This window comes from Methylobacterium sp. FF17 (genome assembly GCF_025813715.1).
GTDB lineage: Bacteria > Pseudomonadota > Alphaproteobacteria > Rhizobiales > Beijerinckiaceae > Methylobacterium > Methylobacterium flocculans.
The window spans coordinates 2823582-2879449 of sequence record NZ_CP107532.1; the positions used below are offsets into that span (position 1 = coordinate 2823582).

Genomic DNA, 55868 nt, shown 5'->3' on the forward strand with positions numbered 1-55868 from the left:
CGCCCTGGGTGCCGGCCTCGTGCGCTACCGCGTCCTCCACGACCTGCCGAGCGCCATGGTGGTGACGGTGCTCAAGATCGGGCTCCATCCCCTGGCGGTCTGGGTGCTGGCCTTCCACGTCTTCACCATGCCCCCGGCCTATGCGGGCGTCGCCACCCTGTTCGCGGCCATGCCGGTGGGCATCAACGCCTATCTGCTGGCGGCGCGCTACAAGACCGAGACGGGGGTGGTGGCCGCCGCCGTGATGCTCTCCACCCTGCTCGCCACCCTTACGACCGTCGCCTGGCTCATGCTCCTCGGCCACGCCTGACGGCTTGACCGGCGCCGGACAGATTTGTACCGATCGGTACAGGATCGGGATCGCCCGGTCCGTCCATCGAGGAACCGCGCCGATGTCCCACCCGACCGCCGCCGAGGCACGGCCGCCGCTGCCGCCCTTCACCCGCGAGACCGCGATCCAGAAGGTCCGCGCGGCGGAGAACGGCTGGAACGGGTGCAACCCGGAGGCGGTGGCACTGGCCTACACCGCCGACAGCCGCTGGCGGAACCGGGCCGAGTTCTTCAGCGGACGCCCCGCCATCGTGGCGTTCCTGACCCGGAAATGGGCGCGCGAGCACGAGTACCGCCTCATCAAGGAGATCTGGGCCTTCGCCGAGGACCGGATCGCCGTGCGCTTCGCCTACGAGTTCCACGACGAATCGGGTCAGTGGTTCCGGGCCTACGGCAACGAGAACTGGGCCTTCGACGCCAATGGCCTGATGCGCGAGCGGCACGCCAGCATCAACGACCTCGCCATCCCGGAGGCCGAGCGCAAGTTCCACTGGGACCGCGCGGCGCCGCGCCCGGCGGACCATCCGTGCCTCACGGAGCTCGGGCTCTAGGGCGTCCGGTGGCGAAGACCGGGGGGGCGCGCGAAGCGGCCATCCCCGTGCTCGCGGAGGTGTTTCGCGCCTGCGGCTACGACGGCGCGAGCCTCGCTCTCCTGGGCGCCCGCGCGGGGCTCGGCAAGGGCAGCCTCTACCACGCCTTCCCGGGGGGCAAGGCCGAGATGGCCGAGGCGGTCATCGCCGCCATCGAGACCTGGTTCGAGACCCGGATCTACGCGCCGCTCCGGGACGATCCCGATCCCCGCGCCGCGATCCGCCGGATGCTGTCCGAAACCGACGCCTACTTCCGCTCCGGGGGGCGGGCCTGCCTCGTCGGCGCCTTCGCGCTGACGGACGGGCGCGACCGCTTCGCCGAGCGCATCCGGGACTACTTCGCCGCCTGGCGCGACGCCCTGGCGGAGGCGCTGCGACGCATGGGTCACGATGCCGGCGAGGCCCTCGACCTCGCCGAGGAGACGGTGGCGGCCATCCAGGGCGGCCTCGTGCTGGCGCGGGCCCTCGACGAGCCGGCGGCCTTCGGCCGGATGCTGGCGCGGCTCGCGGTGCGCCTCATCCCCGAAGAGCCGGAATGGGACCGGTAGGCCCCGTTCCGGCCGATCGCTCAGGAGCCCGGCGTGAGCTTCAGGATCTGTCCGTCCGGGCCGTCCGTCACCGCGTAGACGGCGCCGTCGCTGCCGACGCGGACATCACGAATGCGCGCGTCCAGGGGAATGCGCTCCTCGCTCACCACCTTATCGCCGTCGAGCTTCACCGCGACGAGGCCACCGCTGACGAGCCCGCCGATCAGGAAGCCGTCCTTCCAGGCCGGGAAGGCGTCGCCGCTGTAGAGCGCCATGCCGGAGGGGCCGATCACCGGGTCCCAGTAATAGACCGGCTGGGCCGTGCCGGCCGCCTGCGTCTTGCCCTCGCCGATCTTCTCGCCGCTGTACTCGATGCCGTAGGAGACCTCCGGCCAGCCGTAATTCACGCCCGGACGGGGCCGGTTGAGTTCATCGCCGCCGCGCGGGCCGTGCTCCACCGTCCAGAGCCGTCCCTGCGGGTCGAGGGCGGCGGACTGGACGTTGCGGTGCCCGTAGGACCAGATCTCGGGCTTCGCCTTCTCGCCCCCCGTGAAGGGGTTGTCCTTGGCCGCGTTGCCGTCGGTGTCGATCCGGAAGACCTTGCCGAGGCCGCTGGTGAGGTCCTGGGCCTGCACGCGCGGGCCCTTGTCGGAGCGTTCGCCCACGGTCACGAACAGCTTGCCGTCCGGCGCGAAGACGAGGCGCGAGCCGAAATGCTTGTCGCCGTCATAGCTCGGCATCTGCCGGAAGATGACCTTGACCTCGTCGAGGCGGGCGGCGCCGTTCTCCTCGATCAGCTTGGCGCGCAGCACGCTGGTGCCGTTGCCCTTCTCGCGCGGCTCCGAATAGCTGAGGTAGATTCGCCGGTCGGCCGGGAAGCTCGGGCTCAGGGCCACGTCGAGGAGGCCGCCCTGGCCGCGCGCATCCACCTTCGGCACGCCCGGGATCGCCGGACCGGCGCTGCCGTCCTTGGCGACGATGCGCAGCTTGCCGCCCTTCTCGGTGACGAGCATGCGCCCGTCCGGCAGGAACTCCATCGCCCAGGGGCTGTCGAGACCCTTGGCCACGACCTCGGTCTTCACCTTGGTGGCCGTCTCGGGCTTCGGTGCCCGCGTCTGGTTCGGCAGCAGGGGCTTGTAGCCGGTGTTGGGTGCCTCGGTCTCGGCCGGGCTGTTGCCGGTGGCGGAGCTCTGGGGCGCCGCGAAGGCGTCGCCTTCGACACGGGGCTGACGGGGCTCGGCCCCCGCCGGGGCCTGCGCATGGACGGCCGCGCCGAGGCTGAGGAAGGCTGCGGTGGCGAGCAGGCTGTGCGGGATGCGCTTCACGTCGGGTGTTCCTCCATGCCGGCGCGGAGGGCCGGCCTCGGGTCGGGCCCTGCGCGCCGGCAAGCGCGGCGGAAGGGCGGGGACGCCAGGGAGATGGGGCGAGGGCACCGCTTTGGCGAGGGTCGCGGCCGCAGCCGCGACGGGGCGGACGGGATTTGTCCCCTGCCGGGGTGCGGATGGTGGACAAACCCCGATCCCGGCGGAGGGCAGCGTTGCCGCGCGCGCAGGACGCCTTGACCGCTCTCTTCCCCGTCGCCAAGTTCCCTTCACGACGCCCCGGTTCTCGGTCTCGAGCGGGTGGTATGGGGTCCCGCCGAGGCGGGACCGGAAAGGAAGTTTTCCCATGGCGACGGTCAAGGTAACCGACGCGAGCTTCGAGCAGGACGTCCTTCAGTCCGCGGAGCCCGTCGTGGTGGATTTCTGGGCTGAGTGGTGCGGCCCGTGCCGGCAGATCGGTCCGGCGCTGGAGGAGATCTCGGCCGACCTTCAGGGCCGAGTGAAGATCGCCAAGGTCAATGTCGACGAGAATCCCGGCATCGCGGCCCAGTACGGCATCCGTTCGATCCCGACCCTGCTGATCTTCAAGGACGGCCAGCTCGCCAGCCAGAAGGTCGGCGCGGCTCCGAAGGGCGATCTCTCCCGCTGGATCCAGGCCAGCGCCTGAGCGTCTCTCACCGCTGGAACGCAAGAACCCGGCCGCGAGGCCGGGTTTTTTCGTGTCGTCTCGGTTGCGGTGCGTTCGCGAGCCACCGGGGTCATTTCAAACGGAAAGAGCCCGGCCTTGCGGCCGGGCTCCCCCGTTTCGAGACCCGTAATGTCGGCTTAGTACGAGCCGAACTTGTAGTTCAGGCCGGCGCGGACGACGGCGAACTCGGTGTCGTTGCGACGGAGGGTGCCGCCGACGGTGGAGGCGTAGGCGGTGTTGGTGGAGAACTGGGTGCCGGTGCTGTTCGACACGGCGAACACGTTGCTGGCGTTGTTCCGGTCGAGGTTCACGTACAGGCCTTCGACCTTGAGCGTGACGGCCGAGGAGCGGAAGAAGTTCAGGAACGAGTCGGTGGGGAGCGCGTACTCGATGCCGCCGCCAGCCGCGTAGCCGGTGCGGAAGTCGTCGTTGCCACGGAAGCCGCCGAAGGAGCGCTCGTTGCTGCCGGCGCCGTAGGCGAAGCCGCCGGTGCCGTACACGAGGGTGCGGTCGAAGGCGTAACCGATGCGGCCGCGCACGGTGCCGAAGAAGTCGAGGCTCGAGAGGCCGTTCGGGTTGATGTAGGTCAGGTCGGGATTGGCGAAGCCGACGCCGTTCGCGACGTTGCTGAAGCCGAAGCTGGGCTGGCGACCACGGTTACGGCCGAAGTCGACGTACTGCGCGTCGGCTTCGATACCGATCACGACGCCCGAGCCCGGGGTGAACTGGTAGTTGTAGCCGATCTGGCCACCGCCGGTGAAACCTTCCTGCGAGCTACGGTCGCCGAAGGAGACGAGGCCGTTGCCTGCACCCTGGGCGACGCCGGCCGGGGCCAGTACGATGCCCGAGGCGCCCGAGGTCACGATCTGCGTGACGCCATTGCGGTCGGCGGCATCGAAGCCGTAACCGGCGTTGAAACCGGCGTAGAAGCCGGTCCAGGTGAAGACCGGCACCGGCACGAAGACCGGCGGCGCGGCGCGGCGCGGCAGGTCGGCGGCCGAAGCGGCGGCGGTGAGGGCCGTGAAGGCCGCGAAAGACGTCAGAAGCTTTTTCATTATTGATCCCCAGCGAAGTGCCCGATCGAGTGGCAACTTACGCCAATTCCCACAGCCAAGATGTAGCGCGGGGGTCACACCGGTTGAGCGACGCCGCGCGTGCGCCCCGATGCGTGAACCTCAGACCGGCGGGGTTCCGTTCGCGGTGAGCACGCTGCCCACGAGGTAGAGCGAGCCGCAGATCAGGATGCGCGGGGGCTGTTCGAACACGGTCGCGGAGAGCGCTTCGAGGGCCGCCTCGATGCCCGGGGCCGTCTGGGTGATCAACCCCACATCGGCCGCGATCCGGGCAACCTCCTCGGCGGGGCGCGCCGCCATTTGGCCGGGGATCGGCACCGCCACCAGCAGCCGGGCGAGCCCCACGAAGTTGCGCAGGAAGCCCTCGGCGTCCTTGGTGCCGAGCAGGCCCACGATCAGCACGAGGGGGACGTCGGAGCGCTCGCCGAGATCCGCCATCGCGGCGGCGAGGATGCGGCCGCCATCCACGTTGTGGCCGCCGTCGAGCCAGAGTTCGGCGCCCGGTGGGACCAGCTCGGAGAGGCGGCCCCGGTTGAGGCGCTGCAGGCGGCCCGGCCATTCGACGGCGTTCAGCCCGGCCTCGATCGCGGCGGTGCCGATGTCGCCGAATCCCGCCGCCCGCAGGGCCGCGATGGCGGTGCCCGCGTTGGAGAACTGGTGTCGCCCGTTCAGGCGGGGCCGGGGCAGGTCGAACAGGTCGGTCTCGTCCTGGTAGACGAGGCGCCCGCGCTCGGCATGGACCGAAAAATCCTGGTTGCCGACGCGAATCGGGGTCGCGCCCACGGCCTCGGCGTGGCGGCACAGGACCGCGTCAGCCTCGGCATAATCCTGGGCGGCGATGATCGCCGGGCAGCCGGACTTGAAGATCCCGGCCTTCTCGGTCGCCACGGCCTCCACCGTGTCGCCGAGGTATTCGGCGTGGTCGCGACCGATCGGCGTCACCACGGCGGCGGCCGGCCGGTCGATCACGTTCGTGGCATCGACCCGTCCGCCGAGGCCGACCTCCAGCAGCAGCACGTCGGCGGGGGATTCCGAGAACAGCAGCAGGGCGGCGGCGGTGGTGATCTCGAAGACGGTGATCGGCTCGCCCTCGTTGGCCGCCTCGCAGCGGGCCAGGGCATCCGCGAGCTGGTCCTCGGGCACGAAGTGGCCGCCGCCGATGGCGCCGATCCGGATGCGCTCGTGGAAGCGCACGAGGTGGGGCGAGGTGTAGACGTGCGCGGCCAAGCCCCCCGCCTCCAGGATCGCCCGCATGAAGGCGATGGTCGAGCCCTTCCCGTTGGTGCCCGCGACATGGATCACCGGCGGCAGCTTGCGCTCCGGATGCCCGAGACGCGCCAGCAGGCGCTCGATCCGACCGAGCGAGAGGTCGATCGTGCGCGGGTGGAGGGCGAGGAAGCGCGCCATCAGGGCGTCGGAGGAATCCATGGTCGAATCGTCGCGTCGCGGGGGCAGGGGACCGGAGAAGAAGCGGACGGCTGGAGCGGACGATCAGGCGGGTTCGGGAACCGGGGTGGCGCTGCGGGCGGCGCCCGGCTCCTGGTTCGTCAGGATGCCGCAGAGGCGCGCGATGGTCTCCTTCAGGGCGTGGCGGTGCACCACCTGGTCGACCATGCCGTGGTCGCGCAGGTACTCGGCGCGCTGGAACCCGTCCGGCAGCTTCTCGCGAATCGTCTGCTCGATGACCCGGGGGCCCGCGAAGCAGATCAGGGCGCCGGGTTCGGCCAGATGCACGTCGCCCAGCATCGCGTAGGAGGCGGTGACGCCGCCCGTGGTCGGGTTCGTCAGCACCACGATGTAGGGCAGCCGGGCGGCGTTCAGCCGGCGCACGGCCACGGTGGTGCGCGGCATCTGCATCAGTGAGAGGATGCCCTCCTGCATGCGCGCGCCGCCGGAGGCGGTGAACACCACGTAGGGCGTGCGCTTGTCGAGCGCCGTCTCGGCGCCGCGCACGAAGGCTTCGCCCGCCGCCATGCCGAGGGAGCCCGCCATGAAGGCGAAATCCTGCACCGCCAGGGTCATGGGCAGGCCCGAGACCCGCCCGAAGCCAATCTTGAAGGCGTCGGCCATGCCGGTCTTGGCCCGGGCGTCCTTCAGGCGATCGGCGTAGCGCTTCTCGTCACGGAACTTGTGTGGGTCGGTGGCGACCTCCGGCAGGGGCACGTCGATCCAGGTGCCCTCGTCGAACATCATCTTGAGGCGCGCCTGGGCGCTCATCTTCAGGTGATGCTCGGAGCCCGGGATGACCCAGTGATTGCCCTCCACCTCCTTGTGGAAGACCATCTGGCCGGTATCGGGGCACTTGACCCAGAGGTTCTCGGGCGTCTCGCGCTTGAACAGGGTCTTGATCTTGGGGCGTACGACCTCCGAGATCCAGTTCATCGGTTCGACCATCATGGGCGACGGCATCCTTGTCCGCGGGCGGCGGTCTGACTTCTCGGGGGCAATTGCGTCAGGCGCGCGGCGCCGAGCGGACGCCCTCGGCCAACTCGCGCACCAGGGCGCTCACGGCCTCGACCGTTCCGCCCCCCGGGCGGCCCTCGTCGTCGAGGGTGCCCCGCAGGGCGTCCACCAGGGCCGAGCCGACCACGACGCCGTCGGCGCCGCGCGCGATGGCGGCGGCATCCGCGCCGGTGCGCACGCCGAATCCCACCACGATGGGCAGGTCGGTGTGGCGCCGGATGCGGCCCACCGCTTCCGCGACCCGGTCGAAATTCGGGGTCGCCGTCCCGGTGATCCCCGTGATCGAGACGTAGTAGACGAAGCCGGCGGTGTTCGCGAGGACGGCGGGAAGCCGCTTCTCGTCGGTGGTGGGGGTGGCGAGCCGGATGAAAGCGAGGTCCTTGGCGAGCGCCGGCAGGCAGAGCTCGTCGTCCTCCTCCGGCGGCAGGTCGACCACGATCAGCCCGTCGATGCCGGCCTCGCGTGCATCGTCGAGGAAGCGCGCGACGCCGTAGGTGTGGATCGGGTTGAAATAGCCCATCAGGATCACGGGCGTGTCGGTGTTGCCCGACCGGAAGCGGCGCACGAGGTCGAGGGTCCGGGCGACGCCCTGGCCACCCTTGAGCGCACGGAGGCCGGCGGCCTGGATCGCGGGTCCGTCCGCCATCGGGTCGGTGAAGGGCAGGCCGAACTCGACGATGTCGGCGCCCGCGGCGGGCAGCGCCTCGAGCACCCGCAGCGAGGTCTCCGCATCGGGGTCGCCGGCCATCACGTAGGTGACGAGGGCCGCGCGGTTCTCGGCGCGGCAGCGCGCGAAGGCCGCCGCGATGCGGGCCTGACCGGATTGGGCTGGACTCGTCGCCGTCATGACACCCTTGTCTCACGCTCCTCGCGGCCGGCACGGGCGCGGGATCAAGCCGCCGCGCCTACACCATCGCGGCGGGCGCGTGAAGCGCAGGGACGGAATCCGTCGAATTCCGCGTGATTCGGGAACGCTTCCTTAACGGCCTTTCGAAAGCCGGTCTCAACCCCGGGGGCGGCATCGTCGGGTCAGGCGGCAGAGACCTCGCCCGAAGAAGACTCCGCTTCAAGAGACCCAGGCAATGACCGCGCAGCACGTCCTGCTCGTCCTCCTTCCCGCGCTCCTCGCCTTCCTGGCGGGCTGGGTCGCGCGTGCGCGCCAGCGCCCATCGGCCGGCCCGTCCCCGCGCATGGAGGGTGAAGCCCGGATCGAGGCGTTGGAGGACCGGATCTGGCGCCTCTCGGAGAGCGAGGAGCGCTACCGCGCCCTGGTGGAGGCCACCACCGAGATCATCGTCCAGCGCGACGGCCGAGGCCGCATCACCTTCGCCAACGAGGGCTTTGCCCGGCTGATCGGCGCGGAGCCCCTGGCGCTGCTCGGCTCGACACGTCAGGTCGCGGTGCTGGAGCACGGCGCGGCGACCCGCGACCGGGACGGCGTGCGCCGGGTCGAGGTGCGCCTCGCCCCCGTCTCGGGTCCGCCGCGCTGGTTCTCCTTCATCGAGATGCCGATGACCGGGCCCAAGGGCGAGACGCACTGGCTGCGGGCAGGGTCCGACATCACCGAGCGCGTCGAGGCGGCGCGCTCCCTCGACGAGGCCCTGAGCCGGGCCGAGGCGGCCAACGTCGCCAAATCCCGCTTCCTCGCCACCGTCAGCCACGAGTTCCGCACGCCGCTGAACGGTATCCTGGGCATGGCCGACCTCGTGCTCGACACCGGGCTCGACCCGGAGCAGCGCACCTATGTCGAGGCGGTCCGGACCTCGGGCAACGCGCTGCTCAGCCTGATCGACGGCATCCTCGACTTCTCGCGCATCGAGGCGGGCCGCCTCGACCTCGCCGCGGAGCCGTTCGATCCGGGGGCGATCGCCGAGGCGGTGGTGGAACTCCTCGCGCCGCGCGCCCAGGACAAGGGCCTCGAGATCGCCCTCGACATCGCGGACGACGTGCCGAGCCTCGTGCGCGGCGATGCCGACCGGGTCCGCCAGATCCTGCTCAACCTCGCGGGCAACGCCGTCAAGTTCACGGCCGCCGGCGGCGTCGGCGTCGAGCTGCGCCGCGACGGCGCCGGCCTGTACCTCGCCATCGGCGATACCGGACCCGGTATCCCGCCGGAGCGGCTCCCGCGCCTGTTCGAGGAGTTCGAGCAGGGCGACGACAGTGCCAGCCGGCGCCACGAGGGCACGGGGCTCGGACTAGCCATCACCCGGCGCCTCGTCGCCCGTATGGGCGGCCGGATCGAGGCCGGCCCACGGCCGGGCGGGGGCTGCGTCTTCGGCGTCCACCTGCCCCTGGAGACCCTGGAATCCGAGCGCGTGCGCCCGCCCGCCCTCGGTGGTCGCAAGGTGCTCATCGTGGCCGATTCGCCCTTCCAGGCCCCCTATCTCGCCCGCCGGCTGACCCGCTCGGGCGCCGCCGCCGTGGTGGTGCCGACCCCCGAGGTGGGGCTCGACGCCATTGCGGGGGCGCGCTTCGACGCGGTGCTGGCCGACCGCGCGCTCGGCGACGCGGCGGTGCGCACCCTGGCGCTGGAGGCCCGGCGCTGCGGGGTGCGCTGCAGCCTCGTCCTGCTCTCGCCCTTCGACCGTCGGGAATTCGGCGCGCCGGGGGCCGCCGGCTTCGACAGCTACCTGATCAAGCCGGTGCGGGCCCGCTCGCTCTTCGACCGCCTGCTCGCGCCCGCGCCTCCGCAGGGGGGGACGGAGACCGCACGGGCGGCGCCGGAGGGATCATTCCCCACCCAGCCGCCCGACCCGGGCCCGGTGTCCGACCCTGAGCCCGGCGCCACGGGGCCGCGCATCCTGCTCGCCGAGGACAATCCGATCAACGCCCTCCTAGCCACCAAGGCCCTCGAGCGCCACGGGGCCCGCGTCGTGCTGGCGCGGGACGGCCACGAGGCCCTGGCCCGCATCCGCGAGGCCACCGACCTGCCCTTCGACCTCGCCCTCCTCGATATCCGCATGCCGGGCCTCGACGGCCTCGAGACCGCCCGCCGGATCCGGGCCCTGGAAGCGCTAGGGGGCCGGTCGCCGCTGCACCTCGTGGCGCTCACCGCGAATACGGGGCCGGACGACGAGGAGGCCGCCCGCGCGGCGGGATTCGACGGGTTCCTCGCCAAGCCCCTGAACCTGCGTGCCCTGCCGGCCCTGCTCGAACGCCGCTCGGCCGCCGCCTGACCGGTTGACAGGCTCCGGCTCCCGCGCGAACACCGCCCGCATGGCCGTTCACCCGATCCCCGATCCCGGAACACCGGATCCCGACGCGCGCGCCCACGACCGGCGCGTCGTCTGGAGCGTCGCGGCCCTGATCGCCGGGACGGTCCTGCTCGGCGCCCTCGTGCCGGGGCCCAGCCCGCATCGGGCGGCGGGCCTGCCGGGCGAGGACGCGACCTGCGCCGAGTGGAGCGACGGCTGCCACGTCTGCCAGCGCGCGGAGGGGGAGGTGGCCTGCTCGCTGCCGGGCATCGCCTGCGTGCCCAAGGAACCGAGCTGCCTGCGTCGCGTCGGCGGCTGACGCGCGTGCCGGACGATCCGGGGCCGGCCCTGACGCGCCCCGTCTTCCGCTTCGCCCCGAGCCCGAACGGGCGGCTCCATCTCGGCCACGCCCTCTCGGCCCTCCTCAACGACGCCCTCGCGCGCAGTTCGGGCGGGCGGCTTCTCCTGCGGATCGAGGACATCGATCCCACCCGCTCCCGGCCGGACCTCGTCGCCGCCCTGCAGGACGACCTCGCCTGGCTCGGCCTGCGGTTCGCGGCGCCGGTGCGCCGGCAATCGGCGCATCTCGACACCTATCGCGCCCTGGTGGAGGGCCTCGCCGCGCGCGGGCTCGCCTATCCGTGCTTCTGCTCGCGCGGGACCATCGCGGCGGCGGTTGCGGCCGAGACGGCGCGCGGCCGGGAAACGGCCCGCGACCCCGATGGCGCGCCGCTCTATCCCGGCCTCTGCCGGGGGCTTCCGGAGGCCGAAGCGCGGGCGCGCCGTGAAGCGGGAGAACCGCATACCTGGCGCCTCGACATGGCCCGCGCCCTCTCCGCCGCGCCCGGACCGCACGCGGTCCGGAGTTTCACGGTGGAGCGGGCGGGCCCGGTGCACCGCATCGGCGCCGGCGCAATCGAGCCCGCCGATCCCGCCCGCTGGGGCGACCCCGTCCTCGCCCGCCGCGACGTGCCGACGAGCTATCACCTCGCGGTGGTGACGGACGATGCCGCGCAAGGCGTCACGCACGTGGTGCGCGGCGCCGACCTCCGGGCCAGCACCGACCTGCACGTCCTCCTGCAGGCGCTGCTCGGCGCGCCGTCCCCCTGCTACCACCACCATACCCTGCTGCTCGACGCCTCCGGCGCCAAGCTCGCCAAGTCGCGGGGCTCCCGCAGCCTGGCCGACCTGCGCGCGGCCGGCGAAGCCCCGGCCGACCTCCGGCGCCGGCTCGGCTTCGCCTGATCGGCCGCCTTCACGCAGGGGACGCCCGGAACGTCAGCGGGCTGCGCCTGCTGGCACGGCAACCTCCTTGGCCGTCCGACGGCGCCGCCAGGGTGGTGAGGCAGACCCGAGCGCCGCGAGGGAACAGGCCGCAGACGGCGGGAGCTTCGACGGGACGAACATTCAACGAACCGCGCTTACCCCGAAGCACAGCATCCTCAGCCAGGAATAGGGGAGAGCGGGAGCGGACCAGGACCGGCCCGCTTTCAGGCCGGGATGTCGCCCGCCGAATTGCCGATGCAACCGGCGGAAGGGCGTGGAAAACGCGGGGCCGCGCAACCCCGGCCGGGTCGCCTCAACGCAGCACTTCGCGCTGTGCCAGGGCCGAGGCGGAGCGCGACTTCTGCATCGTGCCCTCGATCTGCTCGCGCTGGCGCGTGAACTCGGCGAGCATGCGTCCGTCGAGCTCCCGGCCGCGGGGCACGCGGATCTTCATCGGGTCGACGAAGTGGCCGTTGATGATCACCTCGTAGTGGAGGTGCGCGCCCGTGGAGAGGCCGGTGGAGCCGACATAGCCGATCACCTGGCCCTGGCGCACCTTGGCGCCCGCCGTGATGCCGCGCGCGAACCGCGACATGTGGTTGTAGGTCGTGACGTAGCCGTTGATGTGCTGGAGTTCCACGCGCCGGCCGTAGCCCGAATCCCAGTCGGCCTTCAGCACCGTCGCGTTGCCGGCGGCGACGATGGGGGTGCCGATCGGGTTCGCCCAGTCGACGCCGGTATGCAGCTTGGCGTAGCCGAGCACCGGGTGGCGCCGGTAGCCGAAGCCGGAGCGCATGATCCCGTCGGCGATGGGCTTGCGGATCAGGAACTTCTTGAGCGAGCGGCCCTGCTCGTCGAGGTAGTCGATGGTGCCGTCGTCCGGGGACTGGAAGCGGAACACCTTGCGTGCCTCGCCGCCGAGGTTGAGGGCGGCGTAGAGCAGTTCCGGGCGCTCGGTGGAGCCGGGCTGCGTGCCCTCCTCGTCGAAGGTGTAGAAGACGTCCAGGCTGTCGCCCGACGAGATCCGGCGCTGGAAATCGACGTCGTAGCCGAAGATCTTGACGAGGTCGTCCACCGCCGTCCGGGGCAGGTCGTGGCGGGCGGCGGTCTCGTAGAGGCTCTGGTACAGGCGCGGGCCGGTGCCGCCTTCCTCCTCGTCGTCCGAGGCCTCGGCCGCCGCCGGAGCGACGCGGGAGGGGGCGTCCTCGGTGGGCGGCGCCACGGAGACGAAGCTGCCGCGATCGTTGATCGCCGCGATCGCCTCGATGCCGTTCTCGCCATAGAGGACCACGCGGGTCACCTGGCGCGGATCGCCGGGCTTCGGGCCGGGGGCGACCTGCAGACGGAACTGCTGGCCCTCGGAGAGATCCGCCATCCGGGTCCGGCCGCCGAGCGCCGCGACGATGCCGCGGATCTGGTCGTCGGTCGCCCGGCCCGCCGCGCGCAGCACCATCTCCAGCGTCTCGCCGCGCTTGAGGGCGAGGTCGCGCTCCTCGACCAGCGGCGGCTCGGCCCCGCCGCCGATGCTCTTGGCGAGGCTGGTGACGTTCTCCGGCACCACGAGCACGTCGATCGATTTGAAGGGCGAGCCCCCGTCGGCCATCCGGGTGCCGCCGTCGAAATCCGGGGCGGTGACGCCCTGCTGCAGGGTGCGCGAGAGCATGATCTGCGGGGCGATCGGGATCGCCGTCCGGCGCCCCGCCTCGGCCGCCAGGCGGCGCTCCTCCTCGATCTGCGCGGCGACGTCGTCGTCGGTGAGGGCCGGGGCGCCGGGCTCGACCTCCAGCCCGGCGATGTCGCGCTTGACCACCGAGACTTCCGCGCTCGGCGCGTCGGCGAGGCCGGGATCCGAGCCCCGCTCCAGGGGTTCGTCCGTGCTGAGCTTGAGGGGATCGAAGCGCGGCGCGTCGGCGGCGAACACGCCGGTGGACATCGACAGGGCGGTGGAGACCCGCATGAAGGGCCGCACCTTGATGATCTCGCGGTCGCCCAGGCGCACGGTCACCGGCGCCCGGAAGCTCTGCTTGGCCGAGGCGATCATGAGGTTGCGCACGAGGCGGTCGCCCTTGCGCGCCAGGTTCGCGGTCCCGTCCGCGATGGACGGGCGCACGGTCGCGGAGGCCCGCTCGGGGATCGCCGCGAAGGAGACCTCGCTCTGCAGCGAGACGTGGATCGCCGCGCCGATCAGCGCCGCCCCGGTCAGCCCGGTGAGCGCGCTCGCGCAGAGCCAGCGCAGGTTGACGTCGCGACGGTCGATCCGGGTCGCGTCCGGTCCGAGGAGGTCGAGGGCGGGCAGGTGCGCGACCGGCACGCGGGGGGCGACCCGCGCATCCGGGGTGCCGTTCGGGGCACCGATCGTCAGACGGCCGCGCTTCAACGTCCTGGTCCTCGCAGATGTCGCCGAACGGCACGACCCGGACATCGCAGACGCGGCCGCGCCGCGCCAGCCCGGTTCCGGCTTTCGCCGATGTCGGAGGCCAGCATGTCGACATTGAGGCGTGAACCGCCAGGCTTCACCGGAGCGGGCGAAACGCGCGGATTTCGGGCTCCTACGAAGCCGGGTTGCTCGCTGCCGGGCCGCGCCCGCAGCGCGCTTCCTCTCCGTCGGGAGACGGTGAGGGGTATGACCTCTCCGGAGAGGGGCCACAACTCGCCCCGATCTCTCGCCCTCGCGAACCCGTTACCCGGACGTCGGATCAGCCGAACCCACAGGCGGGCCGAGTCGCGGCTCCGGGCGGCGTCGCATTGACGCCGAGCCGGTTTGAGAGCTGGCGACGGTTTCGGTCAGTGCAGCCAGGAGGTGAAAAAGTAGATCAGAAGAATGATCGGGATCGGGATTCCGATCAACCAAAGCAAGCCGCCCTTCAGCATCAAGCATCTCCACCGGTTCTGCGTCGTGCCTGTCCAACGACAACGCCGGGGAAGGGGTTCCGACTACAGGGTCTCGCACTGCGGTTTGCCGTGACGCTCGAAGTAGTACGGGATCGGCAGGTAGGGCGCGAAACCGCCCCGGACCTGGACCTCGAGGTCGTCGAGGATCACGCTCGTGATGCGGGGCAGGTCGAGGCCGCGCGCCTCCGCGAAGGTCACCCAGGCGAGTTCCACGAGTTCGGAATCCGGCGAGACCACGCCGCCTGCCTCGAACGCGATGGCGCTGCGGTCGGCGGCGAAGAAGCGGGTGTCGAAGCGCCGGACCCGGCCCGGCGGCGTCACCGCGCGGGCGACGAGGTGCAGGGCCTCGAGGTCCGGCATCACGCCGGCCTCGCGAAATGCACCCCAGCTTCCGGCGGGCGCGGAGTCGGGGGGGCCGTAATCCCGCGTGCCGAGCATCAGCCCGGTCTCCTCGAAGGTCTCGCGGATCGCCGCTAGCGCCAGGGCCCGGCCGAGCCCGGCGCCGCCGCGGGGCACCTTCAGGGCCAGGGCGTCGCTCGCCCGGTGGGAGAGGGCCCCGGCCACCGGCATGTGCCGGTCGCCCGGCTCGATGCGGCCACCGGGGAAGACGAACTTGCCGGGCATGAAGGCGAGGCGTGCATGGCGCCGGCCCATCAGGATGCGGGGGGCGCGCTTCGTCCGGTCGAGGAGGATCAGGGTCGCGGCGCTGCGGGGCCGGAGCGCCTTGCGGGCCGGGGCCTCAGGCGGGGCCGAAGCCGGGGGTTCGTTCGGCAGCACGCCCGTCGGCTGGTCCACGCTGCGTCTCCGGGTCGGCATGCCCGCCCGATTGCGGCACGTCCGATGTCCGGGCCAGCGGTAGCTTGGCGAAGCCGTGCATGCCAAGCGCATATTGCAGCCCGACCACGGCGCCCTTCACCGGCTGCAGGAGTCCGAGGCAGCCGAGCAGGGTGACGATGGGCCAGAAGGTGAGCTGAAACCACAGGGGCAGATCGTAGTTCATCTCGGTTTCGAGCAGGAAATACCCGACCACGTGCCCGACGAGGAAGATCACGATGTAGGGCGGCAGGTCGTCGGCCCGGTGATGGCCGAGTTCGAGGCCGCAGCTCTCGCATGCGGGCCGGACCTTGAGGTAGCGCCCGAAGACCTTGCCCTCCCCGCAATGGGGACAGCGTCCGCAGAAGCCGCGGGTCAGCGCCGTGATGAGGCCGGCGCGCTCGCCGGGTCGGGTCTCGACGGTCGCGGTCATGCTCAAGGCTCCTCGGACGGCACGCCAGCCTATACCCTCGGCCTCAACGGCGCGAGCCGCGATGGCGCGACCCGGTGTTGCGGATGCCGGCGGGGCGGCCGGGCGCCCCGGGCTTGCGGACGGCCCCGCGCCCCTTCGCGGGCGGGCCGCGCTCGGGGCGGGCCTGACCCTCGGTCAGGAGTTCGAAGCGCAGGGCGCCCGCCACCGCCGCCGCCTCCACCAGGCGGACCTCGACCCGGTCGCCGAGGCGGTGGGTTTCCCCCGAGCGCTCGCCCACCAGGGCGTGCTTGGCCTCGTCGTGCCGGTAGTAATCGGCCCCGATGGTGGAGATCGGCACGAAGCCGTCCGCCCCGGTCTCGTCGAGCTTGATGAACAGTCCCGACCGCGTCACCCCGGAGATCTGGCCGGTGAAGGTGGCGCCGACCCGGTCGGCGAGGTGGTGGGCGATGAGCCGGTCGATGGTCTCACGCTCGGCCGCCATGGCGCGGCGCTCGGCCGCCGAGATCTGCTCGCCGATCTGGTCCAGGGCCGCCACCGTGACCTCGGGGGAGAGGCCGTCCGGCCCGAGCCGGCAGGCCGCGATCAGGGCCCGGTGCACGATGAGGTCGGCGTAGCGCCGGATCGGCGAGGTGAAATGCGCGTAGCGCCGCAGGTTCAGGCCGAAATGCCCGAGGTTCTGCGCGGCGTAGACGGCCTGGGCCTGCGAGCGCAGCACCACCTCGTTGATGAAGGTGGCGTGCTCCGTCTCCGCCACCGTGCCGAGGATGCGGTTGAACAGGGCCGGGCGCAGCGCGCCTTCCTTGGGCAGCTTGATGCCGATGGAGGCGAGCACCTCGCCGAGCGCCCGCATCTTCTCCAGCGCGGGTTCGTCGTGCACCCGGTAGATCAGCGGCTGCTTGGCCTGCTCCAGGGTCTCGGCGGCCGCCACGTTGGCCTGGATCATGAACTCCTCGATGAGCCGGTGCGCGTCGAGGCGCGCCGGCACCACCACGCGGTCCACGGCCCCGTCGGGGGTGAGCAGCACCTTGCGTTCGGGCAGGTCGAGGGCGAGGGGCCCGCGCGCCTCGCGGGCCTGGACCAGAGCCCCGTAGGCGGCCCAGAGCGGGCGCAGGACCGGCTCCAGCAGCGGCGCGGTCACCGCGTCGGGGAACCCGTCGATGGCCGCTTGCGCCTGCGCGTAGGCGAGCTTGGCCCGCGAGCGCATCATCACCCGGTGGAAGCTGTGCCGGCGCTTCACCCCGTCGGCGCCGATGACGAGGCGCACGGCCAGGGCCGGGCGGTCCTCGGCCTCGCGCAGGGAGCAGAGGTCGTTGGAGATGCGCTCGGGCAGCATCGGCACGACCCGGTCCGGGAAGTAGACCGAGTTGCCGCGCACGAGCGCCTCGCGGTCCAGGGCCGAGCCCGGGCGCACGTAGGCGGCGACGTCGGCGATGGCCACGGTGACGATGAAGCCGCCCGCGTTGGCGGGGTCGGGGTCGGCCACCGCCATCACGGCGTCGTCGTGGTCCTTGGCGTCGGGCGGGTCGATGGTGACGAGGGGCTCGGCGCGCCAGTCCTCGCGGTTCGCCGGGCCCACCGGCACCACCGCGTCGGCCTCGGCGAGGGTGGCGGCGGCGAAGACGTGGGGAATGTGGTGGAGGTGCAGGGCGATCAGGCTGATCGCCTTCTCGGAACCAAGGGAGCCCAGGCGGTCCCGCACCCGGCCCTGGGGCAGGCCGAAGCGGCTCTCGCGCTGCAGGCTGACGCTGACGAGGTCGCCGTCGCGGGCCTCGCCCTCCTCGCCGGCGGGGATCGCGATCTCCCGGCCCTGCGCCCGCTTCTCGACGGGGATGATGCGGCCCCCTTCCGGGCCGGCGCGGAAGACGCCGATGATCTCGGCCTTGTTCTTGCCCAGCACCTTGATGACCCGGCCGGTGTAGCGGCCGGGCTCGGCCGGGCTCGCCTCCACCCGCAGGAGCACGCGGTCGCCGATGCCCGGCGCCGGCTGGCCGCTGGGGCGCCGGGTTCCCCGGGGGCCTGCGACGGTGATGCGGGGGGCCGGGCCGTGCCCGACATCCCACTCGGCGGGCGCGGCCAGGAACTCGCCGTCGCGGTCCCGCGCCGTGATGTCGGCCAGCACCACCGGGGGCAGGCGGCCGGAGGGCGAAAGCCCGTCGCGCCCGCGCGCGACCGCCCCGTCCATCTCGATCTCCTTGAGGATCCGCTTGAGGCCGATGCGGTCGGCGCCCTTGATGTTGAAGGCGGCCGCGATCTCGCGCTTGCCGACCGTCTCCGTCGAGGCTTCGATGAAGGCGAGGATCTGCTGCCGGGTCGGCAGGCCGGCGGCGCCGGGATTCGGGATGATGCGTTTTGCCAAGGCGAAAGGGCTCGGGGGGAGAAGGACGCGCTTGCGTGGGCGCGAGGCAGGATGGAAAAGGGGGGCAGGATGCGGGATCGCGGATCGGCCGGTGCCCAGGATATGGGCATCCCGGCCCCGTCCGGCAACGGCGCGCGCCGGGCCTCAGCCCGTGGCGGCGGATTTGCGCAGGCGATCCACCGCCCGGTCGACGTCGAAGGCCGGGTCGGTGAGTTCGTCGAGGCGGAACGGGCAGAGGGCGGGAAAGCCGAACTCCACCTGGGTCTCGGCGTCGCGGTATTCCGGGGCTTCGGCCTCGCGCACCGCCAGGGTCCAGAAGCCCTCCACGTTCAGGTGTGCCACCCGGCCCGGCCCGGCGGCGAGCCCGGCCTGACCCTGGCGGGCGGCCTCGCGCCAGAGCGCGCTCGCCCGGTCGTCGGACATCAGGGCCGCGCGCACGAGGTTGGCGAGGAGGGAGCGGACCTCGGCGGCGGGTTCAGATGTGGCGCGTTCGGACATGAGGGGGCTCCGCGGGAGGGCTCGGACGGGTTCGGACGCGCAAGCGCCGGGCCAGATGCCGATCGGCCGGCGGACGTATCCCGGCGGCGCTCAGCCGGTGTTCATATACGACCTCTTCAGCATAGCGGCATTCGAACATTGTGGATGCCGAAACCTTGGGAACATGAACGCTGATCTTTACCGTTTCCGACGACGCTGCCTGATGAGCGCGCGTGTTATCCCACGCGGGAAAGGGGTCGACGAATGCAGTTCCTGACGCGTGGCGCCGAGATGCACGTGGCCGGGCCCCGGCTCGGGCGTGCCGTCGGGTCCGGCGCGATCGCGCGGCGCGGGCCCGTGTCCGCATGCTGAACCTCTTCGTCTCCATCGCGGTGGTCGCGTGGTTCGTCCTGCTCTACGGCATGGCGCGGCAGAACCTCGTCACCGCGACGCGTCCCCTCGACCTGCGGCCCGCCGTGCCGATCGCCCTGGCGGCGACCTTCGCGTACATGCCGCACGTCTTCAACGTTGAGCGCGAGAACGGGCAGGCCGTGCTCGAAGAAGGGCTGACCGCCTCGAACATCCTGCTGGTGATCCTGACGGGCCTGACCTGGCTCTACCTCCTCTCCCGCGTGTTCCGGGACCAGCGCATCCTGCGCGTGCCGTTCTCGATGCCCTACCTCCCGTTCACGCTCCTCATCGTGATGGACGGGGTGAGCGCCCTGTGGTCGATCGTGCCGACCTACACGATCTACCGCACGGCGGAGGTGAGCGCCTTCACCTTCGCGTCGATCCTGATCTTCGACCGCAGCGACATCGCCCGGCGGCTCGCCGACATCCTCGCGATCTTCATCGGGGTCTGGCTGATCGTCATCATCCCGGTGATCGTGACGAGCCTGGCGAACGGGATCGTGTTCTCGTCGGGCAAGAACAATATGACGCCGTTCATCTGCTTCGCGCTGGCGATGCTCGTCGCGGTGGACCGGACCCAGGCGCGGCGCCTGCCGTATTTCGTGCTTGCGGTGGTCGGCTTCATCGTCGCGGGCTCGGCCTCCAGCACGGGGGCGTTGGTCGCCATCGTGCCGGGTCTCATGATCGCGTCCGCGCGCCGCTCGGTCCGCGCCCTCGGCATCGTCACGACGGTGGCGACGGTGGTGGTGTTCCTCGTCCTGATGCTCTCGATCTCCATGTTCCCGGAACTGCTGGAGCTGGTCTCGACCGTGCTGCAGAAGCCCGCCGAGGAGATCGCCAACGGTACCGGGCGCGGCAGCTTCTGGCCCATCTTCCTCGAGGCCACCCGGGACCGGCTCGTCGGCTCGGGCTACTCGGCGGGGGACCGCTTCCTCGACGTGATCATCGCCCAGTCCGACCCGAGCGGGGTCGCGGCCACTCAGAATGTCGGTCTCGCAAGCGCCCACAACATGTTCCTCAGCGCCTGGGCGGGCCTCGGCCTGATCGGCCTGTGCTTCGCCTTCGTGGTCCTGACGAACGCGATCCGCTGGGGCCTCAAGCTCGACCTGCCCGGGCGCCGCTTCGTCGTCTGCTGCATGCTGATGCTTATCCTCAACGGGATGACGACGCCGGGCATCTTCCAGGACTGGAACGTCAACATCCTCGGCTTCGTGGCCCTGCTCGCCTACGCGCGGGTCGGCGCGCTGCGGCAGCCGGGGCACGCGGTGCCGGTCCCCGTGGCGGGCCGGCGGCCGGTGCCCGCGCGCGCCGCCGCCGGCTGGCGCACGATTTGAAACCCCATGCACAGCGCTCTGCCCCGCGCGAATGGATGGCCGGAAACGGTCCCGGCCTGTCTCAGGCCGGGACCGGACCGCGCCGATCCGGGACGCGGACCGGCGGCCGGGCGTGACAGGTAGGAGAGAGGATTTCCCATGGCGATGATCGAACGGATCCCATCCGCGCTCGTCATGGCCGGCGAGCCCGCCGGCCGCGACGAGACTCCGGATTCGTGGTTCTTCGACCCCCGCGAGGTCCTCCGGGCGCTGCGGAACCAGTGGAAGCTCGTGCTTGCGCCGGTGGTGCTCTGCATGCTCGCCGCGCTCGCCTGGATCTCCCTGGTGCCGCCGCAATATACCGGCTCGGTCCAGATCCTGATCGATCCGCGCAGCCTGCAGGTGGTCAAGGACGGGCTCGCCCCGGTCGACCAGGCGAGTGACGCCAGCCTGCTCCTGGTGGACAGCCAGATGCGCGTCCTGACCTCCGACGACGTGTTTCGCCGGGTCATCGCGCGCTTCGACCTGACCCGGGATCCCGAGTTCGTGCCGGCCCCCTCCACCCTCGACGGGGTGCGCGAGGAGCTGGCGAAGCTCCTCGGCCGCCACACGCCCGCACCCCCGACCGATCCGCTGCTCACGGCCCTGCGCACCCTGCGGGCGAAGACCCTGGCCAAGCGGCTGGAGCGCAGCTTCGTCGTCGAGGTCGGCGTCACCTCCGTGGACCGGGTCAAGGCCGCCCGCATCGTGCAGGGCATCGCGGAAGCCTACCTCGCCACCGAGGCGGAGACGCGCGGTGCGCTGACCGGCAAGGCGGGCGTCGCCCTGGCGGGACGCCTCGGCGAACTCCAGCAGACCCTGAACCAGTCCGACGAGCGGGCCCAGAAATTCCGGGCGGCCCACAACATCGTGGGCACCCGCGCCCAGCTCGTGAGCGAGCAGCAGCTCACCCAGTTGAACGAGCAGCTCGGCGTCGCCCGGGGCCGGGTCTCCGAACTGCGCGGCCGCCTCGCGCAGGTCGAGGCCCTGGGGCGGGGGGCCGCCAGCCTCGAATCCGTCCCCGAAGTCATGCAGTCGCCCAACGTCAGCCAGCTGCGGGGCCAGATCGCCCAGCTGGAGACCACCTACGCCGATTCGCTCCAGAACCTCGGATCGCTGCATCCGGTCGTGAAGACCCACGCGGCCCAGATTCGCAGCCTGCGCAGCCAGCTCGATGCCGAGATCAAGCGGATCGCGGCGTCGATGGCGAACGAGTACCGGGCGGCCGCCGCCAACGAGGCGAGCCTGACCGCGACCCTCGATCGCCGCAAGAAGGAGGCCCTCACCATCGGGTCGGACCTCGTGCGCCTGCGCGAATTGGAGCGGCAGGTGGACGCGAACCGGGCCGTCTACGAGACCTTCCTGGTGCGCTCGCGCGAGCTTCAGGAGCAGCAGAAGCTCGACACCTCGTCCTCCCGGATCATCTCGCCGGCGCTGCCCTCGGATCGCCGGCTCGGGCCCTCGTCCGGCATCGTCGTGGCCGCCGCCCTCGTCGCCGGCCTGGGCCTCGGCGTGGGCACCGGGCTCCTCGGCGTGGCGATGTCGGGCCGCATCGGCTCCCAGCGCCGTCTCCAGTCCATCGCCCGGCTTCCCGTGATGGCCGCCGTGCCCGAACTCTCGAACTCCCGTCAGGCCGGCACGGGCCTCCGGCAGGCCAAGGCCGACTACGCCCTGGCGGTGGCGCGGATCGGAAGCCGGCTGCAGCGCGAACTCCCGAATGCCCGCCCGCTGGTGATCCTCGTGGCCTCGGCGGATGACCGCCCCGGCAAGACCGCCCTGGTTCATGGATTGGCCTCCTCCGCCGCCCTCGACGGGCAGCGCACGCTCCTCGTGGACGCGGACCCGGAGGCGGTGCTCTCGCGGGGGCTCGGCGGCACGCCGCTGCGCAAGCTCGCCGACGTCCTGCGCGGTCAGGCCCCCGCCATGGATGCCGTGATGGAGACGCCCTCCGGGATCTGGCTGATGCCCGTCGACGAGCAGGCTCTGAGCTTCGGCACCGGCATCGTGGCGGGGACGGTCCTGAAGGCGGGGGCCGGCTTCGACACGGTGATCGTGGATCTCGGGCTGGTCGGCACCGACGTCGCCGCCGACCGCCTCGCCTTCGATCCGCGCTTCCCGGTGGTGATCCTCACCGCCAGCGCGAAGCGGAGCGAAGTCGCCCCGCTCCGCCGGGTTCTCGACGCCCTCGGCCGGGACTCACGGGTGCGCCTCGTCCTCACCGACGCGGCGAGCGCCGCCTGAGACATGGGGCCGATCCAGAAGGCCGGTCCCAGGGGCGGCGCAGTCGGGACCGTTCAGTAGCGCGTCGTCAGCCGGGTGAGCCAGTCCGGCGAGGCCTCCACCAGCATCGTTTCCAGGGCCTTGTCGGAGCCGAGCAGGATCGCGCCGCCGGCCACGATGAGGACGAGACCGAGGGCCGCCTTGAGGCCCCGGCTCGCGCTTCGCATCCGGTCCCGCCACCGGAGCAGGGCCGCCCGCGACAGGCTGCCGAGCAGCACCAGGGGCAGGGCCGCCCCGAGTCCGAACAGCAGCATGGTGGCGGCGACGACCCCGAGGTCGCGCCCCTGCGCCGCCAGCAGCGAGGCCGCCCCGAGGGTGGGGCCGACGCACGGGGACCAGACCGCGCCGAGGAGCAGGCCGACGCCGAACTGGCCCGCGAGCCCGCTGCCGGCGAGCCCCCCGAAGCGGCGCGCCGCCCAGTCGCTCACCGGCCCGGCCGCCACCGCGAGCCGGATCTGCGCCGCCGGCAGCAGAAGAACGAGCCCGAGCAGGACCATCAGCAGCGCCGCGCCCGCGCGGAACGGGCCGGCATCGAGACCGAGGCCGAAGCCGATGGTCGCGACGAACAGGCCGATCCCGACGAAGGACACGGCCAGCCCGGCCGCCAGGGCGGCGGGGCCGAGCCGGTGCTCGGAGGCCGCCGCCCCCAGGACGAGCGGCAGCAGGGGCAGCACGCAGGGCGACAGCACCGAGAGCAACCCGGCGAGGAAGGCGAGCCCGAGGCCGGCGGTCACGGGCTAGAGGGTCTTCTCGACCAGGCCCTCGATCCACTCGGGCTGGGTCTCGCCCACCGAGCGACCAGTCTCGGTCTCGCCCTTGAAGGCGATCAGCGTGCTCTGCGTGCGGGCGTCGAACCGGCGCAGCACGTCCTTCTGAGAATCGAAATCGACCTCGAACACCAAAAGGTCCCGGAAGCGGGCCTGCTGGCGCAGCCCCGCCAGGATCGGTTTCTGGGCCCGGCAGATCGGGCACCAGGGCGCGCTGACCTCGATGAGGATCGGCCGGCCCGCCTTCTGCGCCGCCGCGAAGGCCTCCGGGGTATAGGGCGCCGTTTCTCCTGCCCGGGCGGGCCGCACCGGCGCGAGAGCCGCGCACGCGACCAAGGCGAGGAGCGCGCCGCGTCGCGACCAATGCTCCCGGAAACTCCCGGGTGCCGGCCCCCGGCTGTCCGGGCCGTGGTTGGGTGTCCGCATGGCGCGTTCCTCGCAGGATTTCGGCCGATTGTCGGCCCGGCTCTTCGACCGTTCGGGCGAGCTTACGGCATGCTTTCGTGCCTGTGCGCGCGATGCAGGCGATGCAGCACCGCCGGATGCACAAGAATGCGTGACGATCGACGGATTCCGCCGGATGATGCAACGGGCGTGGGTGTCGGATCTCCCGTCAGTTCAGGGCCGGGCGCATCGCCTCGACCGACGGGGCGTCGAGGGCCTGGAGCGCGTCGAGCACCGCGTCCACCGGCACCGGCTCCGCCCGGCAACCGGCCAGGCAGCGCAGGCTCGGACAGGATTCGACCGCATGGGTATCCGATGCCCAGGCAGCCAGGATGGCCCGCTTCTCCGCTCCCGTGAGGCTCGGATGCGCCAGAACCTCCCGGGGATGCCGGAAGACGTCGCCGGGACTCGCAGTCGCGGTCCAAGTATCTAGGCTGCCAAGACGCGGCATCGCCGGCTCGACCGGACCGATCCTCGGATATTCGGACGCGTCACGCGCGACCAGTCCGTCCGGCGATCCCCGCGTGACCATCGTTTCGACGATCATCATCACACCACCTCCTTCAGAGAGAGATGACGACGAGCGGCGCCGGGCACTGAAACCAGCGCCGATCCTGTCGCAGCACGAATGCTCGACTGCCGCAGAACGCGGATGCAGCGCTGTCGTTCCGCATGCCACGTGAAAAATTCTGGCTCGGGGAAGCCCGTTTCCCGCCCCCGGGTCCGACTCCTCAGGGTTCGCGATAGGCCGATCCGTCCGCCGGCGTCGCCGGATCGCGGACGTAGCGGCCCTCGGCCAGCACGGCGATCCGGTCGAAATCCTGCGCCAGGGTCTCGAGGCCGCGGCGCATGTCCGGGCCCTGGAGGGGGCGACCATGACCGGTGATGACGCGCTCCGGCCGCAGCGCCGCCAGGGTCTCCACCGAGCGCCGTGCCGCCGCCCAGTCGATCGTCAGGTACATCGGCGGCCCATGAATTTCCGGCTCCTGCGTCGCCACCGCGTAGGCGGATTCCTGAGCCGTGGTCACGAAGGCGTCGCCCGCCACGAGGGTGCGGTCGCTCTCCCGCCAGAGCGAGATGTGCCCCGGGGTATGCCCCGGCGTATGGATCCAGCGCCAGCCCGGCATCGGTGGGACCTGGCCGTCCTCCGGCAGCAGATGCAGCCGCCGGGACACGTCCACCGGCCGGGTCGGGTAGAGCGGTGAAATTCGGGCCATGAGGCCTCCGCCGACGCTCGGATCCGGGGGCGGATAGGCGGCCGAACCGTCGAGGTAGGGGCGCTCCAGGGCGTGCGCGTAGACCGGGGCGTCCCAACCCTCCGCGAGATCCTCCAGCACGCCGACATGATCGAAATGGCCGTGGGTGAGCACGATCGCGGCGGGTCGCGCACCGGCCCCGAAGCGGGCGGCGGCCGCCGCCTCGATCCGCCCACGCGATCCCGGGATGCCCGCATCGATCAGCACCCAATTGCGGTCACCGGCCCCCACCGCGCCGAACAGGACCACGTTGGCGATGGCGAGGCGCCGGTAGGCGAGGTCGTCCGCGATGCTGTGGCTGCCGGCCTCCGCGTCCGCCGCGACGTCCAGCCCTGTCAGCGCGGCCTCCCGCGAGACCGGAACCTGCTGTGCCATGGATGTTCTCCCGGGTTTGAGCGAAAGGCGGAGGCTGGTCAGCACCGAAGCAGATGGAGGCTGAAGCCCTCGGCCGGGCCGGACCAGTGCTGGACCGGCTCCCAGCCGCTCTCGGTGGCCAGGGCCTTGAAGGCCTCGGGGGTGTACTTGTGCGAGGTGTCGGTGCGGATGCTGTCACCCAGCGCGAAGGTGAGCGTGTGGCCGGCGATGCGTACCGTGGTGGGCGCCCGCGCCACGAGGTGGGCTTCGACCCGGAAGGGGTCGTCGCAAATCCGGACCGCGTGCCGGAAGGCGTCGAGGTCGAAATCCGTGCCCAGTTCGCGGTTCATCCGCGCCAGGACGTTCCGGTGAAAGGCCGCCATGAGTCCGTCCGCCCCGCCATAGGCGGCGTGCAGGACCTCCGGTTCGATGGTTGGATCGGCTCCGACCAGGAACAGGCATGAACCCAGGGCCGCGCGGGCACGGGCCAGGAACGCGCTCGCCTCCCGAGGCGAGAAATTGCCGATGCTGGTGCCGGGAAAAAAGGCCAGCACCGGCCCGCCGGTCTCCGGCAAGGGGAGGCTGAACGGAGCCGTATAATCCGCGCAGACCGCCCGCATGGCCACTTGCGGGTAATCCGGGGCCAAGCGTCGGATCGCGTCCGCGAGATAGTCGCCGGAGATGTCGACGGCGACGTAGGCGGCGGGTGCGGTCAGGGCGTCGAGAAGCGTGCGGATCTTACGGCTGGCACCGCTGCCGAATTCTACCACCGTTGCGCCGGACCCGACCAGGGCCGCCACTTCGGCCGCCACCTCAGGCAGGAGCCCCATCTCGCGTCGGGTGGGATAGTAAGCGGCGCTGTGACAGATGCGGTCGAACAGCTCGGACCCGGTTTCGTCCCAGAGGTACTTACCGGGCAGGGTGCGGGGACGCCCCTTCAGGCCCTCCAGGGCATCGTGGAGGAACCCGGCGTCCCTGGTCATCTCGACCTGCGGAGCGTCCGCCATCCTCAACTCCGCGTCGCCGTGAGGATCACGAGGGCGAGGCGCTCGGCCTCCGCATAGGCGGGATCGTCGAGCTCTTCGCCGTATTCGTCGGGATCGAACTCCCGATAGGTCCAGGTCAGGCCGGCCTCCGCGCAGAGGGCTCCTGCCGCGTCGCGGAAGGGATCGGCTCCCTCCACGATCGCGGACCCGGTGAACAGAACGAGGCTGCCGCCGGGCGCCAACCGCTCGCGGGCCGCCTCGATGACGGAGAGGGAAAGCCCGGCGCCGAGGGGCCCTCCGCCGTGGCGATAGGCCCGCGCGCTTTGGTCGATCATGAAGGGCGGGTTCGAGACGATGAGATCGAAGCGGCCTTCGATGGCCCGCAGCATATCGCTCTGCTGAAGGCTGACATTCGCCACCCCGGCCGACCGGGCATTCACGGCTGCTGCGCGCAGGGCCGCCGGGTTGATGTCGACCAGAACGACCTCGGCGTCCGGCAGGCGCTTGGCGACGCAGATTCCCGCCGCTCCCGAGCCGCAGCCGATATCCACGGCCCGGCGCACGGGCGTGGTTCTGGTCTGGAGATGCTCCAGCACCGCACCCACGAAGCGCAGGGTATCGGGCCCGAAGAAGACGGCGTCCGCTGCACTCGGTGGATAGGCCGAGTGGAGGAACAGTTCCTGATCCAGGCTCGAGAGCCGGACGGTCGATCGCAGCCCTTCCGGACGCCGCGTCACCGCCTCCGCCCGCTGCAGGGCGTCCAGCAGGGTGGGCGGCAGGAGGTCGTCGGCGAAGGGGCGGCTCCACCCGAGCACGTCTCGCAGGGATTTCGCCTGACTGTTACCGGGCCGCCCATTCACCCGCGCGTGGGTCGCGGGTGTGACTGTCGTGAAGGTGTAGCCCGTGTCCCGGACCGCTTGCACGAGGGCGAGCAAACGCTCCGGATCGACATCCGGGAAGGGGGCGGCATGGGATTGCGTGACCATTCTCAGCGCTCCATGCCGTCGGCGACGAAGGCACCCTTGCGCAGGGCGGCCAGGACTTCCCACCCATCCCAGGCGGCGGGCTCGGATCGGCGTTGGAAGGGACAAGCCCAATCATCCGGAACGGCCCGGCCGCTGAACTGACGCGCCGCCGATTGCTCGCCATGTTGGGCCAGCATGGGGTTGGGTGAGCCGGCGAATGCCTCGTCGCGCGCGACGATGCTGTCCCGCAGGCGATCGTAGCGCCCTTCCGCTCGAAGGCGCTGGAATTGGTCGTGTAGGTTGAACACCAGAGCCGGGGCCGCGAAGCGTCGGGCCGGTCGGCTGGCGGCCGGATGAAGGCCCACGATGAAGAAGCCCTCACCGCCGAGACTCACCGAGAAGTGCGGATCCTCCGGGTCCTCGGCGACGCGCGGATCGTGGGGCTGTCCAAGCCGGCCGTCCCGATCCGCCAGCGACTGCAGTCGAGCCCAGAGGGCGGCCTCGAATTCGTCCTCCGTGCCCGGAGCCTCACCGCTGAACACAACCGCGAAGCTCCGGAACAGGTCCGGCGCTTGCCGATAGCGGCAGATGAAGGCGAGGAGCGCGGCGTAGATGCGGGCATCGTCCGAAGCGGTGTCGACGCCCTTCGCCACGATGACGGTCATGCCCCCCCGCGACAGGGCCGATTTCGCGCCGACACAGGGAAAAGGGCGATGGCGTATGAACTCCCGGAAGCGCTCTGCCAGCGGGTGAGCCGTGTCGTCGGGCGGAAGCAGCATAGAAACTCGAGGTTTGAAACGACAAAGAATCGCTGCGGAGCGATTGTCACCGAATCCAACGGCGCGGATCGCGCCGTCCTCGTACGTTCGCACCGTGACCGGCGATCCGGAGATACATCCGCAGCGCTAGGTGAAGGTCGGCGGATAGCCTCGTGTTCCGTCGAAAAGCGGTGGGATGCTCTCAGAGGATTCGTTGCGACCTATCGTGAGCGTCCGCTCACCACAGGGAAAACTCGGTCGCGAAATCCGTGCGCTTCAGGCGCTCACAGGTTTGGGGCTCTGTTCCGCAATCGACGCGGGGGCGCAGGGCCAAAGTACCGTCCGGCGCCGTCTCGAATCGCAGGCGCACAGCCGGGTCGTCCGCCTTGGTGTAGACGAGACCGACCTCGAAGCGAACGAAATCGAAGCGGTCGCGGTCGGCGTAGACGATGAGATCGCGCGATACGGATTCACCCGGATTGAGATCGGATGGCTCGCTACCGGCCTCCGTGGCGCCCGCGAACAGGCGGCTCTCGCGCAGGATCGCCTCCCCGGGACCATCGAAGGCGTAGGCGCGCGCGGTGGTGGTGCGATCCGGGGCCGGTCCCATCGCCGAAAGCGCCGCGCCAGCGGTCTCCCCGAAGCGAACCCGTACCCCGGTGACGTTGTAGACGAGGCCGAGCACGCGCACGCCGGTCTGGCCGACGTTCCTGCGCGTTACGGTGGAACGGATGGCCACGTGCCGGTCGCGCTCGCCCGCCCGCACCAGGCTCGTCGTCACCGAGACGGCGGGCGGTTCCAGGGCCGGCTTGATTCGGGCCTCATAGATGAAGGTGTAGACCGCCCAGGCGCCGGCCCCGAGGATCGCCAGGGTCTGCACCAGAGCGTTGGCACGTTCCAGGCGGTCGCCGCGCCGCAATTGGGTCTCGTCAGCATCGTGCTTCGGCATGCCCGGTCGCGGCCCCCACGTTGGGGCGGCAAGCCCGATGGAATGCCGTTGGTTCCGCTGGTCCCGATCCGACGTCGAGAAGCGATCCGCGGCGATCGCGTCGAGAGATGTCCGAAGCCTCGACCGGGCCTCACCCCTGAACGGTGACACGGCGTTGCGGAGGACAGCCCCCGGGGGGTCTCGCAGATCATCTCCGCCTTCGATGAAGCCGAGCGCGAAGGCGTCGACTTCTCTCGAATCCTGCAATCTCGGCTTCGGTCTCCGGTCTTTCGATCGTTTCGGTCTGGGCGTGACGGTCATTCCCGCTCCGCATCGCTTGCTTGCTGCAGCACGATGATCCCATCGACCGCGAGACGGCACGCTTGGGTTGGCGACGTCGAGAGGATGAGGGGACTTCGGCGATCAGGTGAACGAAAAACGCCGGAGCCACTCGCGAGGCCCCGGCGTTTCTGCATCGTCCTGGGAGCCGGGCGCATGGCCCGGCCCGCGCGCTCTCAGAGCGAGTAGTACATCGTGAACTCGACCGGGTGCGGGGTCATCTCGTAGCGCATCACCTCGGTCATCTTCAGCTCGATGAACGAGTCGATCTGATCGTCGGTGAAGACGTTGCCGGCCTTGAGGAAGGCGCGGTCGCGGTCGAGGTTCTGCAGGGCTTCACGCAGGCTACCGCAGACGGTCGGGATCTTCTTCAACTCGCGCGGGGGCAGGTCGTAGAGATCCTTGTCCATGGCCGGGCCCGGATCGATCTTGTTGATGATGCCGTCGAGGCCGGCCATCAGCAGGGCCGAGAAGGCGAGGTAGGGGTTCGCCATCGGATCGGGGAAGCGGACCTCGACGCGCTTGGCCTTCGGGTTCGTCGTCCACGGGATGCGGCAGGAGGCCGAGCGGTTGCGCGCCGAGTAGGCGAGCAGCACGGGAGCCTCATAGCCCGGCACCAGGCGCTTGTAGGAGTTGGTGGAGGGGTTCGTGAAGGCGTTGAGCGCCTTGGCGTGCTTGATGATCCCGCCGATGTACCAGAGGCACTCCTGGCTCAGATCCGCGTACTTGTCGCCGGCGAAGAGCGGCTTGCCGTCCTTCCAGATCGACTGGTGCACATGCATGCCCGAGCCGTTGTCGCCGTAGACGGGCTTCGGCATGAACGTCGCGGTCTTGCCGTAGCTCTGGGCGACCTGGTGGATGCAGTACTTGTAGATCTGCATGTGGTCGGCGAGCAGCGTCAGCGTGTCGAACTTCATGCCGAGTTCGTGCTGGGCGGACGCCACCTCGTGGTGGTGCTTCTCGACCTTCACGCCCATGGACTGCATGGCGGCCAGCATCTCGCCGCGCATGTCCTGTGCCGAATCCTGCGGCGGCACGGGGAAGTAGCCGCCCTTGGTGGCGACGCGGTGGCCGAGGTTGCCGCCCTCGTAGTCGGTGAAGCCGTTGGTCGGCAACTCGGTGGAATCGAGCTGGAAGCCGGTGTGGTAGGGGTCGGCGCCGAACTTCACGTCGTCGAACACGAAGAACTCGGCCTCGGGGCCGACGAAGATGGTGTCGCCGATGCCCGTGGACTTGAGGAAGGCCTCGGCCAGCTTGGCGGTGCCGCGCGGGTCGCGGCTGTAGGGCGCGCCCGTCGACGGCTCGAGCACGTCACAGACGATCGACATCGTGGAGGCCGAGAAGAACGGGTCCATGCAGGCGGTCGCCGGATCCGGCATCAGCAGCATGTCGGATTCGTTGATGGCCTTCCAGCCGGCGATCGACGAGCCGTCGAACATCGTGCCTTCGGAGAACATCTCATCGTCGATGAGCGAGACGTCGAACGTGACGTGCTGCCACTTGCCGCGCGGGTCCGTGAACCGAAGGTCGACGTACTTGACGTCGTTGTCCCGAATTTCCTTCAGGACGTCGGCTGCAGTCTTGGCCATCCTTGGGGTCTCCTTTTGGTCGCGGCCTTCGGCCACGGTTTTGCCGCGGCGCGCGCGAGGCGAGCCACGGTGGGAAGGGTGCACGTGTCCTTAGCGCAAAACGAGGTGACGCATATGACGCGGCCTTGTCCGATCGCGATCGATCAGATCGCGTCGGTGCCGGTCTCGCCCGTGCGGATGCGGATCGCTTCCTCGATCGTCGAGACGAAGATCTTGCCGTCGCCGATGCGGCCGGTCTGGGCCGACTTGCGGATCGCCTCCACGGCGCCCTCGACCAGGGCGTCCGACAGCACGATCTCGAGCTTCACCTTGGGCAGGAAATCGACGACGTACTCGGCGCCCCGGTAGAGCTCCGTATGGCCCTTCTGGCGTCCGAAGCCCTTCGCCTCGATCACGGTGATGCCCTGGAGGCCGACCTCCTGAAGGGCTTCCTTCACCTCGTCCAGTTTGAAAGGCTTGATGATCGCTTCGATCTTCTTCATGCCGGGCGGGCCTGACCTCGATGCTGCTTGACCTACCGTTGGTATCATCGCCGTCCGGGCTTCGCCACGCCGTTTTGTCCGGAGACGGCGGAAAACTGCACAACGAACATGCACATGCCGCAAATCGTGTGGGCGGATGCCGAGCCGGAGACGGGTTCGCCGGGCCCCGCCAGCCATCCCAGAAGGAAGATCCGATGACGACGCTGCGCCTGCTCACCGTGGAGGCGATGCGCCGGGTCGACGCCGCCGCCATCGCGGGCGGAACGCCCGGCCGCGTCCTGATGGAGCGAGCCGGCGCGGCAGTGGCGGCGCGGGCACGCGCCCTCGTGCCGGACGACACCCGCATCGTCGTGCTGTGCGGCCCCGGGAACAATGGCGGCGACGGCTACGTCGCCGCGCGCCTCCTCGCGGACGCGGGTGTCTCCGTCGATGTCGTCGCCCTCGCCCCTGTCGAGGCCCTGGCCGGTGATGCGGCCGATGCGGCGGCCGGCTGGTCCGGGCCGGTCGGAACCCTGTCGGGGCTCGGCGATCCGAGGGAGTACGGACTGGTGATCGACGCGCTCTTCGGAGCCGGCCTCGCCCGCGACCTCGAACCAGAGGTGGCGGACCTCGCGACGCGCCTCGCGGAATCGGGCTGCCCGGTCCTCGCCGTGGATGTTCCGAGCGGCATCGACGGTGATACCGGCGCGGTGCGCGGCTCGGCCGTGCGCGCGACCGAGACCGTCACCTTCGTGGCCCTGAAGCCGGGACACCTGCTCCAACCGGGAAGAGCCCATTGCGGCGCGCTCCACCTGGCCGGGATCGGCACCGGCGACGCCGATCTCGCGGCCGGACTCGCGGAAGGTCACCCTCTCTGGCGCAACGATCCGGGCCTCTGGGGCAGCGCCTTTCCGCGCCTGACCGCCGCAAGCCACAAGTACACGCGTGGCCATGCCGTGGTGCTCTCGGGGCCCGCGACCCGGACCGGAGCGGCGCGCATGGCGGCGCGCGGAGCGCTCCGGGTCGGCGCCGGACTTGTCACGCTGGTCTCGCCCACATCCGCCCTGGCCGAGAACGCGGTGCACTGCACCGCGATCATGCTGCGCGCCTGCGACAGCGCCGACGACCTCGACGACCTCCTCGTGGACGAGCGCCTCAATGTGGTCCTGGCGGGGCCCGGCCTCGGCATCGGCGCACAGACACGCGACCTCGTGGCCGTGGCGGCTGCCGCCGGGCGTACGCTCGTCCTCGATGCGGACGCGCTCACGAGTTTCAAGGGACAGGCTCGTCTCCTTGCCGCCCACCTCGCGGACGGGGAATCCCGGGCCGTGCTCACGCCGCACGAGGGCGAGTTCGTCCGCCTGTTCGAGGGTACGGACGCAGCGGATCCGGAGATCGGCAAGCTGGACCGGGCCCGCCGTGCCGCCGCCATCGCCGGTGCCGTGGTTGTCCTCAAGGGCGCCGACACCGTGATCGCCGCCCCCGATGGACGCGCCGCGATCAACGATCACGGCACCCCCTATCTCGGCACGGCCGGCGCGGGAGACGTTCTCGCCGGCCTCGTTGCGGGATTGCTCGCCCAGGGCATGGCGCCGTTCGAGGCGGCCTGCGCTGCGGTCTGGCTGCATGGGGATGCGGGCCTGCGCCACGGGCCGGGCCTCATCGCCGAGGATCTGCCGGAGCTGATGCCGGCGGTGCTGCGGGCGCTGCTCGATGCCTAGCGGCCGCTCTGCCGAACCGGATGCCGGTTCGACGTGAGGCAGCGCAGGGATCAAAGGCTCGGAGATGCGTCCCGCGGCAACCCGAGCGGGAGCGGCGCTAAGTCACCTCGAACATCGTCCACAGCCCGGTGTCGAAACGCTCCAGCACCGTCGAGCTCAGGAGCCAGCGCCCGGGATTATCGGCCTTGAAGGCGATCCGGGCGGTCCGCCCTTCAAGCAACTGGAACGTATCGAGCCAGTAGGGCTCCCAGCCGTCGTCCAGAGGGTGGAGCAGGCGGAAGGAATGGCCGTGCAGGTGGAGGGCCTGCGGGAAGGCGGTCTCGTTCCGGATTGCCAGCACCACGACCTGACCGCGCTTGACCGAGAAGAGCGGGGCGAGGCCGGCTGTGCCGCTGGCGCCGTTCACCGCCCAGATTCGGGCCGGGTCGCCGGCATAGGTGGGCTCGGCTGCCGGCTTATCCTTGTCGATGCGGGCCCCGCCCGTGAGGGTGATGTCGCGCCGGACGGCATTCTGCAGCTTCACCTCCGCCGGCAGCAGGCGGTTCTCGCCGATCTTGGTGATCGGCGCCCGCGCCGGGGAAACCGGTTCGCCGGAGACGGCGAGGGTCGCCAGCGACAGGCCGTTGCCGATCAGCGCGGTGATCGTTCCCGTGGCGCCGGCCTCGGTGGGCATGTCGAGCATCAGGTCGTAACGGGTGCCGGGCGGAAAGGGCAGGGTGGCGCGCAGCGGCTCGAAGGTATCCGTGGGCTGCCCGTCCACCGCAAGGACATAGACCTTCACGCCGTCGAAGCGGATGCGTGTACCCCGCGCGTTGCAGGCATTGCCGAGGCGCAGGCGCAGACGGCTGCCCGGCCGGGCGGAGATCGTCGCCGGCACGGGCCGCCCGTTCAGGGTCACGAGGCTGCCGAGGCGACCGGAACTCGCCGCGAAGGCCGCCTGTCCGAAGGACAACAGGCTCCCGTCGTCGTTGAGCCGCCAATCCTGCATGAGCAGGGTGAGATCCTGATCCACGGCCGGCGGAGCGGTCTCCTCGACGACCAGGGTCCCCGCGAGGCCGCGCCCCGACGGCTCGCTCGAACCACCCACCACGAGCGCGCGAATCAGGTAGGTGCCGGCGTCTGGTGGCACGAAGGCGTAGGTGAAGTCGCCGCCCGGGGCGATCGGGGCCTGGGTGACGCCCCCGACACCGTCCATCGGGTTCTGGTTGCGCACCCCATGCCAGTGCAGGCTCAACGGCTTGTCGGTGCGGTTCTCCACCTTCAGCCGGACCGTCTCGCCGAGCTTGATCCGCACCACGGGGGGGAGCCCCTTGCCGTCGAAGGACCACACCGGGGTCGGCGTGGCAGGTTCGGGCTTCAGGGGATTCGCGCCGGGGGCCGCCGTCAGGGTTCGGGCCTGGATCGCATCGCGCGGCGCTTCCGGAGGCGCTGGCGTGGCGCGGCTGCCCTGGGCCATCGCATCGCGGACCGTCAGGGCCAGTGCGGCCACGCCCCCGATGAGGGTACGGCGCGTGGCCGAGGCGGGATCGTTCGTCATCGGCGATCGGGCTATCGGCATGGAACCTCGAGTGACGGGGGCCGGGGACAGGGCGCAAACGCCACCGCGCGACGCTTGTAGAATGCAGCTCCGGCGGATTCCAAATCGACATTCCGGACGCGACAGGGTCGCCGGGGCGATCCGGATCGCCCCCTGACTTTTTTTGATGCGGCCCGTTGCGCCCGTGCTATACGACCGCGCTCTGGCGGCGGAATGCGCGCTGGGCGTAGGCGCTTGCGGGCGTGGCGGAACTGGTAGACGCGCTGGATTTAGGTTCCAGTGTCGCAAGACGTGGGGGTTCGAGCCCCTCCGCCCGCACCAGTCCCCGCCGTCGGGAACGGATTGGCTCACAGCGATGGCCGCCCGGCCCGCCGTAGGGTGTCCGCCCTTCAACGGCGCGAGGTCCTGCCGCCGGCCTCGTTCCGGTTTCAGCGACCGGACCGCGAGGGGCCGAACGAATTCACGCGATCACACGGACGACAGCGGAAAGACGACCATGCAGGTGACCGAGACACTCTCCCAGGGGCTGAAGCGCGAGTTTCAGGTCCTGCTCGCCGCGAACGAGCTGGAGGAGCGCCTGACGAGCGAGCTGTCCACCCTGAAGGACAAGGCCCAGATCAAGGGTTTCCGCCCCGGCAAGGTGCCGGTCGCCCACCTGCGCAAGCTCTACGGCCGCTCCGTGATGGCCGACGTGCTGCAGAACGCGGTCAACGAGGCCAACCAGAAGATCGTCACCGAGAACAACCTCAAGCTCGCCCTTGAGCCGAAGATCGAGTTCCCCGGCGAGCAGTCCATCGTCGAGCGGGCGCTGGATTCGAAGGCCGACGTCTCCTTCAACGTCGCCCTGGAGGTGCTGCCGACCTTCGAACTCGCGGACCTCTCGGATGTCAGCCTGACGAAGCAGGTCGCCAAGCCTTCCGACGAGGAAGTGGACGAGGCCATCACGCGCATGGCTTCCTCGAACCGCGCGTTCTCGCCGCGTGACGAGGGCGCGGCGGCCGAGACCGGCGACCGCGTCACCATCGACTTCGTGGGCCGTATCGACGGCACCGAGTTCGAGGGCGGCAAGGGCGAAGGCGTCGACCTGGAGCTCGGTTCCGGTTCGTTCATCCCGGGCTTCGAGGACCAGCTCGTGGGCGCCAAGGTCGGCGAGCAGCGGGTCGTCAAGACCACCTTCCCGGAGGCCTACGGCGCCGAGCAGCTTGCCGGAAAGGACGCCGAGTTCGACGTGACCGTGACGGCGATCCAGGCGCCCGGCGAGACCAAGATCGACGACGAGCTCGCCAAGGGCTTCGGCATGGAATCCCTCGATAAGCTCAAGGAGGCGGTTTCCAACGCCATCGGCGGCGACTTCGAGGCGCAGTCCCGTCGCAAGCTGAAGAAGGACCTCCTCGACGCCCTCGACACCAAGTACGCCTTCGAGCTGCCCCCGAGCCTCGTGCACCAGGAATTCGCCGCCGTCTGGGCCCAGGTCGAGCAGGATCTGAAGACCCGGGGCAAGACCTTCGAGGACGAGGGGACCACCGAGGAGAAGGCGACGGCGGAGTACCGCAAAATCGCCGAGCGTCGCGTCCGCCTCGGCTTGGTGCTTGCGCAGGTCGGTGAGACCGCCGATATCAGGGTCTCGGACGACGAGGTGAACCAGGCGCTGATGGCTCGGGTGCGGCAGTTCCCCGGCCAGGAGCAGCAGGTCTGGGACTTCTACCGCAAGAACAACCAGGCGTTGGCCGAGCTGCGGGCGCCGATCTTCGAGGAAAAGGTCGTCGACCACGTCCTCGCCCAGGTGAAGCTGGTCGAGGAGCCCGTCTCGAAAGAGGCGCTGTTCGCCGACGAGGACGATACCTCGGAGACCGCCGATGCGAAGGGCGAGGCCGGGTCGACTTCGGACGGAACCGACGAGGCTCTGCCCGCCGTCGCCAAGGCTGACTGAGCCCGCGGCTCCCACGAGGGCGGCGGGCCGAGAGTAAGGCGGCGTTCACCGTCGCCGTAGTTCGCTGAAACGTCCGGTGCGCACCTGATTCGCGGTGCGGCCGGACCCCTTGTAGCTGGGGCACGTGATGATGAGAGATCCGGTCGACTATTATAACTCTGCGCTCGTGCCCATGGTGGTCGAGCAGTCGAGCCGCGGTGAGCGTGCCTTCGACATCTACTCGCGGCTGCTGCGCGAGCGCATTATCTTCCTCACGGGTCCGGTCGAGGATTACGGGGCGTCGCTGATCGTGGCGCAGCTCCTTTTTCTCGAGGCCGAGAACCCGAAGAAGGAAATCTCCTTCTACATCAATTCGCCGGGTGGCGTCGTGACCTCCGGCCTGTCGATCTACGACACCATGCAGTTCATCCGCTGCCCCGTCACCACGCTCTGCGTGGGCCAGGCTGCGTCGATGGGTTCGCTGCTCCTCACGGCCGGTGAGCCGGGCCACCGCTTCGCTCTGCCGAACGCCCGGATCATGGTGCACCAGCCCTCGGGCGGGTTCCAGGGTCAGGCCACCGACATCCTGATCCATGCCCGCGAGATCGAGGCGCTGAAGAAGCGCCTGAACGAGATCTACGTGAAGCATACCGGCCGCGACTACGACACCATCGTGCAGGCGCTGGAGCGCGACAACTTCATGACGGCCGATGCCGCCAAGGAGTTCGGGCTCATCGACGAGGTGATCCAGAAGCGGCCCGAGCCCGCCGCTGCCTGAGAGCGCGCCCCGGGTCGTCCGGCCCGGCGCGTCGTTTCGAGGCGGGCGCTTTTGGCAGGGCCCGCCTTGATCCCGCCGCGGCCGCATGCTTGCATCGCCAGTCTGATCGAAGCTGGCAGATGCGCGCAGGTGACTGTTTCTTTAGGCGGACGCCATTAAATTCGAAGGATGCGTGTGCGCCCCGGACCGGCGCCATGCCCGCGAACGGAGACCGATATGAGCAAGACTGGCGGCAACGACTCGAAGAGCACGCTGTACTGCTCGTTTTGCGGCAAGAGCCAGCACGAGGTCCGCAAGCTGATCGCGGGCCCGACGGTGTTCATCTGCGACGAGTGTGTCGAACTGTGCATGGACATCATCCGCGAGGAGTCGAAGTCCTCCCTGGTGAAGTCGCGCGATGGGGTGCCGACCCCGAAGGAAATCCGCCGCGTCCTCGATGACTACGTCATCGGTCAGGATTTTGCGAAGAAGGTCCTCTCGGTCGCGGTCCACAACCACTACAAGCGTCTCGCCCACGCCTCGAAGCACAACGACGTCGAGCTCGCGAAGTCGAACATCATGCTGATCGGACCTACCGGCTCCGGCAAGACGCTCCTCGCGCAGACGCTCGCCCGCATCCTCGACGTGCCGTTCACGATGGCGGATGCGACGACGCTGACCGAAGCCGGCTACGTCGGTGAGGATGTCGAGAACATCATCCTCAAGCTGCTCCAGGCCTCCGACTACAACGTCGAGCGGGCGCAGCGCGGCATCGTCTACATCGACGAGATCGATAAGATCTCGCGGAAATCCGACAATCCGTCGATCACCCGCGACGTGTCGGGCGAGGGTGTGCAGCAGGCGCTCCTGAAGATCATGGAGGGCACGGTCGCGAGTGTCCCGCCGCAGGGTGGCCGCAAGCACCCGCAGCAGGAGTTCCTGCAGGTCGACACGACGAACATCCTGTTCATCTGTGGCGGCGCCTTCGCGGGCCTGGAGCGGATCATCTCGGCGCGCGGCAAGGGCACCTCGATCGGCTTCGGCGCGACCGTGCAGGCCCCGGACGACCGCCGCACCGGCGAGATCTTCCGCAACGTCGAGCCCGAGGATCTGCTGAAGTTCGGCCTCATCCCCGAGTTCGTCGGCCGTCTGCCCGTGCTGGCGACCCTTGAGGATCTCGACGAGACCGCGCTGAAGCGCATCCTGCAGGAGCCGAAGAACGCCCTGGTGAAGCAGTACCAGCGCCTCTTCGAGATGGAGAACGTCGACCTGACCTTCCAGGAGGAGGCGCTCTCCATGGTGGCCCGCAAGGCCATCGAGCGGAAGACCGGCGCCCGCGGTCTGCGCTCCATCCTGGAGACGATCCTGCTGGAGACGATGTACGATCTGCCCGGCCTGGAGTCGGTCGAGCAGGTGGTGATCGGTCCCGAAGTCGTCGATGGCAAGTCACGCCCGCTCTACATCCATGGTGACCGTAACAAGGAAGCCCCCGCCAGCGTCAGCGCCTGAGGTTGACCTTTGGGTCAACGGCCAAGTCTGAGCGGTTCCACGGGGCGGATGCTTGAAAACATCCGCCCCGATTTCCATCTCAGGATCAGCGCGATGGCCGCACGCTCCCTCTTCGAGGTGCGGTGTCCCGCCACCAGCCGCATCCTGAGACGATCACCCGACACTGCTTCCGACCCCCTCGCGGCCCGGTCGGCCCCTGGCAGATTGCTTGCTCCATGCGAGGAGCAGATGCCCGGCGTCCATCATGAGGAAGTCCGATATGACTCAATCGAAATCGCGCCAGCCCGTTGTTCCGGGCTCGACGGGCTCCTACGCCGTCCTCCCTCTGCGCGACATTGTCGTATTCCCGCACATCATCGTCCCGCTCTTCGTCGGTCGCGAGAAATCGATCCGCGCCCTTGAGGAAGCCGTCCGCACCGACCGGCACATCCTGCTGGCGACGCAGATCAACGCCAGCGAGGACGATCCCTCGACGGATGCGATCTACAAGATCGGCACCCTGGCGAGCGTGCTCCAGCTCCTGAAGCTCCCCGATGGCACCGTGAAGGTGCTGGTCGAGGGTGCGGGGCGGGCCAAGATCACGAGCTTCACGAAGTCCGACACCTACTACGAGGCCGAGGCCGAGACCCTTACCGACGAGCTCGGTGACAGCGTCGAGGCGGAGGCTCTCGCCCGCTCGGTCATCGCCGAGTTCGAGAACTACGTGAAGCTCAACAAGAAGATCTCCCCCGAGGTCGTCTCGGCGGTGACCCAGATCGACGAGCCCTCGAAGCTCGCCGACACCGTGGGCTCGCACCTCGCCGTCAAGATCGCCGACAAGCAGGCGATCCTCGAGATCCCCACAGTGGCGCAGCGCCTCGAGCGCGTGCTGTCGCTGATGGAGAGTGAGATCTCCGTGCTGCAGGTGGAAAAGCGCATCCGGACCCGCGTCAAGCGGCAGATGGAGAAGACCCAGCGCGAGTACTACCTCAACGAGCAGATGAAGGCGATCCAGAAGGAGCTGGGCGACTCCGAGGACGGCAAGGACGAACTGGCCGAGCTCGAGGAGAAAATCGAGAAGACCAAGTTCACCAAGGAGGCCCGCGACAAGGCGGTGGCGGAGCTGAAGAAGCTGCGCCAGATGTCGCCGATGTCGGCGGAAGCCACCGTGGTGCGCAACTACCTCGACTGGATGCTCGGCATTCCGTGGGGCAAGCGCTCGAAGATCAAGAAGGATCTGCTGGGCGCCCAGGTCATGCTCGACGAGGACCATTTCGGCCTCGACAAGGTGAAGGAGCGGATCGTCGAGTACCTCGCGGTGCAGCAGCGCGCGAACAAGCTCACGGGCCCAATCCTCTGCCTCGTTGGTCCCCCTGGCGTCGGCAAGACCTCGCTCGGCAAGTCCATCGCGAAGGCGACGGGTCGCGAGTTCGTGCGCATGTCGCTCGGCGGCGTGCGTGACGAGGCCGAGATCCGCGGTCACCGTCGGACCTATATCGGTTCGATGCCCGGCAAGATCGTTCAGTCGATGCGCAAGGCGAAGACCTCGAACCCGCTCATCCTGCTCGACGAGATCGACAAGATGGGCATGGACTTCCGGGGCGACCCCTCGGCAGCCCTGTTGGAGGTCCTCGATCCGGAGCAGAACGCCACGTTCAACGACCACTACCTGGAGGTGGATTACGACCTCTCGAACGTGATGTTCGTCACCACCGCCAACACGCTGAACATCCCTGCACCCTTGATGGACCGCATGGAGGTGATCCGCATCGCCGGCTATACCGAGGAAGAGAAGCTCGAGATCGCGCGCAAGCACCTGATCCCGGGCGCCGTGAAGAAGCACGGTCTCGATTCCAAGGAGTGGCAGATCGACGATGCCGGCCTGCTGATGCTCATCCGCCGCTACACGCGGGAGGCGGGCGTCCGCAACCTGGAGCGCGAGATCTCCAACCTGATCCGCAAGGCCGTGAAGGAGATCCTCATCACCAAGGTGAAGGCCGTCAGCGTCACCGAGGAGAACCTGCCGGTCTTCCTCGGTGCTCCGAAGTTCCGCTACGGCGAGATCGACGAGGAGGATCAGGTCGGTGTGGTCACGGGTCTGGCCTGGACCGAGGTCGGCGGCGAGTTGCTGACGATCGAGGGCGTCATGATGCCCGGCAAGGGCAAGATGACGGTCACGGGCAACCTGCGCGACGTGATGAAGGAATCGATCTCCGCTGCAGCAAGCTACGTCCGCTCGCGGGCCGTCGATTTCGGCATCGAGCCGCCGCTGTTCGAGCGTCGGGATATCCACGTCCACGTTCCCGAGGGGGCGACTCCGAAGGACGGTCCGTCCGCCGGCATCGGCATGGCGACCGCGATCATCTCGACGCTGACGGGCATTCCGGTGCGCCGCGACGTGGCGATGACGGGCGAGGTCACCTTGCGCGGCCGCGTGCTGCCGATCGGTGGTCTGAAGGAGAAGCTGCTCGCTGCGCTCCGCGGTGGGATCAAGACGGTCCTCATCCCCGAGGAGAACGCCAAGGACATCGCCGAGGTGCCCGACAGCGTGAAGAACGGGTTGGAGATCATCCCGGTCTCGCGGATGGATCAGGTGCTGCAGCACGCCCTGACCCGTGTGCCCGACGCGATCGAGTGGGAGGAGCCGGCACCGCCGGTGCGCCCGGTCATCGCCGAGGATGACTCCGCCACGGTCGTTGCCCACTAAGGGCCACGGAATCCACACCGTCAAAGGGCCCCGGCGGCGACGCCGGGGCCCTTTTTCGTCCGCAACGTAGACTCGCAGAAAGCGATTTGCGGGACGCGAAGGGGTTGCGCGCTGTCATCAGCTTCCGTTACGAAGCGGCGCGTCGGGCGGTTAGCTCAGTTGGTAGAGCGTCTCCTTTACACGGAGAGGGTCGGGGGTTCGAGTCCCTCACCGCCCACCATCCTTCCCGAGCGTCGCGCGGTCCGAAGTGACGCGGCGACCCGGTCCGTCGGAGAAGGAGCCCCGTGATGGATGACGTCGTGATGGAGTCGATGCCGGCGAGGGGGTTCCCATCGCCCTGGATCGTCGTTGAACAGGCCAACAGCTTCCGGATCGAGGATGCGAGCGGTCTCGCGATCGCCTGGACCTCTTTCGCGCCGGCTGCGGACCCTGGCATGAAGACCGAGTCCCTGACCCGCGACGAGGCGCATCGGATCGCCAAGGCCATCGCCATGGTCCCGGAGATGCGGACCGTCATCCAATCGTTGCAGGAGGGCCTCGCCGAGGCTGAGGATGGGCCGGAAGGCTGACCGCGAGCGACGGCCCATCGGGAATCTCGGATGTCGGACACCGCGAGGCACCGCCGCGTCTCACGCGTATGTCGCGATGCTTCGGGTGCCTACCGGATCTCTCGGGAACTAGGCGTCAGCCTCCGGCCATGACCAGGGCCCAGAAACGCTTGTAGCGGTTGCCCGGGGCATCGACGCGGGCGATGCCGATCCGCCGGAGCTGCGGGATCAACATATTCTTGTTGTGTTCGGGCGAGACTTTCCAGCGTGCCAGAACCTCGTCGAAGGTCGCCGAGCCGGCGCTGAGGTTTTCCGCCGCGTAAGTGCGGCCGGCCCCCGCATCCGCCATGCGAGCTCCGAAGGTCCCGCCAATCTCGTGGCTGAGGCGGCCGGCCTTCGCGTTCGATGCGGCCTGGTAGGAGGCCGCGCGAATCAGGCTCGCGTCGATCGTGACCGGTCCGAGCCCATGCTGCGCACGGTAGCGCGAGATCGCGGCGGCAGCGGCCTGTTCGTCGAGGATCACGAGCTGGGTCGGTGCCTCGGAGACGAGGAGATTCGGAGAGCCGCAACCCGCCAGCATCAGCAGGACCGACAGGCTTGCCAGATGCACGCCAAGGGTGCTCGGGCGCGGAAAACGGGCGCGAAGGTCGTGTAGGGACGGCATCGTTCTGTCTCGACCTTGCGGCAGATGCTGGGGCTCTGAGCCCTTCTCGACCTGATGCGGCGAAAACGCGGCGCATCTCGGTGTCGGAGGCAGGGCGCAGCGGGCTGTGTCCCCCTGGACACGTCCGGACAAGGCCAGGAATTCGCCGTGATGCGGCGAGGCGTTTGTATCGGATACCGGAGGGGGCTCGTTGCTTACCGCCGGGAGCGAGCGCCATGAACGGCGCTCAGCGTCATCGGCCTTGCGGCTGCATCGATTGACTGGAATGTTCGGGATGGCGCGGGCGACGGGACTCGAACCCGCGACCTCCGGCGTGACAGGCCGGCACTCTAACCGACTGAGCTACGCCCGCATCATTCATTCGGCAGTCTGGACGTGGCGCGGGCGACGGGACTCGAACCCGCGACCTCCGGCGTGACAGGCCGGCACTCTAACCAACTGAGCTACGCCCGCTTGACGTCCCGCCCCGTTTCCGGCGGTGTCGGCGGTTTATGGTCACCGCCCTGGGCTGTCAAGCAACCCGGCTCCGCATTCGCAGAGAAATCCGTGCAGTGAAAACCGTCGGGGCGCCGCTCGCGCCGGTGCGGCGGGGGAGGGGCTGGCTCGCCGGGCATTGAAACCGCGTCGCTTTTCTGTCATAGGGCCCTCGCGTTGAACCGCCCGGCCGATCGGGCTGCCGTGGCGGTTCGTGCTGCTCCATCAGAAGCATCAACCGAGCGCATCCCTTCGATCCGATCCGGATCGGAGTTTGTGCGCGTTCAGGAGAGCCAAATGCCCAAGCTGAAAACCAAGTCGGGCGCCAAGAAGCGCTTCAAGATCACCGGCACCGGCAAGGTCATGTACGCCCAGGCCGGCAAGCGCCACGGGATGATCAAGCGGACGACGAAGCAGATCCGCAACCTGCGCGGCACCACCACCCTGTTCGAGGGCGATGCTGCCAACGTGAAGAAGTATTTCCTGCCCAACAGCCGGTAATCCTTCACGACGCCGACACTGCTTCTTTCGTAATCCAGGAGAACACCCATGGCCCGCGTCAAGCGCGGCGTGACCAGTCACGCGAAGCACAAGAAAGTCCTCAAGGCCGCCCGTGGTTATTACGGTCGCCGCAAGAACACGATCCGGATCGCCAAGCAGGCGGTCGAGAAGGGCATGCAGTATGCCTACCGCGATCGGAAGAACAAAAAGCGTACGTTCCGCGCTCTCTGGATCCAGCGCCTCAACGCCGCTGTCCGTGAGCATGGCCTGACCTATTCGCGCTTCATCAACGGCCTGACGAAGTCCGGCGTCGAGGTGGACCGCAAGGCCCTCTCCGAGCTCGCCATCCACGAGCCGGCGTCCTTCGCCGCCGTGGTGGAGGTCGCCAAGGCCGCCCTCCCGGCCGCCAAGGCTGCCTGATACGGCCGTTCGAGCGGAACGTGCGGCTCGTCCGAGCCGTGCGCCGTTCGTCATGACAAGGCGCGGCACCCCCGGGGAGCCGCGCCTTTTTCCATCCATCGGGCGCGCGACGCTTCGTTTGCGCATGGCGGGTGCTTGCATTGCGGATCGCGACCCGCAAAACCCTCCGCGGGCCTGCCCGATCGAGACCGCCCGATCCGTCAGATCGGTGCCGCAGCCGGTGAGTTGAACCGATGACCGACCTCGACACCCTCGAATCCGGCCTGCTCGATCAGGTCGCGACTGCCTCCGACGAGGTGACGCTGGATGCCGTGCGCGTGGCGGCGCTCGGAAAGAAGGGGTCGATCTCCGAACTCCTGAAGACCCTCGGTGCGATGACGCCGGATGAGCGCAAGGTCCGCGGCCCCGTCATCAACGGGTTGCGCGATCGGGTTCAGGCCGCCATCGCGAGTCGTCGCGACGCCCTGGCGGAGGCGGCCCTCGGCGCCCGCCTCGCTGCCGAGCGCATCGACGTGACCCTTCCCGTGCGGGAGGCACCGGAGGCGCGGGGGCGCATCCACCCGATCAGCCAGGTGCTGGACGAGATCACCGCGATCTTCGCCGACATGGGTTTCTCGGTGGCCGAGGGCCCGGATATCGAGACCGACGACTACAACTTCACGGCGCTCAACTTCCCGCCCGGCCATCCGGCGCGTGAGATGCACGACACCTTCTTCCTGGCGCCGGATCGGAACGGCCAGCGCAAGGTGCTGCGCACCCACACCTCGCCCGTCCAGATCCGCACCATGCGATCGAAAGCGCCGCCGATCCGGGTGATCTGCCCGGGCCGGACCTACCGGCACGATTCGGACCAGACCCACACCCCGATGTTCCATCAGGTCGAGGGGCTGGTGATCGACAAGGCGGCGAACATCGCCAACCTGAAATGGGTGCTGGAGGAGTTCTGCCGCACCTTCTTCGAGGTCGAGGCGGTCAAGATGCGCTTTCGGCCCTCGTTCTTTCCCTTCACGGAACCCTCGGCCGAGGTCGACATCCAGTGTTCGCGCAAGGGCGGCGAGATCCGCTTCGGCGAGGGGACCGACTGGCTCGAGATCCTCGGCTGCGGCATGGTCCACCCCAACGTCCTGCGCAATTGCGGCCTCGATCCCGACAGCGTCCAGGGCTTCGCCTTCGGCGTCGGCATCGATCGCATCGCCATGCTGAAATACGGCATGCCGGATCTGCGTCCCTTCTTCGAGGCGGATGTGCGCTGGCTCGACCATTACGGCTTCCGCCCGCTGGATATCCCGAGCCTGGTCGCCGGGCTGACGGGCTGACGCTCCGCTCTCGAGGCCCGGTGAGCCCGGGCCACCTCTTCATCCTCATGGGCGACGGAGCTTCCCGCTTGGACGGGTCCCGGCACGCCGAGGGACCCAAGCGATGAAATTCACCCTCTCCTGGCTCAAGGACCACCTCGACGCCGAGGCCTCCCTCGAGATGATCTCGGAGACGCTGACCCGGATCGGCCTCGAGGTCGAGGGCATCGAGGACAAGGCCGCGAGCCTGAAGCCCTACGTGGTCGCCCATGTGCTCACCGCCGAACAGCACCCGAACGCCGATCGCCTGCGGGTCTGCACGGTGGATGCCGGCGACGGTCAGCCGCTCCAGGTGGTGTGCGGCGCGCCCAACGCCCGCGCCGGCATGAAGACGGTCTTCGCCCCGCCCGGCACCTACGTGCCGGGGAAAAACATTACCCTGTCGGTCGGCAACATCCGCGGTGTCGAGAGCCACGGCATGCTCTGCTCGGGGGCCGAGCTCGGCCTCGGCGAGGAGAGCGACGGAATCCTCGATCTGCCGGATGATGCACCGACGGGGCAGCCCTACGCCCTCTACGCGAAGCTCGACGATCCGGTCATCGAGATCAACCTGACGCCGAATCGGCCGGACTGCACGTCCATCCACGGCATCGCCCGCGATCTCGCCGCCACGGGGCTGGGCGGTCTCAAGCGCGAGCCACAGCCGCCGGTGCGCGGGGAGGGCGCCTGCCCCGTCCCCGTCACCCTTGATTTCGAGGCCCTCGACGGCGGCCTTTGCCCCTACTTCACCCTGCGCCTCGTGCGCGGCGTCAAGAACGGTCCCTCGCCGGACTGGATGCAGGCGCGCCTGCGCGCCATCGGCCTGCGCCCGATCAACGCGCTCGTGGACATCACGAACTACCTGACCTTCGATCAGGGCCGGCCGCTCCACGTCTTCGACGCCGCCAAGGTGCGCGGGGGGCTCGTCGTCCGTCGGGCGCGGGACGGCGAAGCGCTGAAGGCCCTCGACGGCAAGACCTATACGCTGACCGCCGACACCGTCGTCATCGCGGATGACAGCGGCGTCGAATCGATCAGCGGTATCATCGGCGGCGAGGCTTCGGGCTGCGACGCCGATACCGTCGATGTCCTCATCGAATCGGCCCTGTGGGATCCGATGAACATCGCCCAGTCCGGCCGGCGGCTCGGCATCATCACCGATGCCCGGTACCGCTTCGAGCGCGGCGTCGATCCGGCATTCACCTTGCCGGGCCTCGATCTCGCCACCCGCCTCGTGCTGGAGATCTGCGGCGGAACTCCGAGCATGCCCGTGATCGTCGGCGAGCCGCCGGTGGTCGAGCGCGTCATCGATTTCCCCTGGACCGAAACCCGGCGGCTCGCCGGGATCGAGCTGTCCCGCGCCGAGATGAAGGTGACCCTGGAGGCGCTGGGCTTCCACGTGGCCGGGACCGGCGACCGTGTGAAGGTCCTCACGCCGTCCTGGCGTCCCGACGTCGAGGGCAAGGCCGACTTGGTCGAGGAGATCGTCCGCATCGCCGGTCTCGACCGCATCGAGCCGAAGCCCCTCCCGCGCATCGAGGCGATCGGCAAGCCGATGCTGACCGTGATGCAGAAGCGCACCCGCCTCGCCAAGCGGGCGCTGGCCAGCCATGGCCTCGTGGAGGCGGTGACGTGGTCGTTCATCCCGCACGACGACGCGGTGCTGTTCGGCGGCGGGGGCGTGGATCTGGCGCTGGCCAATCCGATCGCCGCCGACCTCTCGGATATGCGCCCGAGCCTGGTTCCGGGCCTGCTTCGGGCCGGCCAGCGCAACGCCGACCGCGGGAACGCGGATGTCGCCCTGTTCGAGGTCGGGCAGTGCTTCGCGAACGACCAGCCGGAGGGACAGACCACCCGGGCGGCGGCGATCCGGCGGGGGACCGCGACGCATGCGGGCGCGGGTCGCCACTGGGACGGGGCCATGAAGCCCGTCGACGCGTTCGACGCCAAGGCCGATGCGATGGCGCTGCTGGCCGCCCTCGGTATCCCGACCGGCGGCCTGCAGGTCGTGGCCGGTGGACCGGCCTGGCTGCATCCCGGCCGATCCGGCACGCTGCAGTTCGGACCGAAGAATCCGGCCGGCTACTTCGGCGAGGTGCATCCGCGCGTGCTGAAGGCCCTCGATCTCAAGGGCCAGATCGTCGCCTTCGAAATCACCCTGGACGCGGTGCCGCTGCCGAAATACCGTCCGACCAAGGTCAAGCCGGCGCTGGTTCTGTCCGACTTCCAGCCGATCTCGCGTGACTTCGCGTTCGTGGTCGGACGGGATGTCGCCGCAGGGGACGTGGTGAAGGCGGCGCAGGGCGCGGAACGCAAGCTCATCACCGGGATCGACGTGTTTGACATCTACGAAGGCATCGGCATCCCCGAGGGCTCGAAATCGGTGGCGATCGCGGTCCGGCTCCAGCCCGTGGATCGCACCCTGACCGATGCGGAGATCGAGGGCGTAACCGCCCGGATCGTCGCTGAGGTTGAGCGCAAGACCGGGGCGACTCTCCGCTCCTGAGGAATCACGCATGCTCGATCCGGCCCTCGTCTCCGCGCTCTCGGCGGCCACGTTCCTTCCGGAGCCTGAGCTGCGTGCCGCGCTCGCGGACCCGGACCGGATCGCGGACGCGGTCCTGGAGTTGCTGGGCCGGGCTGCCGCGAATCCAGACTTGGATGACGCGGAGGCGAATCTCCTGTTCTGGGGGCTGCACGTCCTCGCCGCCGCCCGGGAAACGCGGGCGTTCAGGCCCCTCGTGCGATTTCTGAACCTGGACGGCGAGACGCTCGAGTCTCTCCTGGGCGACGCCCTCTCGAAGACACTGGCGAGGATACTAGCCAGCGTCTTCGACGGAGACATCGCGCCGCTCGGCACATTGCTGATGGACAGCACGCGCGACGATACCGTGCGGCACGAGGGCTTCGCGGCCCTGGTTTACCTGACCCAGATCGGCCGCGTCCCACGCGAGCAGACCGAAGCCCTGCTGATTCGCTTCGATGAGAAGCGGGCTGCCATCGAGGGCGATATCAGCTGGGTCGCGTGGGAGGAGGCCGTTGCGCTTCTGGGGATGCGCGACCTGGCACCAAGGGTCGTGGCAGCGCGACGGGATGGGCGGCTGACCGGCGAATTCAGCGACGGCCGGTACTTCCCCGAGATCCTGCGCGAGGCCGAGGAGCGCCCCGACGACCTGTCACGCTTTGATCCCGAGCAATTCGGGACCATCGACGATCCGATCGCCGACCTGAACTGGACCTCCGAGAGCTACGGTCAGCCCGTCCGCAACCCCTTCAAGAACGTTGGCCGTAACGACCCCTGCCCCTGCGGCAGCGGCAAGAAGTTCAAGAAGTGCTGTCTGGATAAGGCTGCCGCGTAAGGCCGGCCACGGGCGTTCGACACGGCGTCCGGTGGCGTGGTTAGCCTCGCGTTAGCGAAATCCTCGTCTATCGAAATGCCGGTTTAATCCCGTCTCGACGCAAGAAAATACCAGCACAGTCCTGTGCGATTCGGTCCTTCCAGGCTTGGCCGGCCCCTTGTGCAGGGCAGCGTGACGGAACATATTTCGTAACGAGGCGTCTCGGGACGCCAGAGGTCGTGTGCGTGAGCCTCATTTCGAAATCACACGCTGAGAGAGCTTCCAAAGGAAACTCCCATGGCATTCGATAACAGCCCCTTCCGGTACGGCGCTCAGCCGACCGGGTACGCCGGCAGCCAGGTCGAGATCGATCAGGGCCTGCGCACCTTCATGCTCGGCGTCTACAATAACATGGTCATCGGCCTCGGGATCTCTGGTCTCGTGGCGCTGGGCTTGAATATGGCGGCCGTCGCTCAGACCGAGACCGGCCGCGTTGCCCTGACCCCGTTCGGCCAGCTCCTTTACACCAGCCCGCTCAAGTGGGTGATCATGCTGGCGCCGCTGGCCTTCATCTTCATCTTCTCGATGCGGATGGATCGGATGTCCGCGGCCTCGGCGCGCCTGACCTTCTTCGCCTTCGCGGCGGTGATGGGTGCCTCGATGTCCTCGCTCCTCCTCGTCTTCACGGGAGCAAGCGTGGTTCGGGTCTTCTTCATCACAGCGGCGACGTTCGGCGGTCTCAGCCTCTACGGCTACACCACCAAGCGTAGCCTCTCGGGCATGGGTTCATTCCTGGTGATGGGCCTGATCGGCCTCATCATCGCCTCGCTGGTGAACATCTTCCTTGCCTCTTCGGCGCTTCAGTTCGCAATCTCCGTGGTCGGTGTTCTGATCTTCGCGGGCCTCACCGCCTACGACACGCAGAAGCTGAAGGAGATGTTCCTCTACAGCGGCGCCGATGCCGAGGGTGCGGCCAAGCTCTCCGTGAATGGCGCGCTGACGCTGTACCTGGACTTCATCAACATGTTCCAGATGCTGCTCTCGCTCCTGGGCGACCGCCGCTAAACGGAACGACTCACGTTGAATTAGAAGGCCCCGGCGGGATAACCGCCGGGGCCTTTTTATATGGGCCGGATGGTTCACATGTCGGGTCGTGTCTGACTGAGGCGCGTCTCACACCGCACGAAGGGGAGGCTCCAGCACCGCGAGCACCCGCTCGAGATCCGTTCCGCGTTTCATGACCAGGCCGGTGGCGGCGACCACGGCATAGGCGCCCTGGCGCCGGGCGAGTTTCGGGTCCTTCTCCACCCGATACAGCGGCATCTCCGAGCTGCGCCGGTAGATCGAGAACACCGCCTTGTCGCGCCGGAAGTCGAGGGCATAGTCGCGCCACTCGCCCTGCGAGACCATCCGTCCGTAAAGATTGAAGAGGATGCGCAGTTCGGCGCGGTCGAAGGCGATCTGAGGAGGGACCGGCGCCGTCGGGAAGGGGATGACCCGCGCTGCGGGATCATGCAATCGCGCGTCGCCACCGGTTCTCTCGCTCATCGTCGCTCCTGTTCCGCGTTCGTCCTTCATCATGGTGTCACGCCGTGATGCTCGCAAGGGCGGTGATTCGGCGAGGCGTCCCGAAACACATCACCATGATTTCGCCGCCATCATGCCCAGCGTCGGCCTTGATGAAACGCGATACCTGTTGCTGAAACTTCGTCGACTCCGTCATCGGTCTGCTGCCCGATCTTACCGGCTCCCCAGCTCTTCGGTCGGCACCCGAACCGGCGGGATCGACATCCCAGAGGTTTCGAGACCCAAGGACTTCAGGCCGCCTCTTCGGAGCGCGGCCTTTTTTTCGTCCTTGCGAGACGGGGCGTACCCGGCGAGAAACACGCTGCAAGAGAGAGGGGCGGGTTCACCGCTGGGGACCACCGTGACCAGCTTCGACGCGGCCTTCCAGCATACTCTCGCCGAGCTGTTCGCCTGGCGTCGCGACGTGCGCCGGTTTCGGACAGACCCTGTTGACGAAGCGCTGCTGCGGCGGTGCCTCGATCTCGCAGCCTTCAGCCCCTCCGTCGGCAACAGCCAACCCTGGCGCTTCGTGCGGGTCTCGGACCCGGAGCGGCGCGCAGGCGTGGTCGCCAGCTTCGAACGCTGCAACGCCGATGCGGCGGCCACGTACGAAGCGGAACGCCGCGACGCTTATGTCCGGCTCAAGCTCGCCGGGCTGCGGGAGGCGCCGGTACATCTCGCGGTCTTCTGCGACGAATCCACCGAGGCGGGGCACGGGCTCGGCCGCGCCACCATGCCGGAGATGCTGCGCTACTCCGTCGTCACGGCCGTGCAGACGTTCTGGCTCGCCGCGCGCGCGCACGGGCTCGGTGTCGGCTGGGTCTCCATCCTCGAGCCGGAGGCGGTCTGCGGCATCATCGGGGTTTCCTGCGACTGGCACCTCGTCGCTTATCTCTGCGTCGGGTTTCCGGTGGAGGAGCACGCCGACCCCGAACTGGTGCGCCATGGCTGGCAGGAGCGCCTGGGTGCCGGCGGCATGCCGCTGATCGAGCGCTGAGCCCTCAGGGCTAACGAAACCTGAACGCAATCGGATGTTTTCGCCCGAAATTCCGTGGCGGCGCTTCACTGCGCTGCAGAAGACCACCGGGATAACTGCATCGCGAACCGCCGATTTACCGGAACGCCAACCCGCGAGCGCCGATTGTCTGGGCTCTCACGGTCACGCTTTCGGAGTTTCAGGGTCATGGTGCGTCAGGGAATGCTGGCTTCGATCGCGGCGGGTGCGATCCTGGGAGGCGGTTTCGTCGAGCCTGCGCAGGCCCGCGAGGTCGTGGCGTTCCACGAGGGCGTGATGCCCGGCTCCATCGTCGTGCGCACGGCCGAGCGCCGGCTCTACCTCGTCAACGGCGATGGGACCGCGATTCGCTACCCCGTCGCGGTGGGCAAGCCCGGCAAGCAATGGAGCGGCGCGACCCAGATCGACGGGAAGTACGTCGAGCCGGCCTGGGCACCCCCGCGCGAGGTCAAGCGCGACAATCCCCGCCTGCCCGCCGTGATTGCCGGCGGTTCGCCCTCGAACCCGATGGGCTCGGCCGCACTGACCCTCGCGGGAGGCGAATACGCCATCCACGGGACCAATCGGCCGAACTCCATCGGCACCTACGCGTCCTACGGCTGCATCCGCATGTTCAACCAGGATGTGGTCGATCTTTACGCACGCGTCTCGGTGGGCACGCAGGTCTACGTCACGCGCTGAGATCCGTTCAGCGGGCGGGCGGCGCCGTGGCTTCGACGGCCGTGAAGGCTTCCAGGATGGAGTAGGTGTGCTCGGCGCCCTCCGGGACCAGCCAGGAATCGCCGGGCTCCAACAGCACCCGTTCGCCGCTCACGGTCAGTTCGGCCCGGCCGGAGATCACGTAGCCGACGGTCTCGTAGGGTCGGCTCGCCGGGGGCTTGTCGGTGCCGGGAAGCTCGTCCCGCCACATCCGCATCGACACCGACTGGCCGCGCGCGAGAGCGACCTCGCCATGCGGTCCCTCACCGGCACTCTTGCTCGAAACTTTCGTGGCCATGGTCTTCCCCTTCGTCACTGAACCGATGGCCGGGACAACGGGGGCGACCGGGGGACGTTCCCCGGCCGGCATGCGGCGCGCGCGACGTCAGAAGTCGACGGCGATACCCTTGATCTCCCAATCGTCGTAGCGCACCGGTTCGAGACCGCCACGGCCCTGACGCTCGCGGGTGGCCGCGATCTCCGCGGCATGGGCATCGATGGCCGCGCGCCGCTCGGCAGCCTCCGCCAGAGCCCGGGCGGCTTCGGGCGTAAGGGCGCGCGTTCGGGTGGGCAGGTCGGCGTCCGCGCGGTTTTCCATCGGCTCCGGGCTTGTCATGGCTTGCATCTCGGTGTGGCGGGTGGAAGGGCAGGGAAACGAAGCTCGTCCCATGCGGGCTCATGGTTCCAGGAAGTGGCATTCATGGCGACACGCCGCAATACGGATGCGCCGACGGCGCCGATCGACCACAGCGTCGCGGGCCTCGCCGCCCGACAGATCGCGCAGGGCGCGGTCGCCGACCTCATCGGCAAGACTCGGGGCTTCGCCCTGGAGGATGCCCTGATCCAGGCCGGGCGCGCCGCCGGCCTCGATGCCGCCGATGCAGGCCTCGCGCGCGCCATTGCGACGGCGACCTTCCGCCGCTTCGGTCTCCTGCGTCACGTCCTTGCGAGCCGGATGTCGCAGGGACTGCCGGAGGATCAACCTCGCCTCGTCGCGCTACTGGCCACGGGCGCCGTCCAGATCCTCGATCTCAACGTGCCGGACCATGCCGCCGTCGATCTCGGTGTGCGTCTCGCCAAGGCCGATCCGCAGCTTCAGCACCTCTCCGGCCTCGTGAATGCGGTCCTGCGCCGGATCGTGCGCGAACGCGCCGATATCCTCGCGGCGCCCGGTGATCCGCTCGCGGACAATACGCCCGACTGGCTCGCCCGGCGCTGGCGCTCCGCCTATGGCGAGGGGACGGCGCGCGCCATCGCGGCGGCCCACCTCGAGGGTGCCGCCCTCGACATCACCGTGCGGGGCTCGGCCGTCGAATGGGCGGAGCGTCTCGGCGGCGTCGTCCTCCCCACCGGGAGCGTGCGCCTGCACGACGTCCGCGCCGGCGTGGCCGATCTTCCGGGCTATACCGAGGGACAATGGTGGGTGCAGGATGCCGCCGCCGCGCTTCCGGCACGGTTGCTGGATGTGAAGCCGGGCGAGCGGGTGGCCGACCTCTGCGCCGCCCCTGGTGGTAAGACAGCGCAACTCGCGGCAGCCGGCGCTTCGGTGCTCGCGGTCGACCGTTCCAGCCCACGCCTCGAGCGCTTGTCCCAGAACTTCGCACGCCTGGGACTGGAAGCCGAAATCCAGGTCGGCGATGCCTTGGCATTGTCCGATGACGCTACCTTCGACGCGGTGCTCCTCGACGCGCCGTGCTCGGCGACCGGCACCCTGCGCCGCCACCCCGATGTGGCCTGGACCAAGACCGAAAGCGATATCAGCCGCCTGATCGGCCTGCAGAAACGCCTGTTCGACAAGGCCGCCACCCTGGTTCGGCCGGGCGGGCGCCTCGTCTACTGTACTTGCTCCCTCGAGCCGGAGGAGGGGGAGGCTCAGGTCGCGACCTTCCTCGCGCGCAATCCGGGCTTCGAGCGCATTCCGGTGCGTGCGGAGGAGTTGGGCGGCCTGTCCGAGCCGATCGATGCGTCCGGCGACCTGCGCACCCTGCCGTCGCACCTGGGTGGTGAGGTGCCGGAGATGCGCGGTGGACTCGATGGCTTCTTCGCGACGCGCCTGCGCCGGGCCTCCTGAGACATGCGGGCTGTCCGACGTGGCCGGCGCCTCCGCGCGGCTCTGAGCGCGATCCTGGCGATTTCGGCTGCGCCGGCGTTCGCCGAAGCCGATCCCCGCATCCTGCCCCTGCACCCGACCTATGCGCGCAACCCAACCTGCGCGCTGGTGGAGGCTCGCATCCCCTTCGATGTGCATGAGGGCACCCGCGACGTCGCCCTCTCGCCCTCGCCGCGCGAGATGCCGCTGAACCAGGGCGAGAGCGCGATCTGCTTTGCCTATGCCACCGCCGACATGATCTCGCATCGCCTCGGCCGCCAAGTCTCGCCCCTCGACGTCGCCACCAAGAACTACTTTGCCGACCCGGAGCGCCTCGCAGCGATTCCCGCGCTCCGCGCTCACCTGGCGGCGCATCCGAGCTGGCGCGCGGACATCGCCTGGAGCCGCAACGCTGCGGAGATGTCGCCGATCGGCAACCCGAAGCTGCTGCCCTATTTCGACAAGATCGAGGGCGGTGAGGAGGACACCGCGGCGCTCCTCTACAACATCAACGGCTATTGCGAGGACCGCGACCTGCCCTCGAATGACGGCTATCGCTATGCCAACCCGACCCTGCAGCGCCTGCGCTATCGCAGCCGCCTGTCACCCCGCCCGATGAGCTTCCGCAGCCTGGTCGGCACGGTTCCTCACCTGCGAAACGCGAAGACCGACACCTTCAACGCCGCTTGGATCGCGCATGTCGAGGCGCAGTGTCGGCGTGTGCCCTTGCCGGTGCCGCTCCTCCCGGTTTCCTACCGCGTGGCCGCCAATCAGGCCGAGTTCGTGGAGATGCGGGATTCCGGGCCGCCGCCGGACCCCAAGGCGATCAGCCGGATTCTGGCCATGGTCGATTATGCCCTCGACCACGGGCGTGTGCCGACCATCGGCTACAGCTGGTACCTTCTGGAGGACCGCGATCCGAAGGATCCGGACTTGCACGCCGATCATGCGAGTCCCGTCATCGCTCGGCGCAAGGTCGGCAACGTCTGCGAGTACCGGGTCCAGGATAACACCGGCGAGTACTGCGCGCGCATGCGGGCGGGCATGCGGGAGGCCTGCGAGAACGGCCGGGTCTGGGTCGGCGAAGAGGCCCTGCGCCACACCCTCTACAGCGTCACCTATCTGCGCTGATCAGACGAGGCGACGGTCCAGCCGGATGACCCGGCAGGGCTCGCCGGCCTTCGCGGCGGGCGCATGGGGGGCCCGGATCAGCAGGGCCTCGGCCGAGCCGAGGATGAGCAGCATCGAGGAGTCCTGGCGGTTCTCGGGATGGACGATGGGGAGCCCGTCGGGGGCGGTCTCGATCCGGGCTCGCAGATAATCCTGCCGCAGATCGTTCTCTGGCAGGTCGCATCCGAGGATTGCCGGCTCCGAGCGGTCCGCCCCCGCGTCGGGGTCGCCCAGCAGCGCCCGGATCGCCGGAACGACGAAGAGCAGCCCGCAGACGACGGAGGCCACCGGATTGCCGGGCAGGCCCAACACCGCCATGCGGCCGAGGCGCCCGTGCATCAGCGGCTTGCCGGGCCGCAGGGCCACCCGCCAGAAACCGAGTTCGAGCCCTTGTGCCCGCAGGGCCGATTGCACGAGGTCATGGTCGCCCACCGAGGCGCCGCCGAGGGTGATGAGGAGGTCCGCGTCCGCGTTCACCGCCCGGCCGATGGCATCGTCCAGGGCCGCGAGGGTGTCCCCGGCAATGCCGAGGTCGATGGGCTCGGCCCCGGCTTCGCGCACCAGGGCCGCCACCGCGAGCCCGTTGGAGGCTACGATCTGGTCCCAGCGCGGTGGTT

At 69.4% G+C, this 55868-nt stretch carries 51 protein-coding genes and 4 tRNA genes (2 of these 55 cut by a window edge); 27 read left to right on the forward strand and 28 right to left on the reverse strand.

Annotation, left to right across the window (positions count from 1 at the left end):
• The 3 genes from OF380_RS13250 to OF380_RS13260 form a co-directional block, all read left to right on the forward strand.
• Nucleotides 1–310, forward strand: the end of a protein-coding gene (locus tag OF380_RS13250; RefSeq protein WP_264051111.1) for an AEC family transporter. Its footprint begins 620 nt before the window's first position; 310 of the gene's 930 nt are visible here — the last part of the coding sequence; its start codon lies off the left edge, out of view; the stop codon is at nt 308–310.
• A gap of 82 nt (nt 311–392) precedes the next feature.
• Entirely contained in the window at nt 393–881 is a 489-nt protein-coding gene (locus OF380_RS13255; RefSeq protein ID WP_264051112.1) for a nuclear transport factor 2 family protein, read from the forward strand.
• Nucleotides 882–889: 8 nt separating this feature from the next.
• The gene (locus OF380_RS13260) at nt 890–1468 is read left to right on the forward strand and encodes a TetR/AcrR family transcriptional regulator (RefSeq protein ID WP_264051113.1); all 579 of its coding nucleotides are present in this window, start codon (nt 890–892) and stop codon (nt 1466–1468) included.
• 20 nt (nt 1469–1488) lie between these two features.
• On the opposite strand, the gene OF380_RS13265 is transcribed toward OF380_RS13260, so the two are convergent.
• Nucleotides 1489–2772, reverse strand: a complete 1284-nt coding sequence (locus tag OF380_RS13265; RefSeq protein ID WP_264051114.1) for a PQQ-dependent sugar dehydrogenase — start codon at nt 2770–2772, stop codon at nt 1489–1491.
• Between the two features lie 343 nt (nt 2773–3115).
• On the opposite strand from OF380_RS13265, the gene trxA reads away from it, so the two are divergent.
• Nucleotides 3116–3436, forward strand: a complete 321-nt coding sequence (trxA, locus tag OF380_RS13270) for a thioredoxin (protein ID WP_056185158.1) — start codon at nt 3116–3118, stop codon at nt 3434–3436.
• Between the two features lie 158 nt (nt 3437–3594).
• Here the strand turns inward: trxA and OF380_RS13275 are convergent, their stop codons facing one another.
• The 4 genes from OF380_RS13275 to trpA form a co-directional block, all read right to left on the reverse strand.
• Nucleotides 3595–4512 carry an outer membrane protein gene (locus OF380_RS13275; RefSeq protein ID WP_264051115.1) on the reverse strand — a complete coding sequence of 306 codons (918 nt, stop codon included), beginning with the start codon at nt 4510–4512 and terminating at the stop codon, nt 3595–3597.
• 120 nt (nt 4513–4632) lie between these two features.
• Nucleotides 4633–5958 carry a bifunctional folylpolyglutamate synthase/dihydrofolate synthase gene (locus tag OF380_RS13280; protein ID WP_264051116.1) on the reverse strand — a complete coding sequence of 442 codons (1326 nt, stop codon included), beginning with the start codon at nt 5956–5958 and terminating at the stop codon, nt 4633–4635.
• A 63-nt stretch (nt 5959–6021) separates the two neighbouring features.
• Nucleotides 6022–6924 (reverse strand): acetyl-CoA carboxylase, carboxyltransferase subunit beta, encoded by a 903-nt coding sequence (gene accD / locus OF380_RS13285; protein ID WP_264051312.1) that lies wholly within the window; start codon nt 6922–6924, stop codon nt 6022–6024.
• Between the two features lie 58 nt (nt 6925–6982).
• Nucleotides 6983–7840 (reverse strand): tryptophan synthase subunit alpha, encoded by an 858-nt coding sequence (gene trpA, locus OF380_RS13290; protein WP_264051117.1) that lies wholly within the window; start codon nt 7838–7840, stop codon nt 6983–6985.
• A 235-nt stretch (nt 7841–8075) separates the two neighbouring features.
• Between trpA and OF380_RS13295 the strand changes: the two genes are divergently transcribed.
• The 3 genes from OF380_RS13295 to gluQRS are packed head-to-tail and all read left to right on the forward strand — an operon-like array spanning nt 8076 to nt 11432.
• Entirely contained in the window at nt 8076–10169 is a 2094-nt protein-coding gene (locus tag OF380_RS13295; RefSeq protein WP_264051118.1) for a PAS domain-containing hybrid sensor histidine kinase/response regulator, read from the forward strand.
• Between the two features lie 40 nt (nt 10170–10209).
• Nucleotides 10210–10506: a hypothetical protein gene (locus OF380_RS13300; RefSeq protein WP_264051119.1), complete on the forward strand. Its 297-nt coding sequence runs from the start codon at nt 10210–10212 to the stop codon at nt 10504–10506.
• Between the two features lie 29 nt (nt 10507–10535).
• Nucleotides 10536–11432 carry a tRNA glutamyl-Q(34) synthetase GluQRS gene (gene gluQRS, locus OF380_RS13305; protein ID WP_264051314.1) on the forward strand — a complete coding sequence of 299 codons (897 nt, stop codon included), beginning with the start codon at nt 10536–10538 and terminating at the stop codon, nt 11430–11432.
• Nucleotides 11433–11766: 334 nt separating this feature from the next.
• On the opposite strand, the gene OF380_RS13310 is transcribed toward gluQRS, so the two are convergent.
• The 5 genes from OF380_RS13310 to OF380_RS13330 all read right to left on the reverse strand — a co-directional run bounded on the left by OF380_RS13310 (nt 11767) and on the right by OF380_RS13330 (nt 18445).
• On the reverse strand, nt 11767–13830 hold the full coding sequence (locus OF380_RS13310) for a M23 family metallopeptidase (RefSeq protein WP_404810582.1): 2064 nt from the start codon (nt 13828–13830) through the stop codon (nt 11767–11769).
• A 557-nt stretch (nt 13831–14387) separates the two neighbouring features.
• The gene (locus tag OF380_RS13315; protein ID WP_404810583.1) at nt 14388–15161 is read right to left on the reverse strand and encodes an NUDIX hydrolase; all 774 of its coding nucleotides are present in this window, start codon (nt 15159–15161) and stop codon (nt 14388–14390) included.
• Nucleotides 15085–15591 (reverse strand): DUF983 domain-containing protein, encoded by a 507-nt coding sequence (locus tag OF380_RS13320; RefSeq protein ID WP_264051120.1) that lies wholly within the window; start codon nt 15589–15591, stop codon nt 15085–15087. The genes OF380_RS13315 and OF380_RS13320 overlap by 77 nt, the downstream gene beginning before the upstream one ends.
• Before the next feature lie 43 nt (nt 15592–15634).
• Complete coding sequence (gene rnr, locus OF380_RS13325; protein WP_264051121.1) at nt 15635–17947, reverse strand: ribonuclease R; 2313 nt, start codon at nt 17945–17947, stop codon at nt 15635–15637.
• Between the two features lie 144 nt (nt 17948–18091).
• Complete coding sequence (locus OF380_RS13330) at nt 18092–18445, reverse strand: type 1 periplasmic-binding domain-containing protein (protein WP_264051122.1); 354 nt, start codon at nt 18443–18445, stop codon at nt 18092–18094.
• 344 nt (nt 18446–18789) lie between these two features.
• Between OF380_RS13330 and OF380_RS13335 the strand changes: the two genes are divergently transcribed.
• Both OF380_RS13335 and OF380_RS13340 read left to right on the forward strand, forming a co-directional pair.
• A complete protein-coding gene (locus tag OF380_RS13335) occupies nt 18790–20169 on the forward strand; it encodes an O-antigen ligase family protein (RefSeq protein WP_264051123.1) in 1380 nt (459 codons plus the stop codon).
• A gap of 138 nt (nt 20170–20307) precedes the next feature.
• Complete coding sequence (locus tag OF380_RS13340) at nt 20308–22428, forward strand: GumC family protein (protein WP_264051124.1); 2121 nt, start codon at nt 20308–20310, stop codon at nt 22426–22428.
• Nucleotides 22429–22481: 53 nt separating this feature from the next.
• On the opposite strand, the gene OF380_RS13345 is transcribed toward OF380_RS13340, so the two are convergent.
• The 10 genes from OF380_RS13345 to OF380_RS13390 form a co-directional block, all read right to left on the reverse strand.
• Nucleotides 22482–23201 carry a cytochrome c biogenesis CcdA family protein gene (locus OF380_RS13345; RefSeq protein ID WP_264051125.1) on the reverse strand — a complete coding sequence of 240 codons (720 nt, stop codon included), beginning with the start codon at nt 23199–23201 and terminating at the stop codon, nt 22482–22484.
• A gap of 3 nt (nt 23202–23204) precedes the next feature.
• Nucleotides 23205–23660 (reverse strand): thioredoxin family protein, encoded by a 456-nt coding sequence (locus OF380_RS13350; RefSeq protein WP_264051126.1) that lies wholly within the window; start codon nt 23658–23660, stop codon nt 23205–23207.
• A 187-nt stretch (nt 23661–23847) separates the two neighbouring features.
• A complete protein-coding gene (locus tag OF380_RS28785; protein ID WP_404810584.1) occupies nt 23848–24228 on the reverse strand; it encodes a hypothetical protein in 381 nt (126 codons plus the stop codon).
• A 181-nt stretch (nt 24229–24409) separates the two neighbouring features.
• Complete coding sequence (locus OF380_RS13360) at nt 24410–25309, reverse strand: MBL fold metallo-hydrolase (protein WP_264051127.1); 900 nt, start codon at nt 25307–25309, stop codon at nt 24410–24412.
• Nucleotides 25310–25347: 38 nt separating this feature from the next.
• A complete protein-coding gene (gene egtD, locus OF380_RS13365; RefSeq protein WP_264051128.1) occupies nt 25348–26295 on the reverse strand; it encodes an L-histidine N(alpha)-methyltransferase in 948 nt (315 codons plus the stop codon).
• 2 nt (nt 26296–26297) lie between these two features.
• Entirely contained in the window at nt 26298–27260 is a 963-nt protein-coding gene (locus tag OF380_RS13370; protein ID WP_264051129.1) for a class I SAM-dependent methyltransferase, read from the reverse strand.
• A gap of 2 nt (nt 27261–27262) precedes the next feature.
• Complete coding sequence (gntA, locus tag OF380_RS13375) at nt 27263–28018, reverse strand: guanitoxin biosynthesis heme-dependent pre-guanitoxin N-hydroxylase GntA (RefSeq protein ID WP_264051130.1); 756 nt, start codon at nt 28016–28018, stop codon at nt 27263–27265.
• A 217-nt stretch (nt 28019–28235) separates the two neighbouring features.
• A complete protein-coding gene (locus OF380_RS13380; RefSeq protein WP_264051131.1) occupies nt 28236–28946 on the reverse strand; it encodes a hypothetical protein in 711 nt (236 codons plus the stop codon).
• A gap of 494 nt (nt 28947–29440) precedes the next feature.
• Nucleotides 29441–30853 carry a type I glutamate--ammonia ligase gene (glnA, locus tag OF380_RS13385; protein WP_264051132.1) on the reverse strand — a complete coding sequence of 471 codons (1413 nt, stop codon included), beginning with the start codon at nt 30851–30853 and terminating at the stop codon, nt 29441–29443.
• Nucleotides 30854–30996: 143 nt separating this feature from the next.
• Entirely contained in the window at nt 30997–31335 is a 339-nt protein-coding gene (locus tag OF380_RS13390; protein WP_003600526.1) for a P-II family nitrogen regulator, read from the reverse strand.
• A gap of 194 nt (nt 31336–31529) precedes the next feature.
• On the opposite strand from OF380_RS13390, the gene OF380_RS13395 reads away from it, so the two are divergent.
• On the forward strand, nt 31530–33035 hold the full coding sequence (locus tag OF380_RS13395) for an NAD(P)H-hydrate dehydratase (protein WP_264051133.1): 1506 nt from the start codon (nt 31530–31532) through the stop codon (nt 33033–33035).
• A 97-nt stretch (nt 33036–33132) separates the two neighbouring features.
• Here OF380_RS13395 and OF380_RS13400 read toward each other — a convergent pair whose 3' ends face one another.
• Entirely contained in the window at nt 33133–34593 is a 1461-nt protein-coding gene (locus tag OF380_RS13400) for a multicopper oxidase family protein (RefSeq protein ID WP_404810585.1), read from the reverse strand.
• A gap of 215 nt (nt 34594–34808) precedes the next feature.
• On the opposite strand from OF380_RS13400, the gene OF380_RS13405 reads away from it, so the two are divergent.
• The 7 genes from OF380_RS13405 (at nt 34809) to OF380_RS13435 (ending at nt 42002) form a co-directional block, all read left to right on the forward strand.
• Nucleotides 34809–34893: transfer RNA gene (locus tag OF380_RS13405), tRNA-Leu, on the forward strand.
• 175 nt (nt 34894–35068) lie between these two features.
• Nucleotides 35069–36502, forward strand: coding sequence for a trigger factor (tig, locus tag OF380_RS13410; RefSeq protein WP_264051135.1), 1434 nt, complete (start codon nt 35069–35071; stop codon nt 36500–36502).
• Between the two features lie 130 nt (nt 36503–36632).
• The gene (locus tag OF380_RS13415) at nt 36633–37259 is read left to right on the forward strand and encodes an ATP-dependent Clp protease proteolytic subunit (RefSeq protein ID WP_026176059.1); all 627 of its coding nucleotides are present in this window, start codon (nt 36633–36635) and stop codon (nt 37257–37259) included.
• Between the two features lie 216 nt (nt 37260–37475).
• Nucleotides 37476–38747: an ATP-dependent Clp protease ATP-binding subunit ClpX gene (gene clpX / locus OF380_RS13420; protein WP_264051136.1), complete on the forward strand. Its 1272-nt coding sequence runs from the start codon at nt 37476–37478 to the stop codon at nt 38745–38747.
• Nucleotides 38748–39006: 259 nt separating this feature from the next.
• Entirely contained in the window at nt 39007–41433 is a 2427-nt protein-coding gene (gene lon / locus OF380_RS13425; protein ID WP_264051137.1) for an endopeptidase La, read from the forward strand.
• Nucleotides 41434–41577: 144 nt separating this feature from the next.
• A tRNA-Val gene (locus OF380_RS13430) sits at nt 41578–41653 on the forward strand.
• A 67-nt stretch (nt 41654–41720) separates the two neighbouring features.
• The gene (locus OF380_RS13435) at nt 41721–42002 is read left to right on the forward strand and encodes a hypothetical protein (protein WP_264051139.1); all 282 of its coding nucleotides are present in this window, start codon (nt 41721–41723) and stop codon (nt 42000–42002) included.
• 115 nt (nt 42003–42117) lie between these two features.
• On the opposite strand, the gene OF380_RS13440 is transcribed toward OF380_RS13435, so the two are convergent.
• The 3 genes from OF380_RS13440 to OF380_RS13450 form a co-directional block, all read right to left on the reverse strand.
• The gene (locus OF380_RS13440) at nt 42118–42561 is read right to left on the reverse strand and encodes a CAP domain-containing protein (RefSeq protein ID WP_264051317.1); all 444 of its coding nucleotides are present in this window, start codon (nt 42559–42561) and stop codon (nt 42118–42120) included.
• Between the two features lie 359 nt (nt 42562–42920).
• Nucleotides 42921–42997, reverse strand: a tRNA-Asp gene (locus tag OF380_RS13445).
• 24 nt (nt 42998–43021) lie between these two features.
• A tRNA-Asp gene (locus tag OF380_RS13450) sits at nt 43022–43098 on the reverse strand.
• 318 nt (nt 43099–43416) lie between these two features.
• Between OF380_RS13450 and rpmI the strand changes: the two genes are divergently transcribed.
• The 6 genes from rpmI (at nt 43417) to OF380_RS13480 (ending at nt 49777) form a co-directional block, all read left to right on the forward strand.
• Nucleotides 43417–43620 carry a 50S ribosomal protein L35 gene (rpmI, locus tag OF380_RS13455; RefSeq protein WP_018044555.1) on the forward strand — a complete coding sequence of 68 codons (204 nt, stop codon included), beginning with the start codon at nt 43417–43419 and terminating at the stop codon, nt 43618–43620.
• Nucleotides 43621–43668: 48 nt separating this feature from the next.
• The gene (rplT, locus tag OF380_RS13460; protein WP_264051140.1) at nt 43669–44040 is read left to right on the forward strand and encodes a 50S ribosomal protein L20; all 372 of its coding nucleotides are present in this window, start codon (nt 43669–43671) and stop codon (nt 44038–44040) included.
• A 233-nt stretch (nt 44041–44273) separates the two neighbouring features.
• Nucleotides 44274–45356: a phenylalanine--tRNA ligase subunit alpha gene (gene pheS / locus OF380_RS13465; RefSeq protein ID WP_264044854.1), complete on the forward strand. Its 1083-nt coding sequence runs from the start codon at nt 44274–44276 to the stop codon at nt 45354–45356.
• Between the two features lie 103 nt (nt 45357–45459).
• Nucleotides 45460–47880, forward strand: coding sequence for a phenylalanine--tRNA ligase subunit beta (pheT, locus tag OF380_RS13470; protein ID WP_264044856.1), 2421 nt, complete (start codon nt 45460–45462; stop codon nt 47878–47880).
• A gap of 10 nt (nt 47881–47890) precedes the next feature.
• Nucleotides 47891–48733: a DUF1186 domain-containing protein gene (locus OF380_RS13475; RefSeq protein ID WP_264044858.1), complete on the forward strand. Its 843-nt coding sequence runs from the start codon at nt 47891–47893 to the stop codon at nt 48731–48733.
• Between the two features lie 276 nt (nt 48734–49009).
• Nucleotides 49010–49777: a Bax inhibitor-1/YccA family protein gene (locus tag OF380_RS13480; protein ID WP_264044860.1), complete on the forward strand. Its 768-nt coding sequence runs from the start codon at nt 49010–49012 to the stop codon at nt 49775–49777.
• A 108-nt stretch (nt 49778–49885) separates the two neighbouring features.
• Here the strand turns inward: OF380_RS13480 and OF380_RS13485 are convergent, their stop codons facing one another.
• A complete protein-coding gene (locus tag OF380_RS13485; protein ID WP_264044862.1) occupies nt 49886–50260 on the reverse strand; it encodes a DUF2794 domain-containing protein in 375 nt (124 codons plus the stop codon).
• 379 nt (nt 50261–50639) lie between these two features.
• Between OF380_RS13485 and bluB the strand changes: the two genes are divergently transcribed.
• On the forward strand, nt 50640–51275 hold the full coding sequence (bluB, locus tag OF380_RS13490) for a 5,6-dimethylbenzimidazole synthase (protein WP_264044864.1): 636 nt from the start codon (nt 50640–50642) through the stop codon (nt 51273–51275).
• A gap of 201 nt (nt 51276–51476) precedes the next feature.
• Nucleotides 51477–51974 carry a L,D-transpeptidase gene (locus OF380_RS13495; protein ID WP_264051318.1) on the forward strand — a complete coding sequence of 166 codons (498 nt, stop codon included), beginning with the start codon at nt 51477–51479 and terminating at the stop codon, nt 51972–51974.
• A 7-nt stretch (nt 51975–51981) separates the two neighbouring features.
• Here OF380_RS13495 and OF380_RS13500 read toward each other — a convergent pair whose 3' ends face one another.
• Together OF380_RS13500 and OF380_RS13505 are read right to left on the reverse strand one after the other, a co-directional pair.
• The gene (locus OF380_RS13500) at nt 51982–52290 is read right to left on the reverse strand and encodes a cupin domain-containing protein (RefSeq protein ID WP_264044867.1); all 309 of its coding nucleotides are present in this window, start codon (nt 52288–52290) and stop codon (nt 51982–51984) included.
• An 87-nt stretch (nt 52291–52377) separates the two neighbouring features.
• Complete coding sequence (locus OF380_RS13505; RefSeq protein ID WP_404810453.1) at nt 52378–52608, reverse strand: DUF1674 domain-containing protein; 231 nt, start codon at nt 52606–52608, stop codon at nt 52378–52380.
• An 84-nt stretch (nt 52609–52692) separates the two neighbouring features.
• On the opposite strand from OF380_RS13505, the gene OF380_RS13510 reads away from it, so the two are divergent.
• Entirely contained in the window at nt 52693–54063 is a 1371-nt protein-coding gene (locus tag OF380_RS13510) for an RsmB/NOP family class I SAM-dependent RNA methyltransferase (protein ID WP_264044871.1), read from the forward strand.
• Nucleotides 54064–54066: 3 nt separating this feature from the next.
• Complete coding sequence (locus OF380_RS13515) at nt 54067–55212, forward strand: hypothetical protein (protein WP_264044874.1); 1146 nt, start codon at nt 54067–54069, stop codon at nt 55210–55212.
• Here OF380_RS13515 and OF380_RS13520 read toward each other — a convergent pair whose 3' ends face one another.
• On the reverse strand, nt 55213–55868 hold the 3' portion of the coding sequence (locus OF380_RS13520) for a molybdopterin molybdotransferase MoeA (protein ID WP_264044876.1). It continues 574 nt past the right edge of the window; 656 of the gene's 1230 nt are visible here — the last part of the coding sequence; the start codon falls outside the window, past its right edge — the gene reads right to left on this strand; it ends in the stop codon at nt 55213–55215.

Coding starts and splice junctions, on each gene's coding strand:
- OF380_RS13255 (WP_264051112.1), top strand. CDS start 393: ATGTCCCACCCGACCGCCGCCGAGGCACGGCCGCCGCTGCCGCCCTTC.
- trxA (WP_056185158.1), top strand. CDS start 3,116: ATGGCGACGGTCAAGGTAACCGACGCGAGCTTCGAGCAGGACGTCCTT.
- OF380_RS13275 (WP_264051115.1), bottom strand. CDS start 4,512: ATGAAAAAGCTTCTGACGTCTTTCGCGGCCTTCACGGCCCTCACCGCC.
- OF380_RS13280 (WP_264051116.1), bottom strand. CDS start 5,958: ATGGATTCCTCCGACGCCCTGATGGCGCGCTTCCTCGCCCTCCACCCG.
- accD (WP_264051312.1), bottom strand. CDS start 6,924: ATGGTCGAACCGATGAACTGGATCTCGGAGGTCGTACGCCCCAAGATC.
- trpA (WP_264051117.1), bottom strand. CDS start 7,840: ATGACGGCGACGAGTCCAGCCCAATCCGGTCAGGCCCGCATCGCGGCG.
- OF380_RS13295 (WP_264051118.1), top strand. CDS start 8,076: ATGACCGCGCAGCACGTCCTGCTCGTCCTCCTTCCCGCGCTCCTCGCC.
- OF380_RS13300 (WP_264051119.1), top strand. CDS start 10,210: ATGGCCGTTCACCCGATCCCCGATCCCGGAACACCGGATCCCGACGCG.
- OF380_RS13315 (WP_404810583.1), bottom strand. CDS start 15,161: ATGCCGACCCGGAGACGCAGCGTGGACCAGCCGACGGGCGTGCTGCCG.
- OF380_RS13320 (WP_264051120.1), bottom strand. CDS start 15,591: ATGACCGCGACCGTCGAGACCCGACCCGGCGAGCGCGCCGGCCTCATC.
- OF380_RS13330 (WP_264051122.1), bottom strand. CDS start 18,445: ATGTCCGAACGCGCCACATCTGAACCCGCCGCCGAGGTCCGCTCCCTC.
- OF380_RS13335 (WP_264051123.1), top strand. CDS start 18,790: ATGCTGAACCTCTTCGTCTCCATCGCGGTGGTCGCGTGGTTCGTCCTG.
- OF380_RS13340 (WP_264051124.1), top strand. CDS start 20,308: ATGGCGATGATCGAACGGATCCCATCCGCGCTCGTCATGGCCGGCGAG.
- OF380_RS13350 (WP_264051126.1), bottom strand. CDS start 23,660: ATGCGGACACCCAACCACGGCCCGGACAGCCGGGGGCCGGCACCCGGG.
- OF380_RS28785 (WP_404810584.1), bottom strand. CDS start 24,228: ATGATGATCGTCGAAACGATGGTCACGCGGGGATCGCCGGACGGACTG.
- OF380_RS13360 (WP_264051127.1), bottom strand. CDS start 25,309: ATGGCACAGCAGGTTCCGGTCTCGCGGGAGGCCGCGCTGACAGGGCTG.
- egtD (WP_264051128.1), bottom strand. CDS start 26,295: ATGGCGGACGCTCCGCAGGTCGAGATGACCAGGGACGCCGGGTTCCTC.
- OF380_RS13370 (WP_264051129.1), bottom strand. CDS start 27,260: ATGGTCACGCAATCCCATGCCGCCCCCTTCCCGGATGTCGATCCGGAG.
- gntA (WP_264051130.1), bottom strand. CDS start 28,018: ATGCTGCTTCCGCCCGACGACACGGCTCACCCGCTGGCAGAGCGCTTC.
- OF380_RS13380 (WP_264051131.1), bottom strand. CDS start 28,946: ATGCCGAAGCACGATGCTGACGAGACCCAATTGCGGCGCGGCGACCGC.
- glnA (WP_264051132.1), bottom strand. CDS start 30,853: ATGGCCAAGACTGCAGCCGACGTCCTGAAGGAAATTCGGGACAACGAC.
- OF380_RS13390 (WP_003600526.1), bottom strand. CDS start 31,335: ATGAAGAAGATCGAAGCGATCATCAAGCCTTTCAAACTGGACGAGGTG.
- OF380_RS13395 (WP_264051133.1), top strand. CDS start 31,530: ATGACGACGCTGCGCCTGCTCACCGTGGAGGCGATGCGCCGGGTCGAC.
- OF380_RS13400 (WP_404810585.1), bottom strand. CDS start 34,593: ATGCCGATAGCCCGATCGCCGATGACGAACGATCCCGCCTCGGCCACG.
- tig (WP_264051135.1), top strand. CDS start 35,069: ATGCAGGTGACCGAGACACTCTCCCAGGGGCTGAAGCGCGAGTTTCAG.
- OF380_RS13415 (WP_026176059.1), top strand. CDS start 36,633: ATGAGAGATCCGGTCGACTATTATAACTCTGCGCTCGTGCCCATGGTG.
- clpX (WP_264051136.1), top strand. CDS start 37,476: ATGAGCAAGACTGGCGGCAACGACTCGAAGAGCACGCTGTACTGCTCG.
- lon (WP_264051137.1), top strand. CDS start 39,007: ATGACTCAATCGAAATCGCGCCAGCCCGTTGTTCCGGGCTCGACGGGC.
- OF380_RS13435 (WP_264051139.1), top strand. CDS start 41,721: ATGGATGACGTCGTGATGGAGTCGATGCCGGCGAGGGGGTTCCCATCG.
- OF380_RS13440 (WP_264051317.1), bottom strand. CDS start 42,561: ATGCTGGCGGGTTGCGGCTCTCCGAATCTCCTCGTCTCCGAGGCACCG.
- rpmI (WP_018044555.1), top strand. CDS start 43,417: ATGCCCAAGCTGAAAACCAAGTCGGGCGCCAAGAAGCGCTTCAAGATC.
- rplT (WP_264051140.1), top strand. CDS start 43,669: ATGGCCCGCGTCAAGCGCGGCGTGACCAGTCACGCGAAGCACAAGAAA.
- pheS (WP_264044854.1), top strand. CDS start 44,274: ATGACCGACCTCGACACCCTCGAATCCGGCCTGCTCGATCAGGTCGCG.
- pheT (WP_264044856.1), top strand. CDS start 45,460: ATGAAATTCACCCTCTCCTGGCTCAAGGACCACCTCGACGCCGAGGCC.
- OF380_RS13475 (WP_264044858.1), top strand. CDS start 47,891: ATGCTCGATCCGGCCCTCGTCTCCGCGCTCTCGGCGGCCACGTTCCTT.
- OF380_RS13480 (WP_264044860.1), top strand. CDS start 49,010: ATGGCATTCGATAACAGCCCCTTCCGGTACGGCGCTCAGCCGACCGGG.
- OF380_RS13485 (WP_264044862.1), bottom strand. CDS start 50,260: ATGAGCGAGAGAACCGGTGGCGACGCGCGATTGCATGATCCCGCAGCG.
- OF380_RS13495 (WP_264051318.1), top strand. CDS start 51,477: ATGCTGGCTTCGATCGCGGCGGGTGCGATCCTGGGAGGCGGTTTCGTC.
- OF380_RS13500 (WP_264044867.1), bottom strand. CDS start 52,290: ATGGCCACGAAAGTTTCGAGCAAGAGTGCCGGTGAGGGACCGCATGGC.
- OF380_RS13505 (WP_404810453.1), bottom strand. CDS start 52,608: ATGACAAGCCCGGAGCCGATGGAAAACCGCGCGGACGCCGACCTGCCC.
- OF380_RS13510 (WP_264044871.1), top strand. CDS start 52,693: ATGGCGACACGCCGCAATACGGATGCGCCGACGGCGCCGATCGACCAC.
- OF380_RS13515 (WP_264044874.1), top strand. CDS start 54,067: ATGCGGGCTGTCCGACGTGGCCGGCGCCTCCGCGCGGCTCTGAGCGCG.